At 70.9% G+C, this 52,697-nt stretch carries 50 protein-coding genes and 3 pseudogenes; 29 read left to right on the top strand and 24 right to left on the bottom strand.

Annotation, left to right across the window (positions count from 1 at the left end):
* Positions 1-82 precede the first annotated feature (82 nt).
* Positions 83-1,594: pseudogene (locus ACFXB5_RS18275) on the top strand (ABC transporter ATP-binding protein); the annotation flags it as partial.
* A gap of 529 nt (positions 1,595-2,123) precedes the next feature.
* On the opposite strand, the gene ACFXB5_RS18270 reads toward ACFXB5_RS18275, so the two are convergent.
* From ACFXB5_RS18270 to ACFXB5_RS18250, 5 genes are all read right to left on the bottom strand, one after another.
* On the bottom strand, positions 2,124-4,091 hold the full coding sequence (locus ACFXB5_RS18270) for a pyridoxal phosphate-dependent aminotransferase (RefSeq protein ID WP_385208725.1): 1,968 nt from the start codon (positions 4,089-4,091) through the stop codon (positions 2,124-2,126).
* 22 nt (positions 4,092-4,113) lie between these two features.
* Positions 4,114-5,070, bottom strand: coding sequence for an NAD-dependent epimerase/dehydratase family protein (locus ACFXB5_RS18265; protein ID WP_385208723.1), 957 nt, complete (start codon positions 5,068-5,070; stop codon positions 4,114-4,116).
* A gap of 44 nt (positions 5,071-5,114) precedes the next feature.
* Positions 5,115-7,853 carry an alpha/beta fold hydrolase gene (locus ACFXB5_RS18260; protein WP_385208721.1) on the bottom strand — a complete coding sequence of 913 codons (2,739 nt, stop codon included), beginning with the start codon at positions 7,851-7,853 and terminating at the stop codon, positions 5,115-5,117.
* 253 nt (positions 7,854-8,106) lie between these two features.
* A complete protein-coding gene (locus ACFXB5_RS18255) occupies positions 8,107-9,276 on the bottom strand; it encodes an acetyl-CoA carboxylase biotin carboxylase subunit family protein (protein ID WP_385208719.1) in 1,170 nt (389 codons plus the stop codon).
* A gap of 309 nt (positions 9,277-9,585) precedes the next feature.
* Entirely contained in the window at positions 9,586-10,353 is a 768-nt protein-coding gene (locus ACFXB5_RS18250; protein ID WP_385208716.1) for an SDR family NAD(P)-dependent oxidoreductase, read from the bottom strand.
* A 151-nt stretch (positions 10,354-10,504) separates the two neighbouring features.
* Here ACFXB5_RS18250 and ACFXB5_RS18245 point away from each other — a divergent pair, with 151 nt between their 5' ends.
* Positions 10,505-11,356, top strand: a complete 852-nt coding sequence (locus ACFXB5_RS18245; RefSeq protein WP_385208713.1) for a helix-turn-helix transcriptional regulator — start codon at positions 10,505-10,507, stop codon at positions 11,354-11,356.
* Positions 11,357-11,428: 72 nt separating this feature from the next.
* Here the strand turns inward: ACFXB5_RS18245 and gap are convergent, their stop codons facing one another.
* From gap to ACFXB5_RS18230, 3 genes are all read right to left on the bottom strand, one after another.
* Positions 11,429-12,427: a type I glyceraldehyde-3-phosphate dehydrogenase gene (gene gap, locus ACFXB5_RS18240; protein WP_385208711.1), complete on the bottom strand. Its 999-nt coding sequence runs from the start codon at positions 12,425-12,427 to the stop codon at positions 11,429-11,431.
* A 133-nt stretch (positions 12,428-12,560) separates the two neighbouring features.
* Positions 12,561-13,508 carry a GlxA family transcriptional regulator gene (locus ACFXB5_RS18235; RefSeq protein ID WP_385208709.1) on the bottom strand — a complete coding sequence of 316 codons (948 nt, stop codon included), beginning with the start codon at positions 13,506-13,508 and terminating at the stop codon, positions 12,561-12,563.
* Positions 13,509-13,571: 63 nt separating this feature from the next.
* Positions 13,572-18,152: a hypothetical protein gene (locus tag ACFXB5_RS18230; protein ID WP_385208706.1), complete on the bottom strand. Its 4,581-nt coding sequence runs from the start codon at positions 18,150-18,152 to the stop codon at positions 13,572-13,574.
* Between the two features lie 204 nt (positions 18,153-18,356).
* Between ACFXB5_RS18230 and ACFXB5_RS18225 the strand changes: the two genes are divergently transcribed.
* On the top strand, positions 18,357-19,358 hold the full coding sequence (locus ACFXB5_RS18225; protein WP_385208703.1) for an alpha/beta hydrolase: 1,002 nt from the start codon (positions 18,357-18,359) through the stop codon (positions 19,356-19,358).
* A gap of 95 nt (positions 19,359-19,453) precedes the next feature.
* On the opposite strand, the gene ACFXB5_RS18220 is transcribed toward ACFXB5_RS18225, so the two are convergent.
* The gene (locus ACFXB5_RS18220) at positions 19,454-19,660 is read right to left on the bottom strand and encodes a hypothetical protein (protein ID WP_385208701.1); all 207 of its coding nucleotides are present in this window, start codon (positions 19,658-19,660) and stop codon (positions 19,454-19,456) included.
* 188 nt (positions 19,661-19,848) lie between these two features.
* Here ACFXB5_RS18220 and ACFXB5_RS18215 point away from each other — a divergent pair, with 188 nt between their 5' ends.
* Positions 19,849-20,592: a class I SAM-dependent methyltransferase gene (locus tag ACFXB5_RS18215; protein ID WP_385208698.1), complete on the top strand. Its 744-nt coding sequence runs from the start codon at positions 19,849-19,851 to the stop codon at positions 20,590-20,592.
* Positions 20,593-20,758: 166 nt separating this feature from the next.
* Here the strand turns inward: ACFXB5_RS18215 and ACFXB5_RS18210 are convergent, their stop codons facing one another.
* Together ACFXB5_RS18210 and ACFXB5_RS18205 are read right to left on the bottom strand one after the other, a co-directional pair.
* On the bottom strand, positions 20,759-21,364 hold the full coding sequence (locus tag ACFXB5_RS18210) for an NAD(P)H-binding protein (protein ID WP_385208695.1): 606 nt from the start codon (positions 21,362-21,364) through the stop codon (positions 20,759-20,761).
* Positions 21,365-21,375: 11 nt separating this feature from the next.
* Positions 21,376-22,161 carry an SDR family NAD(P)-dependent oxidoreductase gene (locus ACFXB5_RS18205; protein ID WP_385208694.1) on the bottom strand — a complete coding sequence of 262 codons (786 nt, stop codon included), beginning with the start codon at positions 22,159-22,161 and terminating at the stop codon, positions 21,376-21,378.
* A gap of 153 nt (positions 22,162-22,314) precedes the next feature.
* Between ACFXB5_RS18205 and ACFXB5_RS18200 the strand changes: the two genes are divergently transcribed.
* Entirely contained in the window at positions 22,315-22,836 is a 522-nt protein-coding gene (locus ACFXB5_RS18200; RefSeq protein ID WP_385208692.1) for a MarR family winged helix-turn-helix transcriptional regulator, read from the top strand.
* 51 nt (positions 22,837-22,887) lie between these two features.
* On the opposite strand, the gene ACFXB5_RS18195 is transcribed toward ACFXB5_RS18200, so the two are convergent.
* Positions 22,888-23,442 (bottom strand): MarR family winged helix-turn-helix transcriptional regulator, encoded by a 555-nt coding sequence (locus ACFXB5_RS18195; RefSeq protein ID WP_385208690.1) that lies wholly within the window; start codon positions 23,440-23,442, stop codon positions 22,888-22,890.
* A 161-nt stretch (positions 23,443-23,603) separates the two neighbouring features.
* Here ACFXB5_RS18195 and ACFXB5_RS18190 point away from each other — a divergent pair, with 161 nt between their 5' ends.
* Positions 23,604-23,816 carry a hypothetical protein gene (locus tag ACFXB5_RS18190; RefSeq protein ID WP_385208688.1) on the top strand — a complete coding sequence of 71 codons (213 nt, stop codon included), beginning with the start codon at positions 23,604-23,606 and terminating at the stop codon, positions 23,814-23,816.
* Positions 23,817-24,274: 458 nt separating this feature from the next.
* On the opposite strand, the gene ACFXB5_RS18185 is transcribed toward ACFXB5_RS18190, so the two are convergent.
* On the bottom strand, positions 24,275-24,712 hold the full coding sequence (locus ACFXB5_RS18185; protein ID WP_385208686.1) for a DUF6924 domain-containing protein: 438 nt from the start codon (positions 24,710-24,712) through the stop codon (positions 24,275-24,277).
* Positions 24,713-24,864: 152 nt separating this feature from the next.
* Positions 24,865-25,215 (bottom strand): winged helix-turn-helix transcriptional regulator, encoded by a 351-nt coding sequence (locus ACFXB5_RS18180; protein ID WP_385208684.1) that lies wholly within the window; start codon positions 25,213-25,215, stop codon positions 24,865-24,867.
* Between the two features lie 55 nt (positions 25,216-25,270).
* Between ACFXB5_RS18180 and ACFXB5_RS18175 the strand changes: the two genes are divergently transcribed.
* Both ACFXB5_RS18175 and ACFXB5_RS18170 read left to right on the top strand, forming a co-directional pair.
* Positions 25,271-26,158: an NAD(P)-dependent oxidoreductase gene (locus ACFXB5_RS18175; protein WP_385208683.1), complete on the top strand. Its 888-nt coding sequence runs from the start codon at positions 25,271-25,273 to the stop codon at positions 26,156-26,158.
* Between the two features lie 137 nt (positions 26,159-26,295).
* Complete coding sequence (locus tag ACFXB5_RS18170) at positions 26,296-26,817, top strand: YceI family protein (protein WP_385208681.1); 522 nt, start codon at positions 26,296-26,298, stop codon at positions 26,815-26,817.
* 33 nt (positions 26,818-26,850) lie between these two features.
* Here ACFXB5_RS18170 and ACFXB5_RS18165 read toward each other — a convergent pair whose 3' ends face one another.
* From ACFXB5_RS18165 to ACFXB5_RS18135, 7 genes and pseudogenes are all read right to left on the bottom strand, one after another.
* A complete protein-coding gene (locus tag ACFXB5_RS18165; protein ID WP_385208678.1) occupies positions 26,851-27,504 on the bottom strand; it encodes a class I SAM-dependent methyltransferase in 654 nt (217 codons plus the stop codon).
* A complete protein-coding gene (locus ACFXB5_RS18160) occupies positions 27,501-28,076 on the bottom strand; it encodes a hypothetical protein (RefSeq protein WP_385208676.1) in 576 nt (191 codons plus the stop codon). Before ACFXB5_RS18160 ends, ACFXB5_RS18165 begins: the two co-directional genes overlap by 4 nt.
* A 171-nt stretch (positions 28,077-28,247) precedes the next feature.
* Positions 28,248-28,481, bottom strand: a complete 234-nt coding sequence (locus ACFXB5_RS18155; RefSeq protein ID WP_385208674.1) for a hypothetical protein — start codon at positions 28,479-28,481, stop codon at positions 28,248-28,250.
* On the bottom strand, positions 28,478-30,367 hold the full coding sequence (locus tag ACFXB5_RS18150) for a hypothetical protein (RefSeq protein WP_385208672.1): 1,890 nt from the start codon (positions 30,365-30,367) through the stop codon (positions 28,478-28,480). The genes ACFXB5_RS18155 and ACFXB5_RS18150 overlap by 4 nt, the downstream gene beginning before the upstream one ends.
* Positions 30,357-31,154 (bottom strand): hypothetical protein, encoded by a 798-nt coding sequence (locus tag ACFXB5_RS18145; protein WP_385208669.1) that lies wholly within the window; start codon positions 31,152-31,154, stop codon positions 30,357-30,359. The genes ACFXB5_RS18150 and ACFXB5_RS18145 overlap by 11 nt, the downstream gene beginning before the upstream one ends.
* 90 nt (positions 31,155-31,244) lie before the next feature.
* A pseudogene (locus ACFXB5_RS18140) lies at positions 31,245-31,565 on the bottom strand (helix-turn-helix transcriptional regulator); the annotation flags it as partial.
* Between the two features lie 155 nt (positions 31,566-31,720).
* Positions 31,721-31,960 (bottom strand): hypothetical protein, encoded by a 240-nt coding sequence (locus ACFXB5_RS18135; protein ID WP_037955849.1) that lies wholly within the window; start codon positions 31,958-31,960, stop codon positions 31,721-31,723.
* Positions 31,961-32,348: 388 nt separating this feature from the next.
* Here ACFXB5_RS18135 and ACFXB5_RS18130 point away from each other — a divergent pair, with 388 nt between their 5' ends.
* Positions 32,349-32,762: a spore-associated protein A gene (locus ACFXB5_RS18130; protein WP_385208732.1), complete on the top strand. Its 414-nt coding sequence runs from the start codon at positions 32,349-32,351 to the stop codon at positions 32,760-32,762.
* An 86-nt stretch (positions 32,763-32,848) separates the two neighbouring features.
* Here the strand turns inward: ACFXB5_RS18130 and ACFXB5_RS18125 are convergent, their stop codons facing one another.
* Positions 32,849-33,340 (bottom strand): FBP domain-containing protein, encoded by a 492-nt coding sequence (locus ACFXB5_RS18125; RefSeq protein ID WP_385208665.1) that lies wholly within the window; start codon positions 33,338-33,340, stop codon positions 32,849-32,851.
* Between the two features lie 75 nt (positions 33,341-33,415).
* On the opposite strand from ACFXB5_RS18125, the gene ACFXB5_RS18120 reads away from it, so the two are divergent.
* The 5 genes from ACFXB5_RS18120 (at position 33,416) to ACFXB5_RS18100 (ending at position 37,125) form a co-directional block, all read left to right on the top strand.
* Positions 33,416-33,985: a TetR/AcrR family transcriptional regulator gene (locus tag ACFXB5_RS18120; RefSeq protein ID WP_385208662.1), complete on the top strand. Its 570-nt coding sequence runs from the start codon at positions 33,416-33,418 to the stop codon at positions 33,983-33,985.
* Positions 33,986-34,116: 131 nt separating this feature from the next.
* Positions 34,117-35,304, top strand: a complete 1,188-nt coding sequence (locus tag ACFXB5_RS18115) for a GDSL-type esterase/lipase family protein (RefSeq protein WP_385208659.1) — start codon at positions 34,117-34,119, stop codon at positions 35,302-35,304.
* A 71-nt stretch (positions 35,305-35,375) separates the two neighbouring features.
* Entirely contained in the window at positions 35,376-35,717 is a 342-nt protein-coding gene (locus tag ACFXB5_RS18110) for a hypothetical protein (protein ID WP_385208656.1), read from the top strand.
* Between the two features lie 65 nt (positions 35,718-35,782).
* Entirely contained in the window at positions 35,783-36,247 is a 465-nt protein-coding gene (locus ACFXB5_RS18105; RefSeq protein WP_385208653.1) for a low molecular weight protein-tyrosine-phosphatase, read from the top strand.
* Positions 36,244-37,125 (top strand): fructosamine kinase family protein, encoded by an 882-nt coding sequence (locus ACFXB5_RS18100; RefSeq protein ID WP_385208651.1) that lies wholly within the window; start codon positions 36,244-36,246, stop codon positions 37,123-37,125. Before ACFXB5_RS18105 ends, ACFXB5_RS18100 begins: the two co-directional genes overlap by 4 nt.
* Here ACFXB5_RS18100 and ACFXB5_RS18095 read toward each other — a convergent pair.
* On the bottom strand, positions 37,094-38,044 hold the full coding sequence (locus ACFXB5_RS18095) for an aminoglycoside phosphotransferase (protein ID WP_385208648.1): 951 nt from the start codon (positions 38,042-38,044) through the stop codon (positions 37,094-37,096). The two genes, ACFXB5_RS18100 and ACFXB5_RS18095, sit on opposite strands and share 32 nt — an antisense overlap.
* A 133-nt stretch (positions 38,045-38,177) precedes the next feature.
* Here ACFXB5_RS18095 and ACFXB5_RS18090 point away from each other — a divergent pair, with 133 nt between their 5' ends.
* The 12 genes and pseudogenes from ACFXB5_RS18090 to ACFXB5_RS18035 all read left to right on the top strand — a co-directional run bounded on the left by ACFXB5_RS18090 (position 38,178) and on the right by ACFXB5_RS18035 (position 49,115).
* Positions 38,178-39,227 carry an endonuclease/exonuclease/phosphatase family protein gene (locus ACFXB5_RS18090; protein WP_385208646.1) on the top strand — a complete coding sequence of 350 codons (1,050 nt, stop codon included), beginning with the start codon at positions 38,178-38,180 and terminating at the stop codon, positions 39,225-39,227.
* 83 nt (positions 39,228-39,310) lie between these two features.
* Positions 39,311-39,832, top strand: a complete 522-nt coding sequence (locus ACFXB5_RS18085) for a zinc-binding dehydrogenase (protein WP_385208643.1) — start codon at positions 39,311-39,313, stop codon at positions 39,830-39,832.
* A gap of 103 nt (positions 39,833-39,935) precedes the next feature.
* Positions 39,936-40,301, top strand: a complete 366-nt coding sequence (locus ACFXB5_RS18080; protein ID WP_385208640.1) for a hypothetical protein — start codon at positions 39,936-39,938, stop codon at positions 40,299-40,301.
* A gap of 169 nt (positions 40,302-40,470) precedes the next feature.
* Positions 40,471-40,656 (top strand): annotated as a pseudogene (locus tag ACFXB5_RS18075) (LysR family transcriptional regulator); the annotation flags it as partial.
* Between the two features lie 22 nt (positions 40,657-40,678).
* Positions 40,679-41,851 (top strand): MBL fold metallo-hydrolase, encoded by a 1,173-nt coding sequence (locus ACFXB5_RS18070; protein WP_385208637.1) that lies wholly within the window; start codon positions 40,679-40,681, stop codon positions 41,849-41,851.
* 309 nt (positions 41,852-42,160) lie between these two features.
* Positions 42,161-43,078, top strand: a complete 918-nt coding sequence (gene ltnD, locus ACFXB5_RS18065; protein ID WP_385208635.1) for an L-threonate dehydrogenase — start codon at positions 42,161-42,163, stop codon at positions 43,076-43,078.
* Between the two features lies 1 nt (position 43,079).
* Positions 43,080-44,360: a 3-oxo-tetronate kinase gene (gene otnK / locus ACFXB5_RS18060; protein WP_385208632.1), complete on the top strand. Its 1,281-nt coding sequence runs from the start codon at positions 43,080-43,082 to the stop codon at positions 44,358-44,360.
* The gene (locus tag ACFXB5_RS18055) at positions 44,357-45,031 is read left to right on the top strand and encodes an aldolase (RefSeq protein ID WP_385208629.1); all 675 of its coding nucleotides are present in this window, start codon (positions 44,357-44,359) and stop codon (positions 45,029-45,031) included. The genes otnK and ACFXB5_RS18055 overlap by 4 nt, the downstream gene beginning before the upstream one ends.
* Positions 45,032-45,121: 90 nt before the next feature.
* Positions 45,122-46,429, top strand: coding sequence for an MFS transporter (locus ACFXB5_RS18050; protein ID WP_385208627.1), 1,308 nt, complete (start codon positions 45,122-45,124; stop codon positions 46,427-46,429).
* 33 nt (positions 46,430-46,462) lie between these two features.
* Complete coding sequence (otnI, locus tag ACFXB5_RS18045) at positions 46,463-47,254, top strand: 2-oxo-tetronate isomerase (protein ID WP_385208624.1); 792 nt, start codon at positions 46,463-46,465, stop codon at positions 47,252-47,254.
* Positions 47,251-48,267 carry a D-erythronate dehydrogenase gene (denD, locus tag ACFXB5_RS18040; RefSeq protein ID WP_385208621.1) on the top strand — a complete coding sequence of 339 codons (1,017 nt, stop codon included), beginning with the start codon at positions 47,251-47,253 and terminating at the stop codon, positions 48,265-48,267. The genes otnI and denD overlap by 4 nt, the downstream gene beginning before the upstream one ends.
* A gap of 92 nt (positions 48,268-48,359) precedes the next feature.
* Positions 48,360-49,115, top strand: coding sequence for a FadR/GntR family transcriptional regulator (locus tag ACFXB5_RS18035; protein WP_385208618.1), 756 nt, complete (start codon positions 48,360-48,362; stop codon positions 49,113-49,115).
* 24 nt (positions 49,116-49,139) lie between these two features.
* On the opposite strand, the gene ACFXB5_RS18030 is transcribed toward ACFXB5_RS18035, so the two are convergent.
* Positions 49,140-50,168: a helix-turn-helix transcriptional regulator gene (locus ACFXB5_RS18030; protein ID WP_385208615.1), complete on the bottom strand. Its 1,029-nt coding sequence runs from the start codon at positions 50,166-50,168 to the stop codon at positions 49,140-49,142.
* 114 nt (positions 50,169-50,282) lie between these two features.
* On the opposite strand from ACFXB5_RS18030, the gene ACFXB5_RS18025 reads away from it, so the two are divergent.
* The 3 genes from ACFXB5_RS18025 to ACFXB5_RS18015 form a co-directional block, all read left to right on the top strand.
* Positions 50,283-50,846, top strand: coding sequence for a DinB family protein (locus ACFXB5_RS18025; protein ID WP_385208730.1), 564 nt, complete (start codon positions 50,283-50,285; stop codon positions 50,844-50,846).
* Between the two features lie 102 nt (positions 50,847-50,948).
* Complete coding sequence (locus ACFXB5_RS18020) at positions 50,949-51,839, top strand: aldo/keto reductase (protein ID WP_385208612.1); 891 nt, start codon at positions 50,949-50,951, stop codon at positions 51,837-51,839.
* Positions 51,836-52,697 (top strand): DNA glycosylase AlkZ-like family protein (locus tag ACFXB5_RS18015; protein ID WP_385208609.1); only part of this gene is annotated, 862 nt, incomplete at its 3' end. The genes ACFXB5_RS18020 and ACFXB5_RS18015, both read left to right, overlap by 4 nt.

Below are 52,697 nucleotides of genomic sequence, written 5' to 3'. Positions count from 1 at the left end.
CGCCGCCCGGGGGCCCCGTCGGGTGTGCGCGCCCGGCGTGTGGGCCCCCGCCCCCCCCGCGGCCCGGTCTCCCGCCCCCCCACGGCTCACCCTCGACGTCCAGCACGCCCTGCGCACGGAGATGTTCGCGGCCATCGCCCGCTTCGACGGCAGACGGCAGGACAAGCTCTCCACCGGCCAGATCATCGGCCGGGCCACCAGCGACCTCCAGCTGATCCAGGGCCTGCTCTTCATGGTGCCGATGATGATCGGCAACATTCTGCTCTTCCTGGTCTCGCTCATCGTGATGGCGGTGCTCTCGCCGCTGCTCACCGTCGTCGCCCTCGCCGTCGCCCCCGCCCTGTGGATCCTCGCCTCGCGCAGCCGCATCCGGCTCTTCCCCGCCACCTGGTACGCCCAGGGGCAGGCGGCCGCCGTCGCGGGCGTGGTCGACGGGGCCGTGACCGGTGTCCGGGTGGTCAAGGGGTTCGGGCAGGAGGCGCAGGAGACGGACAAGCTGCGGGAGGTCGGCCGGGGGCTGTTCGCGGCCCGGCTGCGGACCGTAAGGCTGAGCTCGCGCTACACCCCGGCCCTCCAGGCCGTCCCCGCCCTCGGCCAGGTCGCCATGCTGGCGCTCGGCGGCTGGATGGCGACGCGGGGCCAGATCACCCTCGGCACCTTCGTGGCCTTCTCGACCTATCTCGCCCAGCTCGTGGGCCCGGTGCGGATGCTCACGATGCTGCTGACCATCGGGCAGCAGGCGCGGGCCGGGGTCGAGCGTGTCTTCGAGCTCATCGACACCGAGCCCGTCATCGACGAGCGCCCTGATGCCCGGGAGCTTCCCGAGGACGCCCCGGCGACGGTCGAGTTCGACCGGGTGAGCTTCGGCTACGACCCCGAGCGGCCGGTGCTGTCCGAGGTGTCCCTGCGTATCGAGCCGGGCGAGACCCTGGCCGTCGTGGGCGCCTCCGGAAGCGGCAAGTCGACGCTGTCCATGCTGCTGCCGCGGTTCTACGACGTGTCGTCGGGCGCGGTGCGGATCGGCGGCCACGATGTGCGGGAGCTGACGTACGACTCGCTGCGCGGGGCGGTCGGGATGGTGCCGGAGGACAGCTTCCTCTTCTCCGACACCGTGCGCGCCAATCTCGCCTACGGGCTGCCGGACGCGAGCGAGGAGCGGATCCGGGCCGCCGCCCGCGCCGCGCAGGCCGATGGCTTCATCTCCGAGCTGCCGAACGGCTATGACACGGAGGTCGGCGAGCAGGGGATGACCCTCTCCGGCGGCCAGCGCCAGCGGCTGGCCCTGGCCCGTGCGATCCTCACCGACCCCCGGCTGCTCGTCCTGGACGACGCCACCTCGGCGGTGGACGCGCGCGTCGAGCACGAGATCCACGAGGCGCTCCGGGGCGTCATGGCGGGCCGCACCACCCTGCTGATCGCCCACCGCCCCTCCACCCTCGCCCTCGCCGACCGCATCGCGGTCATGGACCGGGGCCGGGTCGCGGACGTGGGCACGGACGAGGAGCTGAGGGCGCGCAGCGCCGTGTACCGGAGCCTGTTGACGGACGAGACCGAGTCGCGCGGCGACGGGCCGGGGGGGGGGGGGGGCGCGGCTCGCCCCCGGGGGGGGCGCGCGCGCCCGCCCCCGCGCCCGACAGTTATCAATTCTTCGGGAGCTGAATGGGCTCGTTCGGCCCGCCCTTTGTCTCGATGGTCAGGAACGACAGAACGTCATCGCCGATGTTCTTCAGGTCATGTAGGTGATATCGCCCCGCGGGGCAGCGGAAATGCTGAGACTCTCCGCGGGCATAAGAGATCTCGTGCGTGGTGCCATCGCTCGAGTGCTGACGGGCCCGGCCATTTGTCAGGGCTATCCAGAAGTAGTCCAGCACATGCCGATGGACGGGAATTCGCTCGCCCGGCTGAAGATGGGTCTCCCAGACGCGCAGTGAATCGGTCTCTTTCACCAGGGTCTGGCCGATAAACCCATGATGGGCGTTGGTGTCGAATTCCTTGTGCAGCTGCGGACTCCAGCGAGCATAAGCCTCGGCGACGACAGTGCTGGAGAGAGAGGTATCGGAACGAGAATCTTTACCCACGAGCGGTGTCCTTTCGCTGAACGACAGGGCGCTGAACGACAGGGCTCACAGAGCGGAGGAGAGTGCTTCGAGCAGGGCGGTGTTCGCGCGCCGATCGCCGATGGTGATACGGCAGGTATCCGGGATCACCCGCCCGGTGTCGGCGACCACGATGCCCGCGCCCCGAAGCTGGTCCATCACGCGCTCGTGCTTGTGCAGCCGGACGAAGAGGAAGTTGGTCTCCGAGGGGAACACCCGGGCCACCGCGGGGTGCTCGGTCAGCGTCGAGGCCATCCGGTCACGTTCGGCACGGATGCGCTGGATGCCGGCGACCACCCGCCGCACATCGGTCAGCCGGTCCCGTACGGCGTGCTGGGAGTCGTTGGTGAACCCGAAGGGCACCTGCACCCGGCGCAGTGCCTCGATGACGCCGGGCTGGGCCAGGGCGATTCCGCAGCGCGCGCCGGCGAGGCCCCATGCCTTGGAGAGTGTCCTGAGCACGATGAGGTTGTCGTGCTGGGCGACCAGCCGGGCGTACGAGGGCTTCTCGCTGAACTCGACATAGGCTTCGTCGATCACCACCAGCCCGCGGCCGCGAGCCACCAGGTGGTGGACCTGCTCCGGGTCGAGCCTGGTCCCGACGGGGTTGTTGGGATCGCACAGGATGGTCACCCGCGGATCGGCCGCCAGGATGCGCTCGGTGTCGAGCTGGGACAGGTCGTCGCCGCGCAGCGGCACCTCGACGACGGGCAGGCGCAGGATGTGGGCGAAGTGGCCGTAGAGCGGGAAGGTGGGTGGTGTGACGCAGACGCGCTCGCCGGGTGACGCCAGCGCCGCCAGGAGCAGCATGACGCCGTCCACCGCCCCGCTGCTGAACAGCACGTGGTCCGCGCTCAGCGCGTGCACGCCCTCGTGGCCGGGGAATGTCGCGATCGTGGCCAGGTAGGTGCCGGCCAGCTCTGTGGTGTCGAGGTGGGGGTATTCGCCCTCGGCGCCCAGGAACGGGTTGGTGTTGCTGGACAGGTCGATCGTGTCGAACCGGGGCACCTGGCGGAAGCGGGCCGGGCCGGGGACGGGCACCCCCGTGACGGGGGGAGCCGCGTACTCCGACAGCGGGTGTTCCGCTCCCGCTTCCTCCGGGGAGGCGAGGCCGGGGGCGCGCAGCCAGTGGTCGAGGGGTACGAACAGATCGGCTCCGAGGCGGCGCATGCGCGGGACATCTCCCCGGCCGAGGTGGACCCACTCCAGGCCGGAGCGCCGGGCGTGAAGGTACAGCCGGTACACGGACGCGGCGAAGAGGTCGTCCCGTGCGATGGGGTCGTCGTGGTCGATGACCTGTGTGAGGGAGTAGATCCCCCGGCCGTTGTGGGATGTGGTGATGAGCCCGGCCTGGACCACGGCGTTCTGTTCGCGGCGCACGAGCATCTCGGTGCGATCGGCCAGCGGGCCGTGTGCCAGTGCGTCGAGGGCTTCGGCGTTGTACAGGTTGTGGTGGCCGCCGTGGCGCTCGGCCTGACGCTGGTGGAGCGTGACGAAGGCGTCTCGCGCCCAGGGACTTCCGTCGAGCTCGCTCAGCCGGATCCGCTCCCAGGTCAGCTCGAGGGAGACCTCGCGGTCGCGGCGGCGGAGGTCGTTGAGTCGTTCGGCGCCGATGCGGGTCCGCAGGGACTCGTCCACCTCCCCGGCCAGCCGGACGACACACTCGCTCTCGGTGGCGATCGGAACGAGCCCTGCCGCCCGCAGTGCGCTGGTGTCGTCGCTGCGGCGCACGTTGGGCACCAGGATCTGGGGCACGCCCAGTGTCTCGGCGCGGCGGACCAGTTCATCGAGGGTGTGGCGGGTGGGGGCGGGGCTGGTCGGGTGGTACGGGGATCCGCCGCCCATCAGCGTGGGGCGCTCGAGCACCGTGGTGTCCAGGGTGGCGAACGCGCCCGCGCCTTGGTCTAGTCGGCCCAAGGCGCACACCGGGTCCGGGGACCCGAGGGCGGTGGACAGCACATGCCGAAGCGCGTCGATATCTGCGGACCTGCGCATGCTCGTTCTCCACTCCTCGTGGTCACTGGGGTGTCCCGGCTCGGTGCGCGTCCAGGTACGCGTCGACGCGGTCGCGGTACTCCTCGAACAGGTCGGCCACGGTGCGGGCGATACCGGCCCGCCAGCCGATGGTGCAGTGGCCGATCAGACCGCGGCGGACGTCGTGGTCGAAGATGGCCGTTTCCCGGCTGTAGTCGCCGCGGTCCAGCCGCACCGGCACTCCGGTGAGCGCGGACAGGTACTCCAGCAGATCGGTGATGCCGACCTCCTCGTCCCCGCCCCAGTTCACCACCCGCGCGGGCGCCCGCGCCACGTCCCACAGCAGCGGCACCTGGCGCACGACGTCATCGGTGTGCAGCAGATTGCAGTAGTTCTGGCCCTCGCGGGGCACCGCGCAGGGCTGTCCCTCGCGCATCTGATTGAACAGGATCATGGGCACGCCACCGTGGCCGTACGGGCCGTAGGCGATGTTGAGGCGGGCGATCACCGTCGGCAGCCCGAGTGTCTCGGCCAGACCGCGTGCCACCCCTTCGGCGGTGATCTTGGCGACGGGGTAGGTGGGCAGCCAGGGCGCGGCCCCGCCCAGCGGATCGCTCTCCCGGTAGCGATGTGTCCGATCGGCGCGGTGGTAGACCACCCCGGACGAGACGTAGAGGAACGACTCGGCGGCAGAGCAGTGGGTCATCAGCCGTGCGGTGCCGACCGCGTTGACACGCGCGGTGTCCTCGAAGTCCTTGCCGTCGCCCCGGTGCACCGCCGAGTGCAGCACATGGGTGAAGTCGCGGGGCAGTCCCTCCAGGTCATCGGTGGCCATGTCCCAGACGGCGGTGTGGGCGCCCACTTCCTCCAGTGCCCCGCGGGCGTGTGGGTCGCCGAACCGGCCCAGGCACCACACCTCGTTGTCGACGGCGAGCGATGCGGCGACGGGCCTCGCGACCTGTCCGGTCCCACCGGTGATGAGTATCTTCTTGCCTTGCATGATCGGCCGCTCCTGGTGGTGTCAGCGGTTGTCTTTGCCGGTCCTCAGCCGAGCGCGCGGGCCAGTTCGTGCCGCAGGGTCGCCTGGAAGGTGTGCACATGCCGCGGGCTCATCAGGGTGTAGTGCTCCCCGTCGACCTCGATATAGGTGTTGGGGTCACGGGTGAACTCGTCCCAGTGGCTGAGCTGGTGATCCAGCCACTCCTCCTTGGTGCCGCGCAGCGGAGTGCAGTAGAAGACCTTCACCCGCCCGACCGAACCCGAGGGTTCGTAGGTGCGGCCCAGGTGCACCATGCTCTGTGCGAGGTGCACCCAGTCGGCGAACCGCTCGAGGGTGAGGTCGAGTTCGGTCAGCCGCCGCTTCGGGGCGTGGTCGATCAGATGGGCGAGCTGATCGGCCTCGGGCAGTGGCCGGAGGGTGGCGGTCAGCCGCTCGATATCGGTGGCGTCGATGAGTTCGAGGAACAGCGCCAGGTTGATCGCGCCGTCCGTGAAGGTGATCTCGTTCATGCGGTCGGAGATCCGCGGTGGCAGATTGAAGACGCCCACGAAGTCAACCTTGTCGCCGTCGGCTTCCAGCCGCTTGGCGATCTCGAATGCCACCGCCCCGCCGTAGGAGTAGCCCGCGACGGCGTAGGGGCCGCTGGGCTGCGCCCGCCGGATGGCCTCGACATAGGTGGACACCATGTCGTCGAACGACTCGAAGTGGGTCTCCCCCTGTCCGAATCCACGGGCCCGCAGCGCGTAGAACGGCCGCTCGCCGGTGAAGTACTTGGCGAGATTGACGAACACCAGCACCTCCCCCAGACCGGGGTGGACGCAGAAGAGCGGCGTCCCGTCCCCGGTGATCTGCAACGGCACCAGCGGATCGTAGGTGGCGTCGCCGCCTGCGCCCTGCCCTGCGGTCAGGCGGCCGGTCAGCGCTCGTACGGTCGGGGCCTGGAGGAGCGTGGACATCGGCACGTCCTCGATGCCGAACGCGGCCTGGATCTCCAGCTTGAGCCGCAGCACGTCCAGCGAGGTACCGCCCAGGTCGAAGAAGCCGGCGGTGGCCGACACCGCCTTGGTGTCCAGGACGCGGGCGTAGATCTCGGCCAGTGCGGTCTCCATCTCGCCCTCCGGCGCCACATGGCCGCCGAGGAACCGGGTGCTGATCTCGTCCGACCGGCGGGCGGCCTCGTCCAGGCTTCCGTTCTCGACGGCCGCGCGGAGCCGCGACCGCTGGATCTTGCCGAGGTTGCCACGGGGGATCTCCTCCTCGGCGACGGGGAGGATCAGCTGAGGGCGGAAGCCCCAGTGCATCACCGTGGAGCTGCGGATCGCCACGATGGCCCGGTACACCGCGATCTCGTCGGCGGGGTCGCCCGCCGGGACGAACGCGATGGCGAGCTGTTCGGTGTCGGCCCCCTCGGGGCGTATCGGGAACGCGGCGACGTGGCCGCGCCTCACCCCGTCCAGCTCGTCCAGGACCGCTTCCAGGTCGTGGCTGTAGTAGTTGACACCGCTGACGATGATGGAGTCCTTGCTACGGCCGACCAGCGTCAACCGGCCGTCGGGGTCGAGGTGGCCCAGGTCTCCGGTGCGGAACCAGCCGTCGGCGGTGAAGGCCTGCGCGGTGGCCCGCTCATTGCCGAAGTAGCCGCCCGAGACCATCGGGCCGTGCAGCTGCACCTCCCCCGGCTCGGCCGTCACGGGCCGGTCGGTGGAGGCCAGCACCGTGCCGTCGTCGTCGGTGACGCGAATCCGCAGGCCCCGCACCGGGCGGCCCAGCGGGGGGAACTCCGTCTCCAGGTCACGGGTGGCGAAGTCGCGGTTGAACACACTGCCCGCGCAGGTCTCGGTCATCCCGAACGCGGGCACGATCACATCTCCGCGCAGCCCGTAGGGCGCGAGCGTGTCCAGGAACGCCCGTACGGTGGCGGTCACGGTGGCCTCGCCGCCGGAGATGATGTGCCGCACCTGTGACAGGTCCGCCTCCTGCCGCGATGCGGGCCGCACGGCGAGTGCCTGGTTGATCTGCCCGAACAGGAAGTTGGGGGTGAACGTCACCCTCACCCGATGGGCCGTGAGCAGCCTGAGGAACTCCACGGGGTCCGCCAGCACCGTGGCGGGCGTCGTCATGACCTGGGCGGCGCCGTTGAACATCGGCAGCAGATGCGCCTCGATCGCGGCGATGTGATCGACCGAGATCCAGTTCAACGAGGTGTCGTCGGGCCCGAGTTCCAGCGCCCCCGCCTTACCGGCCTGCGCCGCCAGCAGATTGGCGTGGGTGAGCCTGACCGCCTTGCTCGATCCGGTGGACCCGGAGGTGAGCATCAGCAGGGTGAGATCGTCCGGCGCGGGCACATGGAGCTGATCGGGCTCGGCCGCGGCATGGCTCAGCTCCTCGACCGTGACGGACCGCAGCCCGGCCTCGGGCAGGTCTCCATGAGCCGTCTTGGACACGATCACCAGCGGGTCGCCCAGGAGCGTGCGCAGATGCTCCAGCTGGGCACGCCACCGGGAAGGGTCGGCCGGCGGTGCGACCGGGCACGGCACGGCACCGGCGAGTACGCATCCCCAGAAGGCGCGGAAGAAGATCTCCGGATCACCGGCCGCGATGAGCACTCGGTCGCCCGGGGCGGTACCGCGCTCCCGCAGCCCTTGCGCGATCCGGCAGGCGCACTCCCGCAACTCGGCGTAGGAGAGGAACGGGCCGCCGATGAACGCGATGCCTTGAGTCGTGTCGCGGGCCGCGCGCTCGAGCAGCTGCGGGAGTGTCGAAGCATGACGTTGATCCGGCATGGGGGAAGTCCTCCGATCAGAAGGGACGGAAAACCATGGCGAGCAGGGCTGGGGGCGCGACGCCGCGCCGGGGAAGGGCACCGGGGCCGGGCTCTGACACCGCCATCGGCGGTGGTGCGAATCGTGGGGGCGCGGCTGAACGCGGCTGGGGCGGGCGGAGCTTGGCGCCCGCGGCACGTGTGATCGAGGTGGACGCGACGGTGTCGGCGCCGGGGTGTCCCGGGCCGGTGGCTAGGTCGGACCGGCCGTCAGATCAGGTGGATCCGACCTCGTTGAATCGCACGATGTCCTCGATCGTCTTCCGCAGTTTCAGCTCATCCGGGTCGGAGACGATGGCCTGTCCCACGCGGCCATACGGCCCGACCGGCGCATCAGGCGATGAATCGTAGACGATCTCATCGAAAAGGAAGTTCTGCTCAAAGTCGCTCTGGGTTACATTGCGCCCGTTGGGACGGCGCAGAAGAATGTAGCCATGGAAGCGCTCCGGCGTGCGCTGGTCACCCAGACCCCGAGCCGCCCCCTCACCCAGCGCGAGACTGATTTCGACGTCAAAGAGATCGACGCCGTATGTCAGCTGATTGACCTGAGGGGACAGCGCCCCGGGGAGGCGGATGGCGCACTCGCCGAAGGTCAAACCTTCTCCGCTCGTGAACGCTTCCATATGGAATACGCAATCAGGGGCGTTCAGGCTGGTGAGCGCTTGCCCGGCGAGCGTCTCCATCTCATCGAACAGGACGGAATGCCGCTTCCGGTCCAGGACGTACGCGGACAGGATGCCGCCCTGTACGGCCCTGAGCGGTGAGATGTGGTAGCTGCTCATGGACGACCACTGAAGGTTTCCTTTTTCCCAGACGCCGTCGAGATAGACCTCCGGACCGTCCATGAAGGACTCGGCGACGATCTCGACATCCGACTGACCGGTGAAGGGCGTCAGGGCCTGTGCGTACTCTTCCGGGGTACGCACGATGTTCGTACGGAGAGCGCCGGCCCCGGTCGCCGGCTTGACCACGAAGACCTCTCCCAGATCGTCGGCGAGCTCCGCGAACGACGTGCCCACGGGCACATGACGGCAGCGCGCCCGCCTGATCCGGGGCGGCAGCACGCTCTTCTGGAGGTACTTGTCCCGGAAGTGGAGAGCCGTCCTGGAATCGGCATTCCCGGGAAGGTTCAGCTGCTGCCGTAAGTAGGTTGCCCCGAATACGCCCATTTCATGGACGCTCAGCACCCCGGCCACATCGTCAATGCCCGCGGACAGCACTGCTCGGAAAATCTCCTGGGCGTTCTCCATGTCGGCGACCCATGTGAATCTCCGACTCTTCGGCGGACTCGCCGGCGCCTGGACAATATAGTAAGGATCAATGCCGCGGCGCCGCAGTGCCTGATCGAGATCGCCTCTGTACCCGATAACAATCATCGTCGGCATTCTCGCCTCCCCGTTACGGCTAGCCAAAACTTGAAGAAGTCATTTGCCGTACTGCCACCCGATATCGATTCGGGTGGACCGGTGGATCGGTGATGTCTCGCGATGAGCTACTTCGAGGCCAGCACCGAGGCATCGTTTCACAGGGATACGAAAATGTGATCCATTGAGGATGGGCTTGTGACGCAAGTCACAAGCCGGGCAATGAGCACTAATGGAATTGCTCATTCCATTAGTGCTCATGGAGTGTCTTCGCCATTCCGGTCATGCCTCGCATAGCGCTACATGGAGAAAATGGCGCGGGTCTTCCGCTCAGATCGCGGTGAAGCCGCCGTCCGCCGCGACCACGGCGCCCGTGATGAAGCTGGAGCGCGGCGAGGCGAGGAAGCAGAGCACTTCGGCGATCTCCTCGGGCTGGGCCACCCGGCCGAGCGGCTGGGCGTCGGCGAAGGAGGCCAGGTACGCACGGCTGTCGGGACGGAACGTATCCAGGAAGTCCGTCTCGATGACACCCGCGGCCACGATGTTCGCCCGGATGCCCAGCGGCCCGCCTTCCACGGCGAGAACCTTCGTCAACTGGGCCAGGGCACCTTTGGAGGCGCTGTATGCGGCACCCTCCGGCAGTGCGACGGTGCATGTGTAGGAACCCGTGCTCACGATGGCTCCACCACCGCGCTCCTTCATGACGCGGAATGCCTCACGGGCGAAGAGGAAGGAGCCCCGGGCGTTGACCGCCAGCACGGTGTCCCAGTCCTCCGCCGTCGTCTCCGTGACCGGCTTGTTGAGGGTGCGCCCAGCGTTGTTGACCAGGATGTCCAGGCCGCCGAAGGCATCGACGGCTTCCCGTACCGCGCGGTGAGCGGTCGCCTCGTCCGTGATGTCGCCGACCACGGGACGTACGCCCGGGAAGTGCTCGGTCAGTTCCCCCACCTCGTGGCGCACGTCGACGGCCACGATCCGCGCCCCGCGGCGGTGCAGCAGCCGGACGGTCTCCTTCCCGACGCCGCGTGCCGCCCCGGTGACCAGGGCGATCCTGCCCGTGAACTCCGCGGAGTCGGCGGAATGAGTGGTTGTCGTCATGGTGCCGTCCTTCTTCGATGCCACTGCGGGAAGCGGCGGGGTCGTCTCGCGCCACCGAGTCTGGGCAGTGCGCCACGGGCCGGCCAGGACGCCTGCTGCCTGGGTGCGACACACCCAGGCAGCCGGTCGCGGCGTCTCGTAGCCTGGCGGCATGGGTGACAACGACCTGGGAGAATTCCTGCGAAGCAGCAGGTCAGGACTTCGGCCCGAAGAGGTCGGGATGGCGAGCCACGGCACCCGCCGCGTTCCCGGGCTGCGCCGTGAGGAGGTCGCGGTGCTGGCCGGTGTCAACGCCGACTACTACACCCGCCTGGAACAAGGCCGGGAGCGCCACCCCTCCGCGCAGGTGCTCGACGCACTCAGCCGCGCGCTGCGCCTCGACGGCGATGCCCGGGACCATCTGTACCGGCTCGGCGGCACGGTGCCCGCCGAACCCGCCGCCCGCGTGTCCGACCAGGTCAGCCCCGGGTTGCGGCAGCTGATGGACGGCTATCCGCACACGCCTGCCTTCGTGCTCGACCGGACCCTGGACATCCTCGCCACCAACGCGCTGGCCGACGCCCTCTACTCGCCGTTCCACCCGGCGGACAACCTGGCCCGCATGGCGTTCGCGGACCCCGCGGGCCGCACCTTCTACCGGGACTGGGACCGGGCGGCCCAGGCCACCGTCGCGAATCTGCGCCACGCGGCGGGCTACGAGCCCGACAATCCGCGCCTGCGCGGGCTCGTGGACACCCTCACCGAGCGCAGCGTGGACTTCGCGCGCCTGTGGGACAGCCACACCGTGCGCGGCAAGACCCAGGAGGCCAAGCGGTTTCTGCACCCCGACGTCGGCCCCGTCACGCTCAGCTACCAGGCGTTCGACGTGCGGGAGGCCCCGGGCCAGCAACTCGTCATCTACCACGCGGAGCCCGGCAGCGGCAGCGCGGAGGCGCTGCGTCTGCTCGGCTCCATCCACGCGACACGCACCCGGCCCTCCCCGCGCGGCGCGGACCGCACCTGAGTTCAGGCGCCCTTCTGAGAGCGGTGAGGAGCCGGTCGGTCCCGGCCCCTCACGGTCGGTCAGTCGGTGCGCTCAGTCACGCGCGAGCAGTTCGAGCGTGTCGATGACGCGGTTCGAGAAGCCCCACTCGTTGTCGTACCAGGCCACCACCTTGATGTGCTTGCCGTCGACGCGGGTGAGGGCGGCGTCGAAGATGGACGACGCCGGCCGGCGGGTGATGTCGCTGGAGACGAGCGGCTCGTCGGAGTAGTCGAGGATGCCCTTGAGCTTGCCGTCGGCGGCGGCACGGTAGGCCGCGAGCACCTCGTCGCGGCTGACGTCCCGGGAGACCGCGGTGTTCAGCTCCACGATCGAGCCCACCGGTACCGGTACGCGGATCGAGTCGCCCGACAGCTTGCCGTCGAGGTTCGGCAGCACCAGGCCGATGGCCTTGGCGGCCCCGGTGGTGGTGGGCACGATGTTCACCCCGGCGGCGCGGGCGCGGCGCAGGTCGCGGTGCGGGCCGTCCTGGAGGTTCTGCTCCTGGGTGTACGCGTGCACCGTGGTCATGAAGCCGTGCTCGATACCGGCCAGGTCGTCCAGTACGGCTGCCAGCGGGGCCAGCGCGTTCGTGGTGCACGAGGCGTTCGAGACGATCACGTGCTCGGCGGGGTCGTAGGCATCGGTGTTCACGCCGTAGGCGAGCGTGACATCGGCACCGGCGGAGGGGGCGCTCACCAGCACACGCCGGGCGCCGGCCCGGAGGTGCGCGCGGGCGGCGTCCGCCGCGGTGAAGCGGCCGGTGGACTCGAGCACGATGTCGACGCCGAGCTCGGCCCACGGCAGGTCGGCGGGCTCGCGCTCGGCGAGCACCTTGATGCGGCGGCCGTCGACGATGAGGTCGGTTCCGTCGACCTCGACGGAGCGGCCGAGTGGACCGAGCGCGCTGTCGTACTTGAGCAGATGGGCGAGGGACTCGGGGGCGGTGAGGTCGTTGACGGCGACCACCTCGAGCTCGCTGTCGCGCTCGAGCAGGGCGCGGAGGGTGTTGCGTCCGATGCGGCCGAATCCATTGACGGCGATGCGGGTCATGAAGATTCCTTTCGTTTCCGCCCCCATCGTCGGCATCCGGATCCCCGGCCGACAGTGGCATGAACGCCACCACACGCAAGGATCTCGCCACAGTCATCGCCACCCTCCACACGAACGGCGCTCGGAAGGAGCCTCAGGACGAGAAGGTGTGGCGGTACTCCGTCGGGGAGGTGCCGAGAATGCGGTGGAAGTGCAGACGCAGATTCGCGCCGGTGCCGAGCCCGACCCGGCCGGCGATCTGCTCCACGCTCAGATCGGTGCGTTCGAGCAGCTCACGCGCCAGGTCCACGCGTGCCCGAAGCACCCACTGCATCGGTGTGTAGCCGGTGTCCTCCACGAACCGCCGGGAGAAGGTGCGCGCCGACACCCGCGCGTTGCGGGCGAGCGCTTCGAGTGTCAGCGGTTCGGCGAGGTGCCCCAGGGCCCACTCCCGCGTGCTCGCGAACAGGTCGCCGAGCGGCTCGGGCACACTCCGGGGCACGTACTGCGCCTGTCCCCCGCTGCGATACGGCGCCGCCACCAGCCGTCTCGCCACATGGTTGGAGAGCCCGACGCCGTGGTCGCGCCGCACCAGGTGCAGACAGAGGTCGATGCCGGATGCCGCGCCCGCCGAGGTGAGCACGTCGCCCTCGTCCACGAACAGCACGTTCTCGTCCACCCGTACGAGCGGATGCCGCTCGGCGAGAGCCTTTGTGTAGTGCCAGTGGGTCGTCGCCCGCTTGCCGTCGAGCAGGCCCGTGGCCGCCAGCGCGAACGCCCCGGTGGAGATGGCCGCGAGCCGGGTGCCACGCTCGTGGGCGGCCATGAGCGCGCTGACGACCGCCGCCGGTGGTTCCGTGGTCGCCGGCTCCCGGTAGCCGGGGATGAAGACGGTGTCGGCGTGCTCGAACGCCTCGAGGCCCTCGGCCACGTGGTACGAGAGTCCTTCGCCACCGGTCACCGGCCCGGGTGCGGCGCCGCATACCCGCAGCTCATAGGGCATGCTCGGCCGGTTGGAGAACACCTGCGCGGGGATGCCGACGTCGAGTGGCTTCGCGCCGTCGAGCACGAGCACGACGACGTGGTGGTTCTTCCGGCTCATCGGGCTCCTTCGGCTTCCCGCGATCGAACGGGGCCCCGTGCGCACCCGTGACCTCGATGACGACTACCGCGAGCATCCTGCCACTGGCTGCCAGGCCGTCCGGCCACCCAGCACCCAGCTGAGGTCGTGTTCGGTGTGTTCCCGCGAGCGGGCGCTGAGCTGGTCGCTGATCCACATCTTGGTGGGCCGCGGCACCCGTGGATCGGCGACAAGTGCTTCCAGATCCTGGTGCGTTGTCGCGTACGAGCGGCGGATCGCGCAGCTCACCAGCCCCAGGGCGTACCGCTCCGGAAAGACCACGCGATCGGCGTCGTCCTCCGGGCCGCGCTCCTTGAGGTGCTCCCACAGTCTCCGGTACACGGCCGGGGAACCGTGGTCGAAGATGCTGTCCATCGCGCCACGGAGGGACTTGGCGAGGTGGTTCTCCGCGGCGCGGCCCTGTCGCGAGGCCACGGCCGCGCCGATGACGCGGATCAGCAGCTCGGCGGCGGGTGCCGCGCCGTGTGCGGCGCTGAGCCGCCGCACCAGTTGGCCGAGCCCGCTGATCAGTCCGGCGTCGGTCGGTGGGGCGAAGGCCAGGTCGAGGGCCGTGGTGAGGGCCGTGGGGGTGAGCGGGCCGGACTCACAGGCGGCCTGGAGCAGGGCCTTGCGGGCGGCGTTCCGGGTGGCGGCCGACGCGTCGTCGAGGAGGGGGATGCCTCCCTCGGTGTCGAACACCAGCTCCGAAAGGAAGGTGTGTGCCGTGGTGTACTGGGCGGGTTCGCGCGCCGCGATGGTTCCCACCAGCCCGAGGAAGGCCGCCCGGGTCTTCTGGTCGGAGAAGGTGCCGTACCGCGGCAGGAGTTCGGCCAGGCCGGGCACGGGGAGGACGCCGGCGGACACGGAGCATTCCCAGAGTGTGAGTGCCTGGCGCTGCCGCTTTCCGCTGTTGCCCTCGGCGATCTCATCCGCGATCAGCCCCGTGAGGGCCGGTGCCGATGCCCGTAGCGCGGCCAGCACCCGCTCATGGGCGAGGGGCGGCAGCGGACCCGTGCCCTTCTTGGCCCGGCCGGTGGTGATGGCCTCCAGGAGCACGGTGTCGGCGTCCATGAGCGACAGGTTCACCAGCAGGCCGATGTGGCGCTCGGTGTGGAGCCCGGCGTCCGTGACCGCCCGGTGCAGGGATTGGCGGACGAGGCTCCGGGCGGCGGCCGGGGCGGTCGTCGCCTTCTCGATCCTGCTCACCGCGGTGGGGTGACCGCCGAGCGCGGCCGGCAGGAGGAGCGTGGCCAGGCCGTCCCGGGACAGCCACAGCTCGGAGTCGGCGTCCCAGCCGGAGTGTTCCAGTACCTGCCGCACGCGCTGTGGGGGTACGTCCCGGTGGGCGAGGATCCGGCGGGCCACGAGCGCGAGCCGCTGCGAGGGCGTGACCGGCTGGTTCTCGGGGCAGGGCAGCGCCTTGAGCATGGCGGCGAGCCGGTGGACGAGACGTTCCGCGGCGGCGCAGTCGGTGCTGAGCAGCAGGGGGAGGACCATCCGGTGCTGCAGTGCGTGCGGCGCTCCCGGCCCGGTCATCGCCAGACAGCGGTCCAGGGTGGCCTCGATGGCCCAGTGGCCGTGCGGAAGGGTGGTCAGAACGGCTGTGGCGGCGATGAGTCCGGCGTTGCCCGCGGTGTCGTGGTCGTCCGCCTCGAGGAGCGCCACCGCGGCGTCGAGGCGACGGGTCCAGGGGTGGGGTGCGGCGGCCGGACCGCCGTCGGGGTCGTCGGCGTCATCGGCGGGGAGTCCGTGGTCACCCGGGAGTCCGTGGTCACCGGAGCGTCTCTGGTCGCCCGGGAGTCCCTGGTCATGGGTCCACGAGGCGGCCAGCACCCTCGCCAGGGCCGTTTGGAAGAGCTCGACGTCGTACGACTTCCGCGCGAGACGCACACGCCGCAGACGCTCCTGGACGGCGGCGGCCCACTCCGCCGAGCCCAGTGTTTCCCAGTGCCGTGCCCATAGGGTCATGACGCCGGACGCCAGCTCGGAAAGCCCCCGGGTCAGGGCGAAGTCGAGCATTTCCATGAGGCCCGTCCGGGCTGACGCCACATCGACGTGTGACGTCAGCACGAGCAGCCGAGGCAGGACGTCGAGGCCCGCGCAGGCCGTACGGCGCCCAGTCAGCTCCCGTACGCAGCCCCAGTCGGCGAGGGCGGCGTGGACCGCGAGCGAGTTCTGGGCGGCCAGCCGTTCCAGCGCTTCGAGGACGGCCTCCCGCAGGCTGGGTTCCTGCCTCTCCCACAGCCCGTGGAGCCGCGGCAGGAGGGCGTCGACATCCGTGTCGCGCACGGTCGGGGCCAGCACCGCGTACCGTCGGGCGACACCGTGCGGCGCCGTCGCGAGCAGGGGCTCGACGGGGACGCCCACGGTCGGGTTCCGGGCCGCGACGGCCACGGCGACGGTGTGCAGGATCATGGCGTCCTCGTGCGCCGCCATACGGATCAGCGTGTCCCGTACCGGGCCGCGATACCGTTCGGACCCCGCGGCGAGCATGAGGAGCTGTTCGAGGATCGCCCCGGCGAAGAAGTCGCGGGGATGGGACCCGATCCACTCGCACAGCGACAGCAGCGCCCGCGCCCCGGTGAGGTGCAGCAGGCCGCGCGCGGCCGCGTACTCGAACATGGTCTGGTGGAAGAAGTGGATGCCGTCCGAGGCTCCCCTGCCCAGCACGCCCCGGTCGATCAGCAGATCCAGGGACGACCGGACACGGGCGGCTTCGTACGGCCACGCGTGGCGTGGGCCGCCATGCGGCGAGCTGAGCCGCTCGATCAGGTCCTCACGTGACAGCTCGGTACGGCCGGCCGACATCAGCACGACGGCGATCGCGCCGGTGATCGAGGAGAGGTCCTCCGGCGCCGTGGCGCTCTGGTTGCCGTGATGGCGCCGGTCGGTGACGACCCGGTGGTCCCAGTAGCGGCGGTAGAGGCCGGTGGCGTCGATCTCGGCGCTGGGGAACGCCCCGTCGTCCCGGGCGAGTTCGAACAGCAGCCGCAGCTGGAGGGGGCTTCTGCACACCTCGCGCACCGGCAGTCCGCGGGCCACGGGCTCCATCAGCCTCCGCACCCGCGCCCCGTCGTCCCGGGGGACGGCGTCGGGGCAGTAGAGCGCGGCGTGGCCACGGATGGCGTGGGGGATCTCGCCGTCGTCGTAGGGGCCGAGCGACATCCGGAGGAAGCCGGTGCGCAGCCGGTTCGCCTCCTCCGGCCGGGAGGTCAGCACCAGGCGGACACCGGCGGCGGCGAGATCCTCGCACAGGTCGAGCAGCACCATCTCGTGGTGGTCGTCGTGCAGCAGCAGATCGGCGGTGTCGAGGAGCACGACGGGTGTACGCCCCCGGGTCCGGGCGTGAGTGGCCCCGGACACGACGGTCGCGGGGGTCAGCATGGGCGTCGCGGAGGCGCCGCTCAGGGGGCGCAGCAGCCAGGCGGCGTTGACCAGGAAGACCTCGGCGTCCTCCAGAACGGTCAGGTCCCGGGCGAGGCCCCACAGCAGGCTGCTCTTGCCGTTCCCGGCGTCCCCGGTCACCAGGACCGCCTTCGGATCATCGTCGTAGAGGGCCTCCACCACCCGGTCCTGGATGGCGCGCCGCACATACAGCCCGCCGCTGAGCTGCGGTGGGGAGCCGGTGTCAGCGTCCGGCCGCGGGGAGTCCACGAGGTCCAGGTCGTCGGAGAACCTCCGCGCCCAGCGGTGGAGTTGGCGGTGTGCGGCCGGTCCGGCGTCCGGTGGGGTTCCCGCGTCTGCCGGTGGGGTTCCCGCATCTGGGGGCGGGGGCGGGGCCGTCGGACCTTCCGGGAACCGTTCCGGTACCGGCCCCGTGGGAGTCTCCGGCCCAGGTGCGGCGGCGGGGCCGCCGCCGGGTGGCAGTTCGCGGAGGACGGAGAAGGCGAAGGCGGCGGCGTGGCGGGCCGCGCGGGACTGCCAGCCCTCGGCGTCCGCGTCGTACTTCTTCCCATCGGCCCGGTCGCTGATCCCGCGGACGATCAGGGCGGGTAACGCGGCGTTGAGATGGGCGGCCTGCGCCACGCCCGCACCCTCCATCTCGATGGCGGCGGCGTCCTGGTAGTTCCGGCGCAGTTGCCGTCGCAGGGGCGAGTCCGCCGAGTTGAGGACGACCTCACCCGCGGCCACGGGTTTGAGGTGTACGGCCGGGCGGGCGGCGCCGGGCGGGCGGTCCCGCAGCAGCTCGGTCCACGCACCGGACCTGCGGGCCATGCGGGCCAGCTGGTCGAGTTCCTGACGCACCGGCCAGACCCGCGGGCGGGAGTGGAACTCACCGTCCTCGTCCTTGCCTCCGTGGTACGCGTACACATGCGTGGCCATGACGACGTCCCCGAGCTGGACATCCCCCTTGAGGGCCCCCGCCACCCCGACGAATGCCACGGCGCGCGGGCCGAACATGGTGATCGCCCGCTCGGTCAGCACGGCCGCCCCCTGGTTGCCGTCACCGAGCTCGGCAAGCGCCACCCGCCACGGCGTGCCGTCGAGCCGGCCCACCTCGAACAGGGTGCCCGCCGGGTGGAGTCGCGGCCGCGGATCCACCAGGTGCGCCCGGACCGCCTCGTACTCCACGTCCAGTGCGGTCAGCACGACGAGTGAGTCGCTGTGATGCCCGGTGCTCTCCACGTCTCCCCCCGGCCACGGTCGACCCTCGTGCGGCCCGCGGGCGAAATGCTACCGTCCGCGATCTCCCGGGGCGGGGACCAGCGGAGGTACCGAACGCTCAACGGACGTACGAGCCGCCGTGACCATCGGTATCCCCGAGCGGCGCCGGCTGCTTGGATGCGCGGTATGGATCTCCCCCACACAAGCCCTTTTGTCCCGAGGCCGATGGCCGTGCCTCCGTTCGACCCCGAGCTGAGCGTCGCGCTGGAGTCCTTGGGCAACGGGCCGAGAGAGCCGATCACTCCGGGAAATCTCGCGGCCCGGCAGAAGCGGGACGCCGCGACCCGGCCCAGGCCGACGGCCGATGACCTCCGGGCCGATGGCCGTTTCGAGGTGGCGGAGCTGTCCGTCCCCGGGCTGCGGGACGGGCCCGATGTCACGCTGGTGAGCGTGCGGCCCGCCGGGCGCGAAGGGCCGCTGCCGCTGCTGTACTACATGCACGGCGGCGCGATGATCATGGGCAACGCATGGTCGGTGCTTCCGCGGATCCTTCGCGAGTGGGCCCACCCGCTGGACATGGCCGTCATCTCGGTCGAGTACCGGCTGGCGCCGCAGACGCGGTACCCCGGACCGCTGGAGGACTGCTACACGGGGCTCCTCTGGGCCGCCGGGCACGCGGCCGAACTGGGCATCGACCCGGACCGCGTCATCGTCGGCGGGAAGAGCGCCGGCGGCGGCCTCGCCGCGGCCCTCGCCCTGCTGATCCGTGACCGCGGCGGCCCCGGCGTCCTCGGGCAGCTCCTGCTGTGCCCCATGCTCGACGACCGCGGACACACCTTCTCCAGCCACCAGATGTCGGGCCTCGGCATGTGGGACCTCGTCTCCGGCGAGACCGCTTGGAAGGCGCTGCTGGGCGACCGGTACGGCCGGGCGGACGTGCCGCCCTACGCGGCGCCCGCCCGCGACACGGACCTCTCCGGTCTTCCTCCGGCGTTCATAGACGTCGGATCGGCGGAGATGTTCCGCGACGAGGACGTGGCGTACGCGAACGGGATCTGGCAGGCCGGCGGCCAGGCCGAACTGCACGTATGGCCCGGCGCGTACCACGGCTTCGACGGCATGGCGCCGCAGGCGGCCATCAGCAAGGACGCACGCCACGCCCGCACCCGCTGGCTCAGGCGCCTCCTCGCTCACTCCAGGGACACCGAGCCGAGGCTCGCCGGATGAGCCGGGCGGGGCGGATTCCGCCACCAGTTTTTCCCCCCCGGGCGTACGGCGGATGAAGCGGTAAGGCCCGCCATACATACCCCCAACCACCGGCTTCAGGCGGCCTCCGACCGCCGCCTGGACGACGCGGTCGTCGGCCGGGAGTCCGATTCCCGCGCCCCGCCGGGAATCAACCGCAGATGACGCCGCTCGCGTGCGTGCCGCGGGGCCGAGGACGACCCGGACAGCCAGTCCTCGACACGGTCCATGACCAACAGCAGCAAAACCAGCGTGGGCAGCACTAAAACCGCTACAACGATCACAACGAAGGGCCCCTTCCTCAGCAGGCGACCCCGGTCGGGTGCCCGCGGCAGCCCAGCGCGCCAACGGTGTTGTGTGGGGATGATGTGAAGGTCAAGCGCGGTGCCGACCCCATGGGCGAACCCGGATCCGGGCCTACGGGGGGCAAATTCGCTGGACATCGCGTGCCCCAGCGGTGAAGGGTGACGGCATGAACCAGGAGGAGATCTGGGACGTCGACGCCGCGCAGCGCTATGACACGCCCGGTACGGGCATGTTCGCGCCCGACATCCTGCGGCCGACCGTGGACCGCCTGGCCGAGCTCGCGGGCGGCGGAGCGGCGCTCGAGTTCGCCATCGGCACCGGCCGGGTGGCCGTCCCGCTCGCCGAACGAGGGATCCCCGTCACCGGCATCGAGCTGTCGCGTCCGATGATCCAGCAACTGCGCACCAGGGCCGACGAAGCGACGATCCCGGTCATCGTGGGTGACATGGCGACGTCCGTGGCTCCCGGGGAGTTCACGCTCGTCTATCTCGTCTACAACACCATCTCCAACCTGCTCACCCAGGCCGAGCAGGTCGAGTGCTTCCGCAACGCCGCCCGCCACCTCGAGCCCGGTGGCAGGTTCGTGATCGAGCTCTGGGTGCCCGAACTGCGCAAACTCCCGCCGGGCCAGACGGCCACCGTCTGGCAGGCCGAGCCCGGCTACATCGGGTTGGACACCTACGACGTACTGCGCCAGCACGTCGTCTCACACCACTTCCGGTTCGACGACACCCGGCAGGCCCGGCTGACCCGCAGCCCGCACCGTTACATCTGGCCCGCTGAACTCGATCTGATGGCCCAGCTGGCGGGATTCGAGTTGGAGAGCAGGCACGGGGACTGGTCCGGCGCCGAATTCACCGCCGAGTCGCGCTCCCACGTCTCCGTCTACCGAATCCCGCCGAGCCGGTAGCCCCGCTTTCGTCGAGGCCCTCTGAGCGGGGGCGGTTATGGGCGAACGGAGGCCAGCTCCCGCAGGCGAGGTTCTCCGACCATGGTCAGCATGTCGGAGTGGCGTGGCTCCCAGCCCAGTTGACGACGGGTCCGTGGGGCCCGGCAGCGGCTGGACGACGCCATGATCAGGGCACCGAACTCTCCCCAGATATCGGCCGCCTCCGCTTCGTCGACACCGCCGGTACCGCATCCCAGATCGTCGGCCACCCGCTCCGCGAGCCATCGATTCGGGGGCTCGCCCGCCACTGCGTGGTAGAGCGCCCCTGAGGTTCCCTTGTCCAAGGCCAGGGTGAACAGGCGGGTGACATCGTCGCCTCGACCGCCTTGCGTGCGGCGGCCAGGGGTTCGACGGTGAACGGATCCTCTTCGGCGAAGCTGTCCTCGCTCCAGGCGCCCGCGGTGCGCTGGAGAAACACACCGGTGCCGGAGAGGAACACCAGTGTCTTTCCGCTGTCGGCCAGGGCCTGGATCAGGTTGTCGAGGGTCGCGGTCTCCTGGGCCGGGTCTGCCGCGGCCGTGTAGATGACGGTGTCGGCGAGGCGTGCCGCGGCGAACGTCTCGGGCAGCCGCGCCTCCAGGTCCCCCGCGACCGGGTTGATGCCGTCGGCTTCGAGCGCGGCGGCCGCGGTCTCGGTGCGGGCCAGGCCGGTGATGTGATGTCCCGCGCCCGCGAGATGACGGGCGACGGCTCCACCGACGAATCCGGTGGCACCGATGATGAAGATCTCCACGACGGTTTCCTTCAGCCCGGCAGCGTGCTGATCTCGCCGCCGTCGGCGAAGAGGATCGCGCCGTTGATGTAGCTGCTCGCGGGGCCGGCGAGGAAGGCGACGATCTCGGCGATCTCGCGCGGCTCACCCGCCCGGCCCCGGGCGTTGACCTGGTCCAGCACGGCCACCTGATCTCCGAACATGGCGGAGGTGCCTTCGGTCTTCACCGGTCCGGGCGAGACGGTGTTGACCCGCACCCCACTGCCACCGAACTCGGTGACCCAGTAGCGGGTGAGTATCTCGACACCGGCCTTGGAGGCCCCGTAGGCGGCGCCGATCGGCGCGGGTGTCCTGGCCGCACTGGATCCGATCGTGATGACCGAGCCGTGTCCCCGCGCGACCATGGCCGGGGCGAGCGCGCCGACCAGGAGGAACGGGGCTCGGGTATTGACCGCGATATGCCGGTCGAAGCTGGTGGCGTCGGTCTGTGCGGTCGGCGCAAAGGCGTAGTGACCCGCGTTGTTCACCAAGATGTCCACCTCGCCCGCCGCCGAGGCCAACCGCAGCGTGTCCTCGGCATCGGTCAGGTCCGCGGCGATGAAACGGGCGGATCCGCCCAGCTCCGCGATTTCCTTCACCAGGGATTCGCCGCGGGCGCGGTCCCTCCCGTGCAGGACGACCTCCGCACCCTGCTCGGCCAGCCGCTGGGCCACGGCACGGCCGATGCCCGAGGTGGCTCCGGTCACCAGGGCGATACTGCCCCGCAGCGGGGTGCCTCCACTGACGCTACTGGCGATGCCGACGCTACTGGCACTCATGGCGATCTCACTTTCTGTCCATGTGGGTAGGGGCGCGCACGCAGCAGGGCGCCCTGCTGTCGTGTGTTCGCAGCCTCGACAGAAACTATGCGCGACAGATGTTCTGTTTGCAAGAACATCTGCCGGGCCGCCGACATGCGGTACATTGCCGGTGTGAGTGCTTCACCTTCCGCCGCCAACGGCGGCGACGCCGCCGATACCGCCACCCGCGCCGCCACCCGCGAACCCGGGCTCGAGTCGGATCTGGGGTGGGCCATCCGCATGGTCTCCTCGGCCTTCCGCAGAGTGGCCACCAGTTCCGTGGAGGACCTGCCGGGTGGGCCGCGGGGCTATCTGGTCCTGGTCGCCGTGGCGTCCGGCGAACCGCCGTCCCAACTCGCCCTCGCGCAGCAGGTGAGCCTCGACCGCACCGTCATGACGTACCTGCTCGACGATCTCGAGACGCGGCAGCTGATCACCCGCAGGCCCGACCCCCGCGACCGGCGGGCGCGCCAAGTCCTGATCACCGAAGAGGGCCGCGCCCAGCTCGAACGCGCCCAGGAGCGCCTCTCCGTAGCCGAGGCGCGTCTGCTCGCCGACCTCGATGAGCACGACGCCCGCCAACTGCGCCTGCTCCTGACCCGTGTCGCCCAAACCGCTCAGCGCGAGGCGCTGGCCCCCGAGGCCGACTGCTGAAGAAGCGCACGACGCGCCACCGCGTCACCGCGTACTGCCGGCGTCGGGCGTCTACTGCCGTTCCGGATCGGTGGCCGCCGCGGAGCCGTCGGCGGCCAGGGACTCCAAGGCGGGCACCGCGGCGGACAGTGTTTGTCGCTCCTCGGGACTCAGCTTGTCGATTCGCGTGGCGAGCCGGGTGGCGGCCTCGTGGCGCACGGCGCGGAGGAGTTCACGGCCGGTGTCGGTGAGGGCGATCAGGCTGGCGCGGCGGTCCTCGGGGTCGGGGGTGCGCTCGATCCAGCCGGCGGTGTCAAGCAGTTCGACCATGCGGGACGTGGTCGGCAGGGCGATGCCCAGCCGGGTCGCGAGGGTGCTGATGCGCATCGAGCCATGGGTGGCGAGCGCTCCGAGGGCCGTCTGGCGGCTGGGGGTGAGATCGCCGTGTTCGCCCCGGGCGCCCCGAAGGGCGGGAAGCAGATGCTGGAGGGCGGTGCGGAGCCGCTCGGCCAGCTCCGCCGATTCCGGGGCGGCGGGACTCGGGGCTACGGATTCCGGGGTGCCGGGCCCCGGGGTGGTGGACCCCGGGGTGGTGGACCCCGGGGTGGTGGGGTCGAGCGCGGTCATCTCGGCTCCTCTGAGGGTGGTCCCGGTCCATGGCCGGGTGACGATGATGGCGGCGACGGGGGCGGTGGCCCGGACTCCGGCGGGGACGCCTGCCGGGGCGCGGGCGCCGGGTGGTGAGACATGTCCTCGGCGATGTTCTCCGTGTTCTCGGTTTGCTCTGCGTGCCCGCGCCGCCGACCGGTACGACCGTCACCACCGCCGGGGCACCGGCGCCCGCCTTCGGCCCGCCCCCGTGCACATACCGCCCACCCCGCAGCAGCGACGCCACCGCCGCCACCAGACACGCCGCGATGGCGAAGTCGAACGCGGCGGACAGGCCCTGGGAGAACGGCGGGGAGATCAGCGCCGGGAAGAAGCCGCGCCCGGTGAGATAGGCGGCGTGGTGGGCGGGCAGATGGTCGAGCACCTGCGGCCCGAGCAGGGTTTTCACCGGGTTGTAGCTGAGCAGCGAGGCGAACAGCACCCCGACCGGCGGCAGGGCGGCGACCCTCGCCGCATCGCCCGCCGGGACCCCTTCCGAGGTCAGGCCGTGGGTGAGGGCGCCGGGGAGCGAGCCGGCGAGCCCGGCGATCATCAGAGAGAAGAAGATGCCGATGGAGGCCCGCGATCAGGAATCCGATGGTCAGCGGCAGCATGTAGATGCCCGCCCAGAGCGGGGTCTCCTCGAAGCCGTAGCCGTGGCGGGGCAGCCAGATGCCCTGCAACCAGATGACCAGGATGAACATCAGGCCACCCGCGCCCCAGCGCGGCCATGGTTGCTTGATATCAACCAACCTAATCCCGAAATGTCCCAGCGCCAAGTGGGACCATGACGACTCGGGATCGGCGCCGGTTACGAGGGCGCCGGGCCGCATCCGGCGTCGAAGGTCCGGAACACCCCGTCCTCATCGACGGATGCGGCGAACTCCTCGAAGTCCAGGTTGGAGATCGACAGGTTGTTCTCGATCCCCCACAGTTCCGTGGCGATGACCCGGATGGAACGCCCGCGTACTTCTCGCAGGTCCATGACGAGGAGCGGCAACTCCTCCGACGCCATGGCCGCGCCGTCGGCCAGGACGAGGAGCGGATGCTCGTAGTCGGGCGGCAGCAGATCGAGCGCTTCCTCCGGGGTCATGCCCGCGAAACGGCGATCGTCGAGGGGTTCGACGTACGCCAGGAATCCTTCCTCGTTCGGTGTGGCCAGGACCGCGTCAAGGCGCTCCCAGGCAGCGTCGCTGGAGAAGTCCGTCCGTACGAGCAGCACGTCCGCGCCGTGAGGAAGCTGGTTCACGTGAAAACACTACTGGCCGGCGAACCACCGGTCCCGTGCCATCCGCGGTACCCACTTATTTGTGGGTACTTGGCACCGGCGCACAGCCGGGCGAATCTGGTGGCGGGCGGTCGGAGGACCGCCGGATCGGATGACACGGAGGTGGCGTTGCGTCAGGGTGCCGACTGGGCCTCGGCCAGCTTCTCCAGGCGACGGTGTCCCCAATCGGACAGGGGGGCCAACGCCTGGGAGAGGTCGCGGCCGAACGCGGTGAGGGAGTACACGGTCTTCAGTGGCAGCACATCGTGGACTTCCCGGCTCACCAGCCCGTCCGTCTCCATCTCACGGAGCGCCTGAGTCAGAACCTTCTCGCTGAGACCCGGCAGCCGCCGACGTAGCTCACCGGGGCGATACGGGCCGGACTCCAGCGTCCAGAGCAGGGCGGTCTTCCACTTGCCGTCGATCACGGAGATCGCGGCGGTCACTCCGCAGACATTGGTGTCCTGAGCACGGCTGCGTGTCATCTTCGCTCTATTTCCTTTGCGCTATGTACGCGTATATCCATATGGGGGTTGAGTCATGTCCATGTACTCCGAACAGTCTGCCGTCACCGTGCTCGGTCTGGGGCCGATGGGCCGCGCCCTGGCCGGTGCGTTCCTGGACGCCGGACTGCGGATCACGGTCTGGAACCGGACACCGGGCAGGGATCGGGAGCTGATCGAGCGGGGTGCGGTTGGTGCGTCCTCGGCGGAAGAGGCGGTCGCCGCAAGCAAGTTGACGGTGGTGTGTGTGGTGAATTACGACGCGTCGGACGCGATCCTGCGGCGCGACGCGGTCACCGACGCGCTCAAGGGACGCACCGTGGTGAACCTGAGCGCGGACACTCCGGACCGGGCCCGGGACACTGCGGAGTGGGCGGCCGGGCGCGGCATCCGATACCTGGACGGTGCGATCATGACGCCGACCACCACCATGGGAACGCCTGCCTCGGTGTTCATCCACAGCGGCCCGGCGGAGCTCTACCAGGAGCACCGGCCCGTACTGGAGGCGCTGGCCGGTACCCACACCCACCTCGGCGAGGAGATCGGCCGGGCGGCGGCGTACGACATCGCGCTGCTCGACATCTTCTGGACCGCGATGGCGGGCTATGCGCACGCCCTGGCAGTGGCACGGGCGGAGGGAATCAGCGCCCGGGAGTTGGCGCCCTTCGCCAAGGGCATCGGCGCGATCCTTCCGCCGCTCTTCGAAGAGACCGCGGAGGAGCTGGACCGCGGCACCTACTCCGGTGAGGGCAACCCGATGACCTCGGGCGTCTCGACCATGGCCCATATCGTCCACACCTCCGAGGGGCACGGCATCGACGCGGGGGTGATGCGCGCCGCAGAGGGCATGACCCGCCGCGCCATCGGGCTGGGGCATGGCGCGGAGGGGTTCATCCGCGTGGCCGAGGTACTGGGCCGCCGCTGACACTCGTCAGGTGGGGGATGCTCCCCAAAGGTGTTCCCGCTGCCGGTAGTTGACGCTGAAAGGGTCTGGTGCGGCTGCCGTGGTGTGCGAGATTCTGAGCCACTCAAGAGGGTCTTCAGCGAACGGAGGCTACGAGCATGCCGATATCAAGCGCCGCGGAGCTGTCCTTACCGGCAGCGGGCACCTACGAGATCGATCCGGCGGCATCGAGCGTGCGCTTCGACACCCGCGCCTTGGGGCTGCTCCGGGTCCGGGGCACGTTCACCATCGCGCAGGGCCGGATCACCGTTGCCGAGACGTCGGAAGCGTCGTCGGTGGACGTCGAGGTGGAGGCGGCGAGCTTCGCGTCCGGCATTCCGCGGCGCGACAACCACGTCCGGTCGTCCGACTTCCTGGATGTGGAACGACACCCCACGATCCACTTCCGGAGCCGGGGTCTGGAGCAGTCCGCCCAAGGCGCCTCGCTGCACGGGGAGTTGACCGTGTGCGGAGTGACTCAGCCGGTCGTGGTCACGATCGGCAGCGTGGTCGGCGAAGGTGAGCGGATCACCGTCGGCGGCACCGCCTCCATCGACCGATACGCCTTTGGTGTCAAGAAGGCCAGGGGCATGGCGGCTCGCCGTCTCAAGATCACGTTGGACATCGTCGCCGACCGCTGAGTTACGTCGATCCGGCCTGGCACCCCGGGCACGTCATTCCGGCTTACGGGCCACGAAGCTGGCCACCGTCCGCTTCAGGCCTCCGTCGGGCGCTTGCAGCAGCCGTGCGGTGACGGCGAGCCCGGCCCGGTCCAGGAGTTCGGCGAGCCGATCCGGTGGCAGCAGATGGGATGCGTACGACACGGGATGGCCGCCATACGCCCGCGTCGGACGCAACGTCTCGCCGTCTCCCACATAGCCGACCAGCAAAAGATGTCCGCCGGGCGCCAGGGCGCGATGGAACTCGGCGAACACCACGGGCAGCATCTCCGGCGGGGTGTGGTGGGTGGAGTAGTAGGCCAGGGCGCCACCGAGCTCGTCGTCCCCGATCTCGAGCGCGGTCATCGAGCCCACGGCGAACCGCAGATCCGGGTAAGCCTCCCGGGCCAGCTCGACCATCTTCGGCGACACGTCGATGCCGAATGCCGACACCCCCAGCCCGGCCAGGTGGGCCGTCACCTTGCCGGGCCCGCACCCCAGGTCCGCCACCGGGCCGCGCCGGGCCGTCCGTACAAGCTCGGCGAACGCGGCCAGCATCCCGCGCGACAGCGGATCCAACTCGGCGGGGTTCTTGACGCGCTCGACGTAGGCGGTGGCGACGGTGTCGTAGGACTCCCGGACGGCGGCGAGGTAGGAGAGCTCAGTCATGTGGCGAATGTAGACGGGAGCACCGACAGAAGTCCGACGAGCGTCAGGGCTCCGCCTGTGGCCGCCGGTCGAGCACCACGACGTCCCGCCCGGTGCCGATGACGATTCCTTGCCCAGGCCCCATGCACAGCCGACGGTAAACAGGTCCTCCACCGTCGAACACCGCCATCCGCGGTGCGGAGGTCGAAGACGCGGACGGTCATGTCGTAACCGGCGGTGACGGCCACGGGGGTGCCGTCGAGCACACCGCAGACCACTTCAACCACCAACGCATGGCCGAGGGTGGCGCGAACCTCACCGGTGGCCAGGTCCCACACCCGCACCTCCTCGTCGTGGCCGCCCACGACGGCCATGGGCCGACCGTCGATGGTGGTGCAGGCCACCGCGTTCATCGAGCTCTCGTCACCGGCGACGCTGGTGTACAGGGCCGGGGAGGTCTGCTGCCCGGTGGCCCAACGGGGTTGCCATTCGAGCGGTTCCGCGAGCGCGGCACACTGCCGGGTGGCCGCGGAGCGAGCCGCGTCGGTGGCGAGTACGTGGCGTCGGCGGCGCGGGCTGAGCGGTCGGTGCACCGTCGCGGACGCCCGGTAGATGGCGGCGGTGAGCCGCCCTTCGTCCGTCCGGATGTCGCGCAGCGCGAGCAGCGGTTCGTCGGGTTAGGCGTGGACCAGGTAGTCGGCGTCCTTGAGGAGGTCGTCCAGCAGACCGCACCGCCCGGCGTGGGTGGCCAGGTGCCGCAGCGCCTAGGGGTGCGCGCGGGTCCAGTCTCGCGAACCGTCGAGGCCGGGCGGCACCCGGGCGAGCAGCACGTGTGTGAACGCGCGGTGGACGGCGGCCTCGTCCGCACCGTCGCGCAGATGCTCGGCCAGCGCCTGGTGGTAGAGGCGGTAGGCGGAGCGGCCCGCCGCGGGCGCCTCGACGACGTAGGAGCCCGCGCGGCGGCGCAGCCGGAGCAAGTCGTCGTCGGTGTACGTCACTTCAGCGATACGGGAGGCGAGCAGGGCCCAGATGTCTTCCCAGGGCAGGCCCTGCCCCTCGGCGAAGGCGAGCGGCAGGAACAGATCCCGTACCCGCCCGGCGTCCTGGCCCAGTCGGGCCTCCAGGTCCTGGCGCATCGCGTCGCTGGGCAGCCGGGGCAGGCTCCGGCGCCACGCGGTGTCCTGCGGATCGGGGACGACGGGGTCGGCGGCGAGGGTGCCACTGGTGATGCGGGCCACCAGGAACGACGGATCCGACGCCTCCGCCACCGCCCGCGCCACGGCCCGGATCGTCGGGGGGGCTGCCGCCGGTAGGGGCTGTCGGCGGCGGAGTCGAGCAGACCGCGGGCGGCGTAGGCGGTCAGGGCGTCCAGGTCGGCGTGGCGCGGGCCGTCGAGATCAATGCTGTCGTCACGCTGGAGGCCGAGGTCCTTCAGCAGGTGCGGACGGGTGCCGACCAGCAGTCGCAGCCGACCGCGCGCGTGGTCGGCCAGGCGCAGCAGACGCCGGACCAGGTGCTCGGGGTCGCCGGCCTCGTCCAGGGCGTCGATGAGCACGGTCAGCGGATCCGCGCGCCTGGACAGGGCCTCCAACAGGCTGCCGAGTGTATCGGCGGCGGCGCGGGTGGCGGCGGAGATTCCGCGCAGCACCTGATCCATCGTCAGAGCCTGGGCGTAGATGGCCACATCGACCGCTCCGGCCGACGGGACCGCCGAGGGCGGCAGTCCCAGGGCATGCAGGGGTACGGTTGCCCGGCGGTCCGGGTCGGCGAGGGTCGCGATCAGGCCCAGGACGGCGGTCTTGCCCGAGCCGGGGGCCGCGGTCACCGCCAGCAGGGGCCGTCCGGGCTCCGGGTGCGCCAGCCACCGGGTGATGTCGGTCAGGGCCGTATGGCGCCCCAGGAACCACCATCCGCGGGCGGGCCCTGGTATCCCATCGCACGCGTCCGCAACCGCGTCCGGTACTCGATTGGCACGCCGTTCGTCCTGGACCTCCCACTCCCCGGCCCGCTGGATGGCCAGGTCCACCTCGGTCGGCCCGGACCGGTGCCGGGGGTTGGGCAGGAACGGCGGCACCTCGCCGGTCAGGAGGGACAGGCTGGCGCCGATCGTCTGGAACCCCGGCCGGTCGACGTCGGCGTTCATCGCCGAGACCACCGCGTCCATCGCCAGCGCCGAGGGGTGTGGCCGGCCGTGGGCAGGCCCTCCACGGCCCGCCGCAGCAGATGCACGACGTACCGGTCCGGGCCTGCTTTCGGCGGGCTGGGCGGAGGTGATCACGACCAGGCCGGATCCGGCCGTCCGCTCCCAGCTGTGGGCCATCCGGGTCAGTGCGGCGGCGGTGAGTTCGTTGCCGCCACGTCCCGAATAGCAGGTGCCGAGCATCAGCAGCACCCGCCGCACCCGGGTGCCGAGCAGCATCTTGCGGGCCAGCTCGGCGGTGGGCAGGGCGTCGGCGATGTCCTCGGGGTCGGTGTCGGCGGTGAGCAGGACGTGGTCGCCGCTGCCTTCCAGCACCTCGCCGTGGCAGGCGATGTAGACCGTGAGCAGGTCCGTGGACCGCCGCTCCGGGGAGCGGCAGAACTCCCTTAATCGCGTGGTCAGTTGCTCACGCGTCGGATCGAGTCCGAGATCGCCGACGTGTTCGTACCCCATGGGGCCCGTGAACAGGTCGATGATCTCCTTGCGGGCGGCGGCCAGGCCGGGGCGGTTCCAGCAGGGGTCGTGGCGGTAGTGCGCCACGGCGGTGGCGATGAGGAATCGCCTCTCTGTGTCGCCGCTGAAGCTGTGGCTCGCGTCGGCGTCGCTCTTGGCAGTGTCGCTCGCGTCGGTGTCACTCCTGGCAGTGCCACTCCCGTCGGCGTCACTCTCGGTGTCACGGGGCATGCGGTCCCCCGGCGATCGCTTCGCCCGTGTGCGCCGCGGTCAGATAGGCGGTGACATCGTGGGCGTGCGCTCCTTTGTGGACGATCGCGTTGCGCACCCGGTCGCCGAACCGGGGGCGCAGATCCTTCTCGAGCGCCACCACGTCCCCGTGGTCGGCGAGGTTGGTCCATCGCACCTGCTCCGTCCCCGGCCACCGGCCGCGGCCGTCCTCCGGTGCGGGGTCGAGGCGTTGGAAGACCAGGTTGGCGATGCCCAACGGGGAACCGAGCGTGACCAGAGCCCGCACGGGGTGCTCCGGCAGCGCGCACAACGCCTCATACGCCACGACCGACCCCAGCGAATGCGCGACCACGACTTTGGTGTCCGCCGCGATCCGGTCCACCACCCGCTGCCGCGCGGCCCGCCGCATGTCGTCGTCCAGGAGGTAGCGGCTGACCTGTTTGAGGTCGAAGACCAGGGCACGTATCGCCACCCCGGCGAAGAACTTCGAGCGGGACAGCTGCCGCAGCGCCGCCTGCACCGACGCGGGCGTGCGCACCAGCGTGTCCGCGTCCGGTGGGGCCACCGTCTCGTCCACCGCCGCGGCCTGCCGCCACCAGGCCAGCAGCAACTCCTCCTCCAGGCCGGGTGCGACATCGGCCGCGGTGAGGACCGGATCACCGACGGCCAGCAGGGCCCCCGGCGGACGGAACAGATCCCCGTAGAAGGCCATGGCGACATCCGCATCGGCCATCGGGGCGCGGGCGGCACGCGTCAGGCCGTCCGCCAGCGCCGGCCACACACGCACCGCGCAAGACCTGCTCGCCCTTGACCTGTTGGGCGATGCCATGCACACCCACGACACGTGCCATGCCGCTCCCTACAGGTCGATCTCGACGGCCGGGGCGGGGAGCCCCGGCGACTCCAGGGCTGGAGCGGGGAGGCCCGGCGACTCCGCGGCCGGGGCCGGGAAACGGGCGGCCAGGCCCTTCAGGAGCCGGGCGTAGGCGGCGCGCTTCGGCTGCCGCGGCTCGGTCTTCCCGGATTCTCAATTGCCCACCGCTTCCCGGCGGATGTCCAGCACCCCGGCGACCTCGGCCTGGCTCAGCCCCGCGGCCTCACGCAGCCTCTTGCGCTCGACGGGTGTCGGCAGATCGTCCTGGGCGACCTGCTCCAGGAGCGCGTCGACAGCGCTGAACAACTCGTCCTCAGCGGGCACAGAGCTCACCTCCGGGCAGACCCTATCCCAATCGCTCTGCGCGGCGCACGCTTCATCGCACGCTCAATCACTCCTATCGCAAACGGGTCGGCCGAAAGGAACGGCCGACCCGGCGATCGGCGGTGACGACGAACTCGTCGGTGAAGATGAACTGATTAATCGTCAACACACTTGGGGTACTTCGAGCCCCGATTGCAGTCGTGATAGTCGTACTTACTGACGCGGAACTTCTTCTCCCCGTCCCCCTTGGTCGGCTTGACGACCAAGTAGAACTTCTTTCCGTCCTTGACCTTGTCGGTCACCTGCCCGTCAGGGCCCCGGTCGAAATCCTGCGCGCAGCCGGCGAGCGAGGCAAAAGCGGTCATTACCAAAAGGGCGGCGGCAAGGCGACGCATATGGTGCTCCGATCAACTTGGGGACCGGCACAGTGTAAGAGAGAGGCGTCATCGGCAGCACCGCCGGGGACGTCCACATCCAGCAACGACAGCCCATCCGGCGAAAGCGCCGAAGAAGGACCAGAGAACACCCCCATCCCCTCCACCGAAACACCACAACATTCGATATCTCTTCCACTGGTGGCTCGATGGCCGTCAGACTCTTTTCGGCTTGCGTTTCTTGCGCGAGCCCCCCGTTACACGCTGGTGACAGTGGGGACAGAGTCGTGACGGTGCACGGGGACAACTCAAGGGCCGGGTGACGGGTCGTAATGACCGGGAAATCCACCCACGGCACTTCAACCGACAGCACCGACACCACACGAACGGGGACCCACCCATGACGCACATCAAGCGCGCCCTGGCCGTCGCGGCAGTGACCGGCGCCGGCGCGGCCGCCCTGATGGTGGCCGCACCCGCGGCCTCCGCGGCGCCCTCGCACGCGGCGTACAACGGCGCCTGCGGCTCCGGCTATACGGTCGTCAACTCCACCGAGGTCGGGGACAAGGGCACGGCGTATCTCACCTACAGCTCCACCACGGGCAAGAACTGCCTGGTCGCGATCCGGAACGTCGCCGGTGACCCGGTCCCGATGACCATCTACCTCTCGCGGAGCGACACGGAGATCCACAACATCTACGACAGCGGCAACTACCGCTCCTACGCCGGGCCCATCTACACGAACGCACGGGGCGCCTGTGTGGACTGGTGGGGCTGGATCGACGGTGTGCGCTTCGAGAAGGCCAACACCAACTGCGGCTGACCTCCGCGCCTCACTCGGTGCCCCGCACGCTGTGGTGTGCGGGGCACCGCTGTCGCACGGGCCGTGACGTCGCCCGGCGGCATGAGCTACGCGGTCACCTTGGCGAGGAACGCGGCGACGTTCGCCACGGTCCGCACGATCTTCTCCTCCAGGGTGAGCGACTCCTGCGGGCGCGATCCGGCGCCCGCGTCCTTCTTGCCCCGCACATACAGCGAGCAGGCGAGGTCGCTGCATATATAGGCGCCCACCGAGTTGCCCTGCTGCCTGGCCTTACCCGCCTTCGGCGCCACCATCAGGGACACGCCGCCCGTGTGGGCCGTCAGGCACATCGAGCACATGCCGCGCCGCGCCTGCCAGGAGGCGGGGCCGGGGCAGCGCAGCGCGAGGGCGGTCGGGCGGCCGTCCAGCACGGTGACCAGATAGGCACGGTTGGGGGCCTGCGGATCTCGCCAGCCGAGGTAGTCCAGGTCGTCCCAGGGCCGGTCGGCCAGGTCGCGCGGGATGGCCAGGCGCTTCGCCTCGCCCTTGGTGCAGTTCACGAACGCGGCACGGATCTCTTGCTCAGTCATCGGCTTCATGAGCCGCACGCTCATTTGCCTAAAACCTTTAGGCAAATGCATAATCGGTTCTGGTCGAGGAGAGGAAGGGTATGGATGGCACGGGTAGGACTGACCACGGAACGCCTGACCCGGGCGGGGGCGGAGCTCGCCGATGAGGTCGGCTTCGACCAGGTGACCGTCTCGGCGCTCGCCAGGCGGTTCGACGTCAAGGTCGCGAGTCTCTACTCGCACCTGAAGAACTCCCAGGACCTCAAGACCAGGATCGCTCTGCTCGCCCTGGAGGAGCTCGCCGACCGGGCCGCCGACGCCCTGGCGGGACGGGCGGGGAAGGATGCCCTGACCGCCTTCGCCAACGTCTACCGCGACTACGCCCGCGAGCACCCCGGCCGCTACACCGCGGCCCGGCTCAGGCTCGACCCGGAGGCGGCGGCCGCCAGCGCCGGGGGCAGGCACGCACAGATGACCCGGGCGATCCTGCGCGGCTACGACCTGGACGAACCGGATCAGACGCATGCGGTCCGGCTACTGGGCAGCGTCTTCCACGGCTACGTCAGCCTCGAGATGGCGGGCGGGTTCAGCCACAGCGCCCCGGACAGCCAGGAGAGCTGGTCGCGAGCCCTGGACGCCCTCGACGCCCTGCTGCGGAACTGGCCCGCGCCCTGACGAGGCGCGTATCGCTCATCGCGGGTCCGCACGATCCCTGCCTGCATCCCCGCATACATCACCTGCATCCCTGCATCCCTGCATACATCACCCGCATCCGTGCATACATCCCTGATCAACAGGCTGGAACGATGCCCACCACCGAACACCACTGGATCACCACGCCCATCACCGCCGACATCCTGCGGGGCGCCCTCGACCTGGAGCGCACCGCGCACGGGCTACTGCCGCACCGGCTGCCCGCCTGGGCCCGCGCCCAGTGTGCCGACGGGCAGCTCGCCATGGTGGAGGCCCAGCCGTCCGGCGTACGGCTGGTCTTCCGCACCCGGGCCACCGCCGTCGAGCTGGACACACTGCCCACCAAGCGGGTCTACGCGGGCGCCCCGCCCCGCCCGGACGGCGTCTACGACCTGCTGGTCGACGGCCGTCTGACCGCCCAGTCCACGGTGACCGGCGGCAACACCCTGGCCATCGACATGGCCACCGGGACCGCCGAGAGCCGCCCCGGCCCGGCCGGCACCCTCCGCTTCGCCGACCTGCCCGACGGCGTCAAGGACATCGAGATCTGGCTGCCGCACAACGAGACCACCGAGCTCGTCGCCCTGCGCACCGACGCCCCCGTCGAGCCCGTACCGGACCGGGGCCGCAGGGTGTGGCTGCACCACGGCAGTTCGATCAGCCACGGCTCCGACGCCGCGAGCCCCACCGCCATCTGGCCCGCGCTCGCCGCCTCCCTCGGCGGGGTGGAACTGATCAATCTGGGCCTGGGCGGCAGCGCCCTGCTCGACCCGTTCACCGCACGGACGATGCGGGACACCCCCGCCGACCTGATCAGCGTCAAGATCGGCATCAATCTGGTCAACGCCGACCTGATGCGGCTGCGCGCCTTCGGCCCGGCGGTGCACGGCTTCCTCGACACGATCCGCGAGGGGCATCCCACCACGCCGCTGCTGGTCGTCTCCGCCATCCTGTGTCCCATCCACGAGGACACGCCCGGCCCCGCGTCCTTCGACTTCAGCGCGCTCAGCTCCGGAAGGCTGCGGTTCCTGGCCACCGGCGACCCCGCCGAGCGCGCCGCCGGGAAGCTGACGCTGGGCGTCATCCGCGAGGAGCTGTCCCGGATCGTCGAGCAGCGGGCGGCCGACGACCCCCACCTCCACTACCTCGACGGCCGCGACCTCTACGGCGAGGCCGACGCCGTCGAGCTGCCGCTGCCCGATGAGCTCCACCCGGACGCGGCCACCCACCGCCGTATCGGGGAACGCTTCGCCACGCTGGCCTTCGCCGCCGATGGTCCGTTCGCGGACCACGGCGCCTGACGCCGGGCTCCGTCCGGTACAACGGGAGGGAACGAGCAGGAGCATCGGCGCCCGTGCGAGGGAGGGCCGCGATGACGCCCGATGTGTGGGTGCGGGTCAACAGCGCGACGTTCGGCGGCCGCATGGTGCGCGCCGACACCATCGAGCAGGTCAGATGGGACAGGCAGACACCCCAGCACCTGATCCTGACCCTCCACAGCGGTGAAGAGGTCCGCCAGGACGTACGGGCCGGCGCACCGGTCGACGACATGGACGACACCGAGGGCCCCGATCTCGCCGAGCGGCTGGTGAGCGCGATCGCGCGGGCCTCGGACCGGCCCGGTGGCCACATGCTGGAGCTGAGGCCCGATGAGAGCACCGAAGGCGTGGAGTGGCTCCGGACACCGCTGGTGGACAAGCCATGGGCGGGGTGAGCCGGGGTCTCCCCCGGGCGGCCCGCACCTGCGCCATATCGGAGCCAGGCCCTACCCTGGTGGCCGTGCACATCTGCTTTGTCTGCAGCGGGAACATCTGCCGGTCGCCGTCCGCCGCGCTGGTCTTCGCCGAGCATCTGCGCCGGGCGGGACTCGACGGCGCGGTACGGGTCAACAGCGCCGGTATCGGCCCCTGGCACGCCGGTGAGCCCATAGACGAACGGGCCGGCGAACTGCTGGCACGGCACGGCTATCCGGTGGAGCATGTCGCGGCCCAGTTCGGTGCCGAGCACCGGGACGCCGAGCTGTTCCTGGCGATGGACCGCGGCCACGAGAAGGCGCTGCGCCGGCTGGTCGACGATCCGTCACGGGTCAGGATGCTGCGGTCCTTCGACCCGGATGCCACCGGTGACCTGGACGTACCCGACCCGTACTACGGCGGCCCGGAGGGGTTCGACGAGGTGCTGGCCATGATCGAAGCCTCGGTGCCCGGCCTGCTGGCCTGGGCGCGCGAGCGGCTCGGTGCATGAGCGCCCGTGCCGAGGCCGGGACGGGCGAGGACCCCGGTGCCGCGGCGGCCCGCCTCACCGGCCGTCCGGCGACCCGGCGGCGGCCGCTGTCCGCCGCGCTCACCGAAGTCACCTTCGACGGCGGACAGACGGTGATGGTCAAACGGGGTGACGATCCCGGCGCGGTGGAGGCCGAGGCGGCGGGGCTGCGCTGGCTGGCCGACGCCGGTACGGTCCGCGTCCCGGCGGTGCACGGCCACGACCGGCACTGGCTGGTCACCGACCAGGTGCCGACCGGCCGGCCGAGCGCCCGGGCGGCGGCCCGGTTCGGCCGCGACCTGGCCGGCTTGCACACCGTCGGCGCGCCCGCGTTCGGCGCCCCGCCGCCCGACGGCCCCACGGACGCGTACATCGGCATGGCCCCGATGCGCAATGTCACGGGCACCGACTGGCCGCGCTGGTACGCCGAACACCGGGTGCTGCCCTATCTGCGGCGCGCCGTCGACGACGGCACGGTGCGCCACGGCGAGGCCGAGGTGATCGAACGCGCATGTGAGCGGCTGCCCGAGCTGGCCGGACCCGCCGAGCCACCCGCCCGGCTGCACGGCGACCTGTGGAACGGCAACGTCCTGTGGGGCGCCGACGGGCAGGCGTGGCTGATCGACCCGGCCGCGCACGGGGGCCACCGGGAGACCGATCTGGCGATGCTCCACCTGTTCGGCTGCCCGCACCTCGACCAGGTGCTGGACGGCTACCAGGAGGTGGCGCCGCTCGCCGAGGGCTGGGCCGACCGCGTCGGACTGCACCAGCTCTTCCCCCTGCTGGTGCACACCGTGCTGTTCGGCCGCGGCTACGCCGGGCAGGCGGTCACGGTGGCCCGGGCCGCCCTGGCGCGGTGACCCGCCGCAGTTCCTCGTACAGCCCTTCCAGGGCGGTGTGGTCGTCGTCCGTGCCGGTGTGCGGGGCGGCGAACCAGCGCGCGTACTCGGCGATCTCGGAGAGGCGCCAGTCGAGGGCGAACAGCTCGACCATCGCCGGGTCGGGGCGCAGCCGGTCCCCCGCACCGGCCGCGAGCAGATCGGCGTAGTCCCGCTCGCGTGGCGCGAGGGCCAGCGACTCCCAGTCGACGAGCTTCAGCCCGCACGCGCCCACGACCTGGTTGTCGTTGTGCGGCTCGCCGTGGGTCGTCACCCACTGGTCCCGGCGGGAGTGGGCGAGGTCCGCGAGTTCGAGGTAGCGGTCCGTCCAACGGGTGATCGCGGCATCGTGTGCGGCGATCGCGGCCCGCGCCTCCTCCGCCAGCGGGCCGGAGGTCCAGGGCCGGGCGGTCCGGGCCCGCAGCTCGCCCGGGAACTCGGGGCCGACCTGGGGAGCCCAGTGCCGCAGACCGGGTGGCGGTGTGGCGCGGTGCAGCGCGGCCAGCGCGGCCTCGACCTCGCGGACGTGCGGGGGCCGGCTCGCCTCCTCCTCGGTGGGGCTCCGTCCGTCCAGCCACGGCGTCACGCTCAGCGCGCCCGCCTCGACGCCGACGGTGAACCGGCCGGACGACCGGGCGGGCAACGGCGCGCACACCACGTCCACACCGGCTGCGGCCAGTGCCGCCGCCCCCGCGTAGGCGGCCTCCAGCGTCGCCTCGGTGTGCCGCGGCTCCAGCTGGTCCAACGTCACGAACAGGGTCGTGCCGCCACCGGCCACCCGCCAGTGGTGTGCGCCGAAACCCCAGGGCAGATACGCGACCTCGGCGATTTCCGGCAGCCAATGCGCGGCGACGGCATGCGCGATCGCTTCGTCGCTGATGAAGGAGGGACGGGAGAGCACAGGGCCCGATCCTAGGGAGTGGGTGGCCCACCGTCACCGGATTTTCCGGCGGCCCGTGCCACCACCCGCGCGAACGGAAACCGATGCGCCTGGTGGCCCGTCTTGGGGGGCGGAACCTCACGGATGGGAAGCCATGGTGGAGCAGGTGGACAGCGGTACGACGGCGCCGGTGCGGGCGGGGGTGGCCCGGCGGGCCGGGCGCCGGGTGGTGCGGTGGGCCCGGTGGGGTGACGCGACGGGGGACGCGCGGGGCGGGTCGCCCTGGACGCGGGGGCGGGTGCTCGCCGTGCTGGCGGTGCTGACGGCCGGGCTGCTGGTGTTCCACCGGGCGGTGCCCAACTCCGTTGGGCACATGGGCAGTTTGCTGGAGGCGTTCCTGCCGTGGCTCGGCGTGGTGGTCGTGGTGCTGTTCGGCCTGGCGCTGCTGCGCCGTTCGGCCCTGTCGCTGGTGGCACTGCTGCTGCCGGTGGCGGCGTGGACGTATCTCTTCGGCGAACTGTTCCTGCCCGGGGCGGAGCCCGGCCCGCGTGACCTGGTGGTGGTGCAGCACAACGTCAGCGACGAGAACGCCGATCCGGCGGGTACGGCCCGCGCCCTGGCCGGCGCCGAGCCCGATCTCATCGCGCTGGAGGAACTGGTGCCCCGCGCATTGCCGGTCTACGAGCAGACCCTCGCCCCGGACTACCCGTACCACGCCGTCCGGGGCACCGTCGGGCTCTGGTCGAAGCATCCGCTCACCGATGCCCGGCCGTTGGACATCAAACCCCACGGGATCGCGGAGGGGTGGAACCGCGGACTGCGGACCACCGTCCGCACCCCGCACGGCGAGATCGCGGCGTATGTCGCACACCTGCCGTCGGTGCGCGTCCGGGCGAGTGGCCTCGCGTCCTCCTGGCGTGATGAGAGCGCCGGGCTGCTGGGCGGGGCCATCGCCGCCGAGAAGCGCGATCGGGTGGTCCTGCTGGGTGACCTCAACGGCACGGCGGACGACCGTGGGCTGGCCCCGCTGACCTCGCGGATGAACGTGGCGGAGCGGGGCTTCGCCTTCAGCTTCCCCGCGGGTTTCCCGCTGGCCCGGATCGACCAGGTCATGGCCCGCTCGGCAACCGTCGGCCACATCCGCGCCCTGCCCGCCACCGGCAGCGACCACCTGCCGGTCGCCGCCAGGATCACGCTGGACTGAGGGGGATCCGCTCGGACCATGCGCATCCCCCGGTGCCCTCGCCTGCCCCATGCACCAGCCAGTACAAACTCGGATAAAATGACATGGACGCACGATCAACGACGCCCACCCGCCCCGCTGCCGCTGCCAAACCCCGGCCGGCGCCACTGACGCCGCGGCCAAGCCCCGCCCCCAGGGCACACCCGGGGACGGCCGCACATCCGGAGTGGGCCGACGAGGTCCACTCGGTGGCCGGGGGCCGTGCGGTGAGCGTGGCCCTCGACCCGATCGGCGGGAAGCCTGCGGAGCGCCTGCTGGATCTGTTGGCGCCGGGCGGAAAGCCGGTGAGTTACGGGCTGATCGCCGAGGAGCCGATCTCGGTGCACGCGGCGACGCTGCTGAACAAGTCGCTGACGCTGCGGGGCAAGAACGTGGTCGGCCGGTGGCTGTCCGAGGCGTCCGCCGAGCGGCGGGCATCCGACATGGCCACCGCGCGGCAGATCGCGCTGGGACTCACGGACCAGTTCGACGTGGCCGCCACGTACGGCCTCGGCGAGTTGGCCGGCACCGTGGAGCACGCGGTGCGGCCCGGCAAGGTCGGCACCGTCCTCGTCCGCACCTGGTAGCCGTGGTAGCCGCCACCACGTCGCGGGGTCTCCTCGGGAGCGGTCCCGGGATGTGCGGGTTAGAAATGCGGCGCACGCATTCCCGACCCAGGAGGTTCCACTGATGAGTACCGGTATGCGCTGGAGGACCGCGACGGCCGCGGTGACCACGACCCTGGCGGGCACGCTGGGACTCGGCCTGATGTCGCCGGTGGCGCAGGCCACCGCCCACGGGCCCTGCTACGACGGGCGGTGCAAGGTCACCGTGTCGAGGCCCACGAGCATCAAGGTCGACAGCCATCGGTTCGGGTTCGGGAAGCTGCGGATCACCCACATCAGCTCCCGGTCCGTGAAGATGGCGGCCACCACTACGGGCGGCGCGCACCTGAGCGGCAGCACCAGCCCGGGCGGCACCGTCAGGCTCAACAACCTGAGCATCGGGGTGCGGTCGGTCAGCGGCCACAAGGCCAAGCTGGTCCTCTCGTCCTGATGTCCTGACCCCTCGTCACCTCACGGAATGGCACCCCGGCGCATGCGTCCGCGCCGGGGTGCCATCCGTAGTACGGTTCCGTCGTCACGCGCCGCGAACCGGATTCCTGCTCGGACAGGACTCGCCTCGGCTGCCCATTCCGGCCCGATCATGACGAGGACCCAGAGCGATGCCACCGTCCCTCAGCAACTTCAACATGGACCTCCTGGTCCCGCTGCATGCCCTGCTGATGGAACGGAGTGTGACCAAGGCGGCGGAGCGCGTCGAGGTCACTCAGCCCTCGATGAGCACCTCGCTCGCCAAGCTCCGCTGCCACTTCAATGAGCCGCTGCTGGTCAGGGACGGCCGCCGCATGGTGCTGACTCCCCTACCCCCATGTGCAGATCAAGGTCGCCCCGCTGCACCACGGCATGGTCGACCAACTCCGCAGAGCCCAGTGCGATCTGGTCATCTGGCCGCCGATGATCCAGGACAGGGAGCTGGAGACGTTCTCCAGCGCCACGTTGTTCACCGATGAGTTCGTGGCCGTGGTGGACCAGGACCACCCCGAGGTCGGTGAGGTCCTGACCTCCGATCAGCTCTGCACCCTGCCGTACGTCCAGATCGGGGGGCCGCAGCCCACGATCGCCGACTCGGTTCTCGCTCAACTCGGCCTGCCCCTCCGGGCCGTGGCCGCCACCGACAACTTCACCAACGCGGCCTGTCTGCTCCCCGGCACCCGCATGGTCGCGGTGATACAGCGGCGCCTGTTCGACCAGCTCGGCCCGCGTATCGGCCTTCGGACCGTGGCGCTCGATGTGCCGCTGCCACGGCTCGTCGAGTCGATGTACTGGCATCCCAGGAACACCGTCGACCCCGCCCACCGATGGCTGCGCGAGCGGGTCCTGCGCCTGTGCGCCACCGACCTTCCGGACCGGCCGCACGACGACACCGGGCCTTCGCGGGGCGCGGCGAGGGCGGGGGTCCGGGTGCCGTCCCGGTCCGGCGTCCGGTCGCCTTCCACCGACATGCTCAGGCCGACCCACGAACACTTCGACCACTTCTCCGAGGAGACGCTCCGCAAGGCCGCGGAGAACAACCCGGCCCTGCGCATCTGGACCAACACCTCCGTCGCCAAGCAGCTGGACGGCCTCGGCACCCGGGTCACCACCGTCGGCGAGGGCGAGACCTTCACCGCGGCGGGATTCGAGGTGAGGGTCTACGGCACCTGGCACGCGCCCATCCACCCCGACATCCCGCCGGTCGGCAACGTCGGCTTCCTCATCGACGACGCCCTCTTCCACCCCGGAGACGCGCTCACCGTCCCCGATGCCACCGTCGACACCCTGCTGCTGCCCGTGCACGGCCCCTGGTCGACCACCGGGCAGCTGATCGACTACGTGCGGGAGGTGGCCCCACGAGACGCCTACGCCATCCACGACGGCGCTCTCAATGACGTCGGCAACGCGATACTCGCCGGGTTCCTGGGCGACAACGGCCCCGGCGTCGGGGCCCGCTACCACCAGTTGACCGCCGGCACATCCATCGGCCTCTGCCGAGTTGTCGGCTGAGTTGTCGGCCTCTGCTGAGTTCCAACCCGACCGCCCCGCAGGCGGCGCACTGGTGAGTCGCACGCGAAGCTCCATCGGAATGGATCGAGGTTCGGAGCCGGACACACCACGCCCGGCCGCGCCACGCACCACCCGACTCCACCCTCCTCATCCCACCCCATGTGACGGACGTCACAGTATGCGGGAGCCTTGTCTTCAGGTCATCATATGACCCGATCGCCGCAGGTGGCCGGGGCCGATCGCGCCCCGGACACCTCAGCAAGCGCGGCGGCGCTCCCCCATCAGCACAAGCCAAGGACGAGGAGGGGCATGAGCGACCAGGACAGGCCGACGCGACCGCGCGTGGGCGTGGTGGGGCTCGGGGCCATGGGACTCGGCATGGCGCGCAGCCTGCGGACGGCGGGCTACGACGTCGGGGTCCACGATCTGCGGCCGGAGGTGGCCGAGGGCTTCGCCCGCGACGGCGGAACGGCGTACGCCTCCCCCGGCGACCTGGCGGCCGCGGTGGACGTGGTGGTCAGTGTCGTGGTCAACGCGGCGCAGGTGGAGTCGGTGCTGTTCGGCGCCGACGGGGCCGCCGACCGGCTTCGCCCGGGGGCCGTCTTCGTGATGTGCTCCACGGTCGACCCGGGCTGGTCGGCGGAGCTCGGGGGACGTCTGGCCGAGCGCGGTGCGCTCTACCTGGACGCCCCCATCTCCGGTGGCGCCGCGCGCGCGGCGGCCGGTGAGCTGACCATGATGACGTCGGGCCCCGCCACGGCGTACGCGGTGGCCGACCCGGTACTCGAGGCCATGAGCAGCACGGTCTACCGCCTGGGCGAGCAGCCCGGCCTCGGTTCGAAGGTCAAGATCGTGAATCAGCTGCTCGCGGGTGTGCACATCGCCGCGGCGGCCGAGGCCATGGCGCTGGGTCTGAAGGCCGGTGTCCCGGCCGAGGCGCTCTACGAGGTCATCACGCACAGCGCGGGCAACTCGTGGATGTTCGAGAACCGGATGGCGCATGTGCTCGCCGGTGACTACACGCCGCTCTCCGCCGTCGACATCTTCGTCAAGGACCTGGGGCTCGTCCTCGATTCGGCGAGGCCGGAGAGGTTCCCGCTCCCCCTGGCCGCCACCGCTCACCAGATGTTCCTCCAGGCGTCAGCGTCCGGTCTGGGCTCGGAGGACGACAGCGCGGTCATCAAGATCTTCCCCGGGATCGATCTGCCCCAGTCGGTGGGTGCCTGACATGGGCATCCGACTCGGCTGCATCGCCGACGACTTCACCGGCGCCACCGACCTGGCCAACAACCTGGTGCGGGCGGGCATGCGCGTGGTCCAGCTGATCGATGTACCGCCGCCCGGCGCCGAACGGCCGGTGGACGCGGATGCCGTGGTCATCGCCCTCAAGTCACGGACCGTTCCGGCCGCCGACGCCGTCGACACGTCGCTGCGGGCCCTCGCCTGGCTGCGGTCCGCGGGTGCCGAGCAGATCTACTTCAAGTACTGCTCCACCTTCGACTCGACACCGGCCGGCAATATCGGGCCGGTCACCGAGGCCCTGATGGACGCGCTCGGCACCGACTTCACCATTGCCACGCCCGCGTTCCCCGACAACGGGCGCACGGTCTTCAAGGGCCATCTCTTCGTCGGCGATGTGCTGCTCAGCGAGAGCGGTATGCGCCATCACCCGCTCACCCCGATGACCGACCCCAATCTGGTCTCGGTCCTCGGCACGCAGACCACACGAGCGGTCGGGCTGATCGACCACACGGTGGTCGGCCGCGATGCCACGGCGGTCCGGGCGCGGATCGACGAACTGCGCGCGCAGGGCGCCGGAATCGCCATCGTCGACGCCGTCTCCAACGACGACCTGGTGCGCCTCGGCGCGGCGGTTCAGGGGATGCCCCTGGTGACCGCCGGTTCGGGCCTGGCCATCGGGCTGCCCGCGAACTGGGGGTTCACACCGTCCCGCGCCGCCGCACAGCTGCCGGCGCCCGGCGGCCACCGGGCCGTCATCTCCGGATCGGTCTCCGCCGCCACCAACCAGCAGGTCCAGGAGTTCCTGCGCACCGGCCGCCCCGCGTTCAGCGTGGATCCGCTGCGGGTCGCGACCGGTGAGGACGTGTCCGGCGAGGCGCTCGCCTTCGCCGAGGCGCATCTGGCCGACGGGCCCGTCCTCTTCTACTCCACCGAGGGGCCCGAGGCGGTCCGCACCGTCCAGACCCGGCTCGGCGCCGCCGAGGCCGGCGAGCTGGTGGAGCGGACCCTGGCCCGCGTGGCCGAGGGCCTGGTGCGGCGCGGTGTGCGTCAACTCGTCGTCGCGGGCGGCGAGACCTCCGGAGCGGTCGTCCGGGCGCTCGGCATCACCGGACTGCGCATCGGACCCCAGATCGATCCCGGTGTGCCCTGGTGCGCGGCGGCGCTGCCCGGCGGGGACACGCTCCACATCACGCTGAAGTCCGGCAACTTCGGTGGCCCCGCGTTCTTCACCGGCTCCTTCGCCCTGCTCGACCGGGAGGTCTCATGACCGAGCTCCGCGAGACCGCCGTGGACGAGGCACGCGACGAGATCGTCCGGGTGGGCACGAGCCTGTTCGACCGGGGCTATGTGCACGCCAGCGCCGGGAACATCAGTGCCCGGATCGGCGACGGCCATCTGATCACGCCCACCGACGCCGCCCTGGGTTTCCTCGAGCGCGACCGCCTCGCGCTGGTCGACGCCCAGGGTGAGCAGCGCGCGGGCGACCGCGCGAGCAAGACCCTGACGCTCCATCGGCGTATCTACGCGGCCGACCCCACGGCCCGGTTCATCATCCACACCCACTCCACCCACCTGGTGGCGCTCACCCTGGCCGGGGTGTGGAGCCAGGACGACGTGCTCCCGCCCATCACGCCGTACTTCGTGATGAAGGTGGGGCACGTTCCGCTCATCCCCTACCACCGGCCCGGCGACCCGCGCGTGGCCGACCTGGTGACCGCCCGGATCGCCGACCGCCTGGCGAGCCACACGCCGATCAGGGCCGTCCTCCTCGACCGGCTCGGCCCCGTGGTCTGGGGCCCGAACGCGGCCGCCGCCCTCGCCGTCCTCGAAGAACTCGAGGAGACGGCGCGTCTCTGGCTCCTGACCGACCGTCGACCGGGGCCCCTCACCACCGACGCGATCGACGAATTGAGGACCACGTTCGGCGCCGCTTGGTGACCTGCCGCTCCCCCGTCCCCGTTCCCTCCCCGTCCCCTTCCTCGTCCCCTTCCCCGTCGCAGAATCCCTGAGCCGCAAAAGGATTCCGTCATGCCCATGCCCGCAGTGGCGGCCGAGACGCCCGCGCTTGCCCGCGAGAACACCGTCTACCGCAAGGTCGTACGCCGCATCGTCCCCTTCCTCGTCCTGTGCTACGTGGCCTCCTACCTGGACCGGGTCAACGTCGGCTTCGCGAAGCTCCAGATGTCCGATGACCTCGGGTTCAGCGAGGCGGCGTACGGCCTGGGGGCGGGCCTGTTCTTCATCGGCTACTTCCTCCTGGAGGTGCCCTCGAACCTGATGCTGCAACGCGTCGGAGCCCGCACCTGGATCGCCCGCATCATGATCAGCTGGGGCCTGGTCTCGGCGGCGTTCATGTTCGTCACCAACGAGGCGACGTTCTATGTGCTGAGGTTTCTGCTCGGTGCCGCGGAGGCGGGGTTCTACCCCGGGGTGATCCTCTACTGCACCTACTGGTTCCCCTCGCACCGCCGGGCCCGGGTGATCGCGATGTTCATGTCGGCCATCCCGGTGGCGGGCATCTTCGGCAATCCGCTCTCCGGCTGGATCATCGACAGTTTCCAGGGTGTGAACGGCTGGCAGGGCTGGCAGTGGATGTTCCTGCTGGAGGCGGTCCCCGCGCTCCTCGTCGGTGTCGTCACGTTCTTCTACCTGGACGACGGCGTGCGGGACGCGAAGTGGCTGACCGATGAGGAGAAGGCCGTCGTCGAGCGGGCGGTCGCCGACGACGGCGCGCACCGGACCGTGCACGGCCGGGTCCGGGACGCCTTCCGTGAGCCCAGGGTGTGGCTGATGTGCCTCATCTACTTCTGCTTCGTGATGGGCCAGTACGCCCTGACCTTCTGGATGCCCACGTTCGTCGAGTCCACCGGCATCGAGGGCAACGTGGCGATCGGTGTGCTCAGCGCCGTGCCGTTCGTGGCCGCGCTCGTCGCGATGAACCTGTTCGGCCGCTCGGCGGACAAGCGCCGCGAGCGACGCTGGCACCTGGTCATCCCGAGCCTGATGGGCGCCGTCGGGTTCTCGCTGTCCGCCGTGTGGAACGGGTCGACCACGCTGTCCCTGATCGCGCTGTCGGTCGCCGCGGCCGGGGTGCTGACCTGCGCTCCGCTGTTCTGGTCGCTCCCCACCGCGTTCCTGGGCGGCACCGCGGCGGCGGCGGGCCTTGCCATCATCAACTCGGTGGGCAACCTCGCCGGTTTCGTCAGCCCCTACATGATCGGCGCGCTCAAGGACGCCACCGGCTCGGCGTCGATCCCGATGTACGTCCTGGCCTTCACTCTGGTCGTGGGCGCCGCCGCGGTGCTCACCACCAAGAAGCAGGTCGTCAACCGCTGACCGGGACGTCCCGGCCCGAACGCAGGAGCCAGCATGCCGAGGTTCGCCGCGAACCTGTCCATGATGTACACCGAACACGACTTCCTCGACCGCTTCGCCGCGGCGTCGGCGGACGGCTTCGAGGCCGTCGAGTACCTCTTCCCCTACCCGTACGACGCCACCGAGCTGCGGCGCAGGCTCGACGACCACGGCCTGAGGCAGGTGCTCTTCAACGCGCCTCCCGGCGCCTGGGAGGCCGGCGAGCGCGGGATCGCGGCGCTGCCCGGCCGCGAGGCGGAGACGCGCTCCGGGATCGGCCGGGCCCTGGAGTACGCGGCGGAGCTCGGCTGCCCGCGAGTGCATGTGATGGCCGGGCTGGTGGGATCGGGCGATTCGGCCGAGCACCGCGACACCTATCTGGCCAATCTCGCCTGGGCCGCGGAACGGGCCGCCGCGGCGGGCGTCGACATCCTGATCGAGCCGATCAACGGCCGCGACATGCCCGGCTACTTCCTGAACCGGCAGTCCGAAGCGCACACCGTGGTACGGGAGGTGGCGGCCCCGAACCTCAAGGTGCAACTCGATCTCTACCACTGCCAGATCATCGAGGGCGACCTGACCACGACCCTGCGCCGTGACCTGCCGACCGGCCGGGTCGGCCATCTGCAGATCGCGGGCGTACCCGATCGCCATGAGCCCGACCGGGGCGAGCTGAACATCCGCCATCTGCTCGGCGTCATCGACGACCTGGGCTTCGACGGGTGGATCGGCTGTGAGTACATCCCCCGCGCCGGTACGAGCGAGGGGCTCGGCTGGCGACACGACTACCGAGGAGACAACGCATGAGGATCGTCATCACGGGTGGCTTCGGCTTCCTGGGCCGGCGGGTCGCCGCCGCACTGCTCACGTCACGGACGTTCCGCGGTGTGCCGATCGACCGGCTGGTGCTCGCCGACCGCGTGGTGCCGCCCGGTTCGGCGGCGGACGACCCCCTCGTGGACATCGTCCAGGGCGATCTGGCCGACCGGCTGGACGAGGTGTTCACGGAGCCGGTGGATGTGCTGATCCATCTCGCCTCCGCGGTCTCGGCCGAGTGCGAGGCCGACTTCGACCTCGGTATGAGCGCCAATGTGGACACCACACGCGCGGTGCTGGAGGCCGCGCGGGCCCAGTCGGCGGCCGGCGGGCCGATGCCGCGGCTGGTGTTCTCCAGCAGCGTCGCCGTCTACGGTTCCGATCCCGCGCTACCGCTGCCACCGGTCGTCAGCGAGTCCACCCTGCCCACCCCGAAGTCGAGCTATGGGATCCAGAAGCTCGTCTGCGAGCAGTTGATCGCGGACTACACCCGCCGCGGTTTCCTGGACGGGCGCGTCGCCCGTCTGATGACCGTGTCGGTACGGCCGGGCAAGCCGAACGCGGCTGCCTCCGGCTTCCTGTCCGGCATCATCCGCGAACCGCTCGCGGGCCTCCCGGCCACTTGCCCGGTCCACCCCGAGCTGAAGGTGGCCCTGGCCTCGCCACGGCGCACCGTCGAGGGCATCCTCCGCGTCGCGGAGGCAGAGCGCGGTGCCGGGCCGGGCCGGATCGCCGGCGGGGTGCCGGTCAACCTTCCGGCGCTCACGGTCTCGGTCGCCGACATGCTGAACACACTGCGGCAGGTGGCCGGCGACGCCGTCGCCGACCTGGTGACGATCGCGCCCGACCCCGATGTCGAGGCCCTCGTCGGCTCCTGGCCCGCCGTGTTCGACAACGCACGGGCCGCGGCACTCGGGCTGGCCCCCGACCCGGACTTCGCCTCGGTGGTACGCGCCTACGCCGAAGACCACGCCGACGCGGTCGTGGACAGAGCGCACCCTTAGGGATGTCCGACGGATCTTGCGGAGCCCCTGCCACGCTGCGGACACCCCGTAGCGGCCGGGGCGACCGGGGCGGTGCCGATAAACTGAAGACCATGTTCTCCAAGGTGAGCGGTCCCGTGCGGCTCGCGGATCGGGTCGCGGCGATACTCTCGGAAGAGATCGAGTCCGGACGGCTGGCCGAGGGCGACAAGCTCCCGACCGAAGTGGAGCTGGTCAAGCAGCTGGGCGTCAGCCGGACCGTCGTACGCGAGGCAGTGTCCCGGCTGCGCAACGCGGGCCTGGTCGAACCCCGTCAGGGGCTCGGCGTGTTCGTGATGCCGCGCCGCACCCGGCCACTGGACCTGGAGGCCGAGACCGCCGAGGACACCAAGTCCAAGGTGCGGCAGATCGTGGAGGTGCGCCGCCCCATCGAGGGCGAGGCGGCGTACCTCGCGGCCACCCGGGCCGCCCCGGCCGACCTCGCCCGGATGCGTCAGGCCCTGGAGGCCATCGACACGGCGGTGGCGGCCGGTGGCGACGGCGTGGACGAGGATCTCGCCTTCCACCGCTCCGTCGCCGAATCGACCGGGAACGCGGTGATGCTCTCCACGCTGCGCTACCTCGGCGAGGTGCTGCGCGGCGGAATCCGCGTCACGCGTGCGAACGAGGCACGCCGCGGTGACTTCCTCGAGGCGGTCCGGCAGGAGCACCACGCCATCCTGGCCGCCATCGAGGCCCGGGACGCGGAGGCGGCACGCGACGCGGCGCTGCTCCACCTGAGGCACGCGGCGTCCCGGCTGCACGACGCGGACGAGGGGTTCTGGACCGAGACCGAGAACCTCGAGGTGGATCTCGACGCCGCGCCCTGAGCCACGATGCGCGGCGCGTGGCGCTCAGCGGCTCGGGGGTGGCATGGTGTGCCCGGCGGGTCCGCTCGCCGCCGCGTCGGTGTAGCGGCGGGCCAGGTGGGCGAAGGCGTCTTTGAGTTCGGCCGGCCCGATGACCTCGATGCCGGCGTCGAACCTGCCGATGGTGGCGGCCAGTCCGGGCCATGACCACGCGCCCAGGACGAGTCGGCAGCGGTCCGGGCCAAGTTCCTCCACGACTCCGTCGTGGGCGAAGGGGGAGACGTCGGCGGCGGGGAGGTCGAGGATCACCTCGCCACGGCAGGGCCAGCCGCCGGGGCCGTCGGCTCCCTGGAACCTGCTCGCGACGAAGGCGGCCACATCCCCTCCGGGCACATCGCGCGGGGTGAAGCGGGGGCCCGTCGGGGTGCGCGGGGTGATCCGGTCGACGCGGAAGGTGCGCCAGTCCTCGCGGTCGAGGTCCCAGGCGACGAGATACCAGCGCCCGCCCCGGGTGACGAGGTGGTGTGGCTCCGCGCGGCGCGGCGGAGTGGCGGCGGGGCCGGCGTCGGAGGCACCCGGTGCGGACACGGGGGCGTAGTCGAAGCGCAGCACCTCGCGGGCGCGGACGGCCGCGCTGAGGGCCATGAGCACCTGCGGGTCGACCCGCGGATTCGGCCGGGTCCCGGCCCCTTCCACGGCGGTGACCTGGAGGGTGTCAACGCGATGGCGCAGCCGTGCGGGCAGCACCTGCCGGACGGTGCTCAGCGCCCGCGCGGCCGCTTCCCCGATTCCCGCCCCGGTGGCGGTGGCGGTCTGAAGCGCCACGGTGAGAGCCACGGCCTGGTCGTCGTCGAACAGCAGCGGTGGCAGTTCCGTACCGGCGCCGAGCCGGTAGCCCCCGTCGGGGCCCTTGGCGGCCACGATGGGGTAGCCGAGCTCGCGCAGGCGGTCGACATCGCGGCGCACGGTGCGCGGGCTGACCTCCAGCCGCTCGGCCAGCAGCTGCCCGGGCCAGTCCCGGCGCGCCTGGAGCAGCGAGAGCAGTGAGAGCAGTCGCGCTGAGGTCTTCGGCATGACTCCCATTCTGCTCGCGGTAGCGGCCACAACCTGTCCGCTTCCCCTGCGACTGTTCTCTCCATCAGAGCCCAGAACGACCAGAAGGATCCGATCACCGTGACCGCCACCACCATGCCCTCCTCCGAGCTCGACAGCGAGCGGGCCGATCTGCTCGCCGAACTCGCCACCGCGCGATCCGCCCTCACCAACACGGTGCGCGGGCTCGGCGACGAGCAGGCCGGCGAGCGTCCGACGGCCAGCGCACTGTGCCTGGGCGGGCTGATCAAGCACGTCGCGGCCATCGAGGAGGGATGGCTGCGCTTCGTACTCGAAGGCCCTTCGGCGCTGCGTTTCGACCTGCCCGACGGTGTCACCTGGGCCGACCTCGCGGCCGGTACCGCACGTGAGATCCCGCAGTGGGCGATCGACAACCAGAACAACTTCCAGATGCTGCCCGGTGAGACGCTGGCCGGGATCCTCCAGCGCTATGAGGAGGTCGCCGCCCGGAGCGAGGAGATCATCACCACCATCCCCGATCTGTCGGCGACGCATCCGCTGCCGGAGGCGCCCTGGAACGAGCCGGGGGCGGTGCACAGCGTGCGCCGGGTGCTGATGCACGTCATCGCCGAGACCGCCCAGCACGCCGGGCACGCGGACATCATCCGCGAGTCGCTCGATGGGCGGAAGGCCGGCTGACCGCCGACCGGATCTCCTCGGAACCCGGGGGGGGGGGCCCCGCCCCCCCCCCCCCCGGTTCCGGAACCCAAGAGCCAAGGAACCGAAGGGAACGGCGCGACTGTGAAGACGCGTGAGCTGGGGCGGACCGGTATCCGGGTCAGCCCCTACTGCCTGGGCACGATGCTGTTCGGCCGGGCGGGCAACCCCGATCACGACGACTGTGTCCGGATCATCCACCGGGCGCTGGACTCGGGGATCAACTTCATCGACACCGCCGATGTCTACGGACCCCACGGGGAGTCCGAGGACATTGTGGGCAGGGCGCTGAAGGGGTGGCGCGACGACATCGTGCTGGCCACCAAGGTCAACGGCACGATGGGCGATGATCCCAACCGTGCCGGCAGCGTGCGCGCCATCGGGTCCTCCAACCTCCCGGCCTCGGAGATCGTCGAGGCGCGGTGGGTCGCCGACCGGCGCGGACTGCACCGCTTCCGCACCGAGCAGCCCCCGTACTCCATCCTCAACCGCGCCATCGAGCGGGAGGTCCTGCCGGTCTGCCGGCGCTACGGCATGGGCATGCTGGTGTGGAGTCCGCTGGCGATGGGCCTGCTCACCGAACGCTACCGCGAGGGCGGGCCCACGGTGCGGAACGCGCGGATGAAGTGGGTGCCCCGGCATCTGACCGACGAGCGCGAACTCGACGCCGTGGAGCGGCTCATCCCGCTGGCCGAGGACGCCGGTCTGTCGCTGACCCACCTGGCGATGGCCTTCGCCATCACCCACCCCGGCGTCACCTCGGCCATCATCGGGCCGCGCACCATGGAGCATCTGGAGGATCTCCTGGCCGGGGCCACCGTCACCCTCGATGACGACGTCCTCGACCGGATCGCCCGGATCGTGGCGCCCGGAACCGACATCGGCCCGCTCGATGTGTCCTACACCCCGCCATCCGTCCAACGCCCGGCGCTACGGCGGCGACCGGCCGACGAGCGCGCCGGGGTGGCACGATGACCGTTCTCGGCAGCCGGGCGCTGGGCCGTGCGACGCTCGCCCGGCAGTTGCTGCTCGACCGTGCCGATGTGCCCGTCGTCGACGCCGTCGCGCACCTGTGCGGTATGCAGGCGCAAGAGCCGCAGGAGCCGTTCACCGGGCTCTGGTCACGGCTGCGCACGTTCGACCCGGGCGCCCTCTCCGACCTGCTGACCGGGCGAAGCGTGGTGCGCACCCACCTCATGCGCCGCACGGTCCATCTCCTCACCGCCGATGACACCGTGGCCTGGCGCGCCCGCCACGACGCCATGCTGCGTCAGCGGGTGCTCGGGACCTACCGCCGCGAGCTGGAGGGGATAGACCTCGGCGAACTCGCCACCGCGGGCCGGGCGGTGATGGCCGACGGCGAGCCGCGCTCGATGGCCGAGCTGGTGCGGACGGTCTCCGACCGCTGGCCCGCCCCGGCACCGCGGGCACTGGGCGAGATGCTGATCGCCGCCCTCGTCCCGGTGGCGCAGACGCCGCCGCGCGGGCTGTGGCGCTCCCGGGGAGGGGTGCGTAACGTCCTGCTCTCCTCCTGGCTGGGCCGACAGATGGACGCGCCCGCCCCCGACGGCTCCGACCCGGTCGGCCAGGCGCTGGTACGGCGCTATCTGGCCGCCTTCGGCCCCGCGGCCTCGGCCGATCTGCGCGCCTGGTGCGGCCTCGCCGGGCTCCCGGCCGCGGGGGGGGCGGGGGGCGGCCCGGGGGGGGGTGGTGTTGCCGCGGCGGGGCGCGGGCCCGCTCACGCTGTTGGACCTCCTCGCCCCCCTCGAGGGCGCGGCGGACCGGGGGGCACCGGCGGCGGCCGGGGACGCCACGGCCGGCCCGCCCTTGGAC

This window comes from Streptomyces sp. NPDC059455, assembly GCF_042750115.1.
Lineage (GTDB): Bacteria > Actinomycetota > Actinomycetes > Streptomycetales > Streptomycetaceae > Streptomyces > Streptomyces endocoffeicus.
The sequence above is the reverse complement of the archived record's forward strand: the minus strand, read 5'-3'. Positions and strand labels throughout refer to the sequence as shown.

Excerpts from the sequence above, each read along its gene's own strand:
- ACFXB5_RS18080 (WP_385208640.1), top strand. The coding sequence starts at position 39,936 with ATGAGTACCGGTATGCGCTGGAGGACCGCGACGGCCGCGGTGACCACG.
- ACFXB5_RS18255 (WP_385208719.1), bottom strand. The coding sequence starts at position 9,276 with ATGCCGACGATGATTGTTATCGGGTACAGAGGCGATCTCGATCAGGCA.
- ACFXB5_RS18235 (WP_385208709.1), bottom strand. The coding sequence starts at position 13,508 with ATGAGCCGGAAGAACCACCACGTCGTCGTGCTCGTGCTCGACGGCGCG.
- ACFXB5_RS18270 (WP_385208725.1), bottom strand. The coding sequence starts at position 4,091 with ATGCGCAGGTCCGCAGATATCGACGCGCTTCGGCATGTGCTGTCCACC.
- ACFXB5_RS18110 (WP_385208656.1), top strand. The coding sequence starts at position 35,376 with ATGACGCCCGATGTGTGGGTGCGGGTCAACAGCGCGACGTTCGGCGGC.
- ACFXB5_RS18250 (WP_385208716.1), bottom strand. The coding sequence starts at position 10,353 with ATGACGACAACCACTCATTCCGCCGACTCCGCGGAGTTCACGGGCAGG.
- otnK (WP_385208632.1), top strand. The coding sequence starts at position 43,080 with ATGGGCATCCGACTCGGCTGCATCGCCGACGACTTCACCGGCGCCACC.
- ACFXB5_RS18035 (WP_385208618.1), top strand. The coding sequence starts at position 48,360 with ATGTTCTCCAAGGTGAGCGGTCCCGTGCGGCTCGCGGATCGGGTCGCG.
- ACFXB5_RS18115 (WP_385208659.1), top strand. The coding sequence starts at position 34,117 with ATGCCCACCACCGAACACCACTGGATCACCACGCCCATCACCGCCGAC.
- ACFXB5_RS18225 (WP_385208703.1), top strand. The coding sequence starts at position 18,357 with ATGGCCGTGCCTCCGTTCGACCCCGAGCTGAGCGTCGCGCTGGAGTCC.
- ACFXB5_RS18165 (WP_385208678.1), bottom strand. The coding sequence starts at position 27,504 with ATGACTGAGCTCTCCTACCTCGCCGCCGTCCGGGAGTCCTACGACACC.
- ACFXB5_RS18180 (WP_385208684.1), bottom strand. The coding sequence starts at position 25,215 with ATGACACGCAGCCGTGCTCAGGACACCAATGTCTGCGGAGTGACCGCC.
- ACFXB5_RS18090 (WP_385208646.1), top strand. The coding sequence starts at position 38,178 with ATGGTGGAGCAGGTGGACAGCGGTACGACGGCGCCGGTGCGGGCGGGG.
- ACFXB5_RS18170 (WP_385208681.1), top strand. The coding sequence starts at position 26,296 with ATGCCGATATCAAGCGCCGCGGAGCTGTCCTTACCGGCAGCGGGCACC.
- ACFXB5_RS18260 (WP_385208721.1), bottom strand. The coding sequence starts at position 7,853 with ATGCCGGATCAACGTCATGCTTCGACACTCCCGCAGCTGCTCGAGCGC.
- ltnD (WP_385208635.1), top strand. The coding sequence starts at position 42,161 with ATGAGCGACCAGGACAGGCCGACGCGACCGCGCGTGGGCGTGGTGGGG.
- ACFXB5_RS18265 (WP_385208723.1), bottom strand. The coding sequence starts at position 5,070 with ATGCAAGGCAAGAAGATACTCATCACCGGTGGGACCGGACAGGTCGCG.
- ACFXB5_RS18050 (WP_385208627.1), top strand. The coding sequence starts at position 45,122 with ATGCCCATGCCCGCAGTGGCGGCCGAGACGCCCGCGCTTGCCCGCGAG.
- ACFXB5_RS18195 (WP_385208690.1), bottom strand. The coding sequence starts at position 23,442 with ATGACCGCGCTCGACCCCACCACCCCGGGGTCCACCACCCCGGGGTCC.
- gap (WP_385208711.1), bottom strand. The coding sequence starts at position 12,427 with ATGACCCGCATCGCCGTCAATGGATTCGGCCGCATCGGACGCAACACC.
- ACFXB5_RS18135 (WP_037955849.1), bottom strand. The coding sequence starts at position 31,960 with ATGCGTCGCCTTGCCGCCGCCCTTTTGGTAATGACCGCTTTTGCCTCG.
- ACFXB5_RS18205 (WP_385208694.1), bottom strand. The coding sequence starts at position 22,161 with ATGAGTGCCAGTAGCGTCGGCATCGCCAGTAGCGTCAGTGGAGGCACC.
- ACFXB5_RS18175 (WP_385208683.1), top strand. The coding sequence starts at position 25,271 with ATGTCCATGTACTCCGAACAGTCTGCCGTCACCGTGCTCGGTCTGGGG.
- otnI (WP_385208624.1), top strand. The coding sequence starts at position 46,463 with ATGCCGAGGTTCGCCGCGAACCTGTCCATGATGTACACCGAACACGAC.
- denD (WP_385208621.1), top strand. The coding sequence starts at position 47,251 with ATGAGGATCGTCATCACGGGTGGCTTCGGCTTCCTGGGCCGGCGGGTC.
- ACFXB5_RS18100 (WP_385208651.1), top strand. The coding sequence starts at position 36,244 with ATGAGCGCCCGTGCCGAGGCCGGGACGGGCGAGGACCCCGGTGCCGCG.
- ACFXB5_RS18150 (WP_385208672.1), bottom strand. The coding sequence starts at position 30,367 with ATGCCCCGTGACACCGAGAGTGACGCCGACGGGAGTGGCACTGCCAGG.
- ACFXB5_RS18125 (WP_385208665.1), bottom strand. The coding sequence starts at position 33,340 with ATGAAGCCGATGACTGAGCAAGAGATCCGTGCCGCGTTCGTGAACTGC.
- ACFXB5_RS18085 (WP_385208643.1), top strand. The coding sequence starts at position 39,311 with ATGGACGCACGATCAACGACGCCCACCCGCCCCGCTGCCGCTGCCAAA.
- ACFXB5_RS18055 (WP_385208629.1), top strand. The coding sequence starts at position 44,357 with ATGACCGAGCTCCGCGAGACCGCCGTGGACGAGGCACGCGACGAGATC.
- ACFXB5_RS18025 (WP_385208730.1), top strand. The coding sequence starts at position 50,283 with ATGCCCTCCTCCGAGCTCGACAGCGAGCGGGCCGATCTGCTCGCCGAA.
- ACFXB5_RS18245 (WP_385208713.1), top strand. The coding sequence starts at position 10,505 with ATGGGTGACAACGACCTGGGAGAATTCCTGCGAAGCAGCAGGTCAGGA.
- ACFXB5_RS18215 (WP_385208698.1), top strand. The coding sequence starts at position 19,849 with ATGAACCAGGAGGAGATCTGGGACGTCGACGCCGCGCAGCGCTATGAC.
- ACFXB5_RS18120 (WP_385208662.1), top strand. The coding sequence starts at position 33,416 with ATGGCACGGGTAGGACTGACCACGGAACGCCTGACCCGGGCGGGGGCG.
- ACFXB5_RS18030 (WP_385208615.1), bottom strand. The coding sequence starts at position 50,168 with ATGCCGAAGACCTCAGCGCGACTGCTCTCACTGCTCTCGCTGCTCCAG.